At 57.8% G+C, this 56,893-nt stretch carries 54 protein-coding genes, 2 rRNA genes and 5 pseudogenes (1 of these 61 cut by a window edge); 29 read left to right on the forward strand and 32 right to left on the reverse strand.

Translation table 11 applies throughout. The features are described from left to right. Window positions 1-1,218: 1,218 nt before the first annotated feature. Together BLW24_RS27055 and BLW24_RS27060 are read left to right on the forward strand one after the other, a co-directional pair. Window positions 1,219-1,275 (forward strand): annotated as a pseudogene (locus BLW24_RS27055) (hypothetical protein); the annotation flags it as partial. 201 nt (window positions 1,276-1,476) lie between these two features. Further along, window positions 1,477-2,136, forward strand: coding sequence for a methyl-accepting chemotaxis protein (locus tag BLW24_RS27060; protein WP_420875019.1), 660 nt, complete (start codon window positions 1,477-1,479; stop codon window positions 2,134-2,136). 189 nt (window positions 2,137-2,325) lie between these two features. Here the strand turns inward: BLW24_RS27060 and BLW24_RS01750 are convergent, their stop codons facing one another. The 3 genes from BLW24_RS01750 to BLW24_RS01760 form a co-directional block, all read right to left on the reverse strand. After that, window positions 2,326-2,943: an SOS response-associated peptidase gene (locus BLW24_RS01750; protein WP_090375911.1), complete on the reverse strand. Its 618-nt coding sequence runs from the start codon at window positions 2,941-2,943 to the stop codon at window positions 2,326-2,328. Window positions 2,944-3,008: 65 nt separating this feature from the next. Beyond that, complete coding sequence (locus BLW24_RS01755; protein ID WP_090375913.1) at window positions 3,009-3,269, reverse strand: putative signal transducing protein; 261 nt, start codon at window positions 3,267-3,269, stop codon at window positions 3,009-3,011. Then, complete coding sequence (locus tag BLW24_RS01760) at window positions 3,269-3,451, reverse strand: CPXCG motif-containing cysteine-rich protein (protein ID WP_090375916.1); 183 nt, start codon at window positions 3,449-3,451, stop codon at window positions 3,269-3,271. The genes BLW24_RS01755 and BLW24_RS01760 overlap by 1 nt, the downstream gene beginning before the upstream one ends. Before the next feature lie 128 nt (window positions 3,452-3,579). On the opposite strand from BLW24_RS01760, the gene BLW24_RS01765 reads away from it, so the two are divergent. Then, the gene (locus BLW24_RS01765) at window positions 3,580-4,746 is read left to right on the forward strand and encodes a 1-acyl-sn-glycerol-3-phosphate acyltransferase (RefSeq protein ID WP_167360309.1); all 1,167 of its coding nucleotides are present in this window, start codon (window positions 3,580-3,582) and stop codon (window positions 4,744-4,746) included. A 64-nt stretch (window positions 4,747-4,810) separates the two neighbouring features. Here the strand turns inward: BLW24_RS01765 and BLW24_RS01770 are convergent, their stop codons facing one another. After that, the gene (locus BLW24_RS01770) at window positions 4,811-5,098 is read right to left on the reverse strand and encodes a hypothetical protein (RefSeq protein ID WP_090375921.1); all 288 of its coding nucleotides are present in this window, start codon (window positions 5,096-5,098) and stop codon (window positions 4,811-4,813) included. A 272-nt stretch (window positions 5,099-5,370) separates the two neighbouring features. Between BLW24_RS01770 and BLW24_RS01775 the strand changes: the two genes are divergently transcribed. After that, complete coding sequence (locus BLW24_RS01775; RefSeq protein ID WP_090375924.1) at window positions 5,371-5,577, forward strand: hypothetical protein; 207 nt, start codon at window positions 5,371-5,373, stop codon at window positions 5,575-5,577. A 67-nt stretch (window positions 5,578-5,644) separates the two neighbouring features. On the opposite strand, the gene BLW24_RS01780 is transcribed toward BLW24_RS01775, so the two are convergent. After that, complete coding sequence (locus BLW24_RS01780; RefSeq protein WP_090375928.1) at window positions 5,645-6,229, reverse strand: YajG family lipoprotein; 585 nt, start codon at window positions 6,227-6,229, stop codon at window positions 5,645-5,647. A gap of 173 nt (window positions 6,230-6,402) precedes the next feature. Between BLW24_RS01780 and BLW24_RS01785 the strand changes: the two genes are divergently transcribed. Together BLW24_RS01785 and mqo are read left to right on the forward strand one after the other, a co-directional pair. Continuing rightward, entirely contained in the window at window positions 6,403-6,636 is a 234-nt protein-coding gene (locus BLW24_RS01785) for a hypothetical protein (RefSeq protein ID WP_090375931.1), read from the forward strand. Window positions 6,637-7,101: 465 nt separating this feature from the next. After that, window positions 7,102-8,604 (forward strand): malate dehydrogenase (quinone), encoded by a 1,503-nt coding sequence (gene mqo, locus BLW24_RS01790; RefSeq protein WP_090375934.1) that lies wholly within the window; start codon window positions 7,102-7,104, stop codon window positions 8,602-8,604. A gap of 134 nt (window positions 8,605-8,738) precedes the next feature. Here the strand turns inward: mqo and BLW24_RS01795 are convergent, their stop codons facing one another. From BLW24_RS01795 to BLW24_RS01805, 3 genes are all read right to left on the reverse strand, one after another. Continuing rightward, window positions 8,739-9,101, reverse strand: a complete 363-nt coding sequence (locus tag BLW24_RS01795; RefSeq protein ID WP_090375937.1) for a PilZ domain-containing protein — start codon at window positions 9,099-9,101, stop codon at window positions 8,739-8,741. 60 nt (window positions 9,102-9,161) lie between these two features. Then, complete coding sequence (locus BLW24_RS01800) at window positions 9,162-9,584, reverse strand: DUF4124 domain-containing protein (protein WP_090375941.1); 423 nt, start codon at window positions 9,582-9,584, stop codon at window positions 9,162-9,164. Between the two features lie 68 nt (window positions 9,585-9,652). After that, entirely contained in the window at window positions 9,653-10,027 is a 375-nt protein-coding gene (locus tag BLW24_RS01805; RefSeq protein ID WP_090375944.1) for an outer membrane protein assembly factor BamD, read from the reverse strand. 149 nt (window positions 10,028-10,176) lie between these two features. Here BLW24_RS01805 and BLW24_RS01810 point away from each other — a divergent pair, with 149 nt between their 5' ends. Then, the gene (locus BLW24_RS01810; RefSeq protein WP_090375946.1) at window positions 10,177-10,974 is read left to right on the forward strand and encodes a tetratricopeptide repeat protein; all 798 of its coding nucleotides are present in this window, start codon (window positions 10,177-10,179) and stop codon (window positions 10,972-10,974) included. Between the two features lie 298 nt (window positions 10,975-11,272). Continuing rightward, window positions 11,273-12,724 (forward strand): pyruvate kinase, encoded by a 1,452-nt coding sequence (gene pyk, locus BLW24_RS01815; protein WP_090375948.1) that lies wholly within the window; start codon window positions 11,273-11,275, stop codon window positions 12,722-12,724. 58 nt (window positions 12,725-12,782) lie between these two features. Here pyk and BLW24_RS01820 read toward each other — a convergent pair whose 3' ends face one another. The 3 genes from BLW24_RS01820 to BLW24_RS01830 are packed head-to-tail and all read right to left on the reverse strand — an operon-like array spanning window position 12,783 to window position 15,652. Continuing rightward, window positions 12,783-13,556 (reverse strand): enoyl-CoA hydratase, encoded by a 774-nt coding sequence (locus BLW24_RS01820; RefSeq protein WP_090375951.1) that lies wholly within the window; start codon window positions 13,554-13,556, stop codon window positions 12,783-12,785. Between the two features lie 46 nt (window positions 13,557-13,602). Continuing rightward, entirely contained in the window at window positions 13,603-14,544 is a 942-nt protein-coding gene (locus BLW24_RS01825) for an iron-sulfur-binding ferredoxin reductase (protein ID WP_090387601.1), read from the reverse strand. Then, complete coding sequence (locus BLW24_RS01830) at window positions 14,537-15,652, reverse strand: GGDEF domain-containing protein (protein ID WP_090375956.1); 1,116 nt, start codon at window positions 15,650-15,652, stop codon at window positions 14,537-14,539. The genes BLW24_RS01825 and BLW24_RS01830 overlap by 8 nt, the downstream gene beginning before the upstream one ends. A 288-nt stretch (window positions 15,653-15,940) precedes the next feature. On the opposite strand from BLW24_RS01830, the gene BLW24_RS01835 reads away from it, so the two are divergent. The 3 genes from BLW24_RS01835 (at window position 15,941) to BLW24_RS01845 (ending at window position 19,641) form a co-directional block, all read left to right on the forward strand. Beyond that, window positions 15,941-17,464 carry a fumarate hydratase gene (locus BLW24_RS01835; protein ID WP_090375959.1) on the forward strand — a complete coding sequence of 508 codons (1,524 nt, stop codon included), beginning with the start codon at window positions 15,941-15,943 and terminating at the stop codon, window positions 17,462-17,464. A 344-nt stretch (window positions 17,465-17,808) separates the two neighbouring features. Next, the gene (locus tag BLW24_RS01840; RefSeq protein WP_090375962.1) at window positions 17,809-18,372 is read left to right on the forward strand and encodes a TIGR04211 family SH3 domain-containing protein; all 564 of its coding nucleotides are present in this window, start codon (window positions 17,809-17,811) and stop codon (window positions 18,370-18,372) included. 192 nt (window positions 18,373-18,564) lie between these two features. Next, on the forward strand, window positions 18,565-19,641 hold the full coding sequence (locus tag BLW24_RS01845; RefSeq protein ID WP_090375965.1) for a hypothetical protein: 1,077 nt from the start codon (window positions 18,565-18,567) through the stop codon (window positions 19,639-19,641). 101 nt (window positions 19,642-19,742) lie between these two features. On the opposite strand, the pseudogene BLW24_RS01850 reads toward BLW24_RS01845, so the two are convergent. Together BLW24_RS01850 and BLW24_RS01855 are read right to left on the reverse strand one after the other, a co-directional pair. Then, window positions 19,743-19,910 (reverse strand): annotated as a pseudogene (locus tag BLW24_RS01850) (FKBP-type peptidyl-prolyl cis-trans isomerase); the annotation flags it as partial. A 318-nt stretch (window positions 19,911-20,228) separates the two neighbouring features. Next, the gene (locus tag BLW24_RS01855; protein ID WP_090375425.1) at window positions 20,229-21,209 is read right to left on the reverse strand and encodes an IS5 family transposase; all 981 of its coding nucleotides are present in this window, start codon (window positions 21,207-21,209) and stop codon (window positions 20,229-20,231) included. 954 nt (window positions 21,210-22,163) lie between these two features. On the opposite strand from BLW24_RS01855, the gene BLW24_RS25480 reads away from it, so the two are divergent. The 10 genes from BLW24_RS25480 (at window position 22,164) to BLW24_RS01890 (ending at window position 27,368) form a co-directional block, all read left to right on the forward strand. Next, window positions 22,164-22,403, forward strand: a complete 240-nt coding sequence (locus BLW24_RS25480) for a hypothetical protein (RefSeq protein ID WP_139272623.1) — start codon at window positions 22,164-22,166, stop codon at window positions 22,401-22,403. Next, window positions 22,393-22,590, forward strand: a complete 198-nt coding sequence (locus BLW24_RS01860) for a hypothetical protein (protein WP_090375968.1) — start codon at window positions 22,393-22,395, stop codon at window positions 22,588-22,590. The genes BLW24_RS25480 and BLW24_RS01860 overlap by 11 nt, the downstream gene beginning before the upstream one ends. A gap of 115 nt (window positions 22,591-22,705) precedes the next feature. Further along, a complete protein-coding gene (locus BLW24_RS25485; RefSeq protein ID WP_139272624.1) occupies window positions 22,706-22,924 on the forward strand; it encodes a hypothetical protein in 219 nt (72 codons plus the stop codon). Between the two features lie 140 nt (window positions 22,925-23,064). Continuing rightward, complete coding sequence (locus BLW24_RS01865) at window positions 23,065-23,262, forward strand: hypothetical protein (protein WP_090375970.1); 198 nt, start codon at window positions 23,065-23,067, stop codon at window positions 23,260-23,262. 74 nt (window positions 23,263-23,336) lie between these two features. Beyond that, window positions 23,337-23,516 (forward strand): hypothetical protein, encoded by a 180-nt coding sequence (locus BLW24_RS25490; protein ID WP_139272625.1) that lies wholly within the window; start codon window positions 23,337-23,339, stop codon window positions 23,514-23,516. Then, window positions 23,476-24,213, forward strand: a complete 738-nt coding sequence (locus tag BLW24_RS01870) for a hypothetical protein (protein ID WP_090375976.1) — start codon at window positions 23,476-23,478, stop codon at window positions 24,211-24,213. Before BLW24_RS25490 ends, BLW24_RS01870 begins: the two co-directional genes overlap by 41 nt. Window positions 24,214-24,335: 122 nt before the next feature. Further along, window positions 24,336-24,860: a hypothetical protein gene (locus BLW24_RS25495; RefSeq protein WP_139272626.1), complete on the forward strand. Its 525-nt coding sequence runs from the start codon at window positions 24,336-24,338 to the stop codon at window positions 24,858-24,860. A gap of 228 nt (window positions 24,861-25,088) precedes the next feature. After that, complete coding sequence (locus tag BLW24_RS01880; RefSeq protein ID WP_090375982.1) at window positions 25,089-25,595, forward strand: hypothetical protein; 507 nt, start codon at window positions 25,089-25,091, stop codon at window positions 25,593-25,595. A gap of 1 nt (window position 25,596) precedes the next feature. Next, complete coding sequence (locus tag BLW24_RS01885) at window positions 25,597-25,803, forward strand: hypothetical protein (protein WP_090375985.1); 207 nt, start codon at window positions 25,597-25,599, stop codon at window positions 25,801-25,803. Window positions 25,804-25,835: 32 nt separating this feature from the next. Beyond that, window positions 25,836-27,368 (forward strand): tape measure protein, encoded by a 1,533-nt coding sequence (locus BLW24_RS01890; RefSeq protein WP_139272627.1) that lies wholly within the window; start codon window positions 25,836-25,838, stop codon window positions 27,366-27,368. A gap of 11 nt (window positions 27,369-27,379) precedes the next feature. Here BLW24_RS01890 and BLW24_RS01895 read toward each other — a convergent pair whose 3' ends face one another. After that, window positions 27,380-28,408, reverse strand: coding sequence for an IS30 family transposase (locus BLW24_RS01895; RefSeq protein ID WP_090375993.1), 1,029 nt, complete (start codon window positions 28,406-28,408; stop codon window positions 27,380-27,382). 28 nt (window positions 28,409-28,436) lie between these two features. Here BLW24_RS01895 and BLW24_RS01900 point away from each other — a divergent pair, with 28 nt between their 5' ends. Both BLW24_RS01900 and BLW24_RS01905 read left to right on the forward strand, forming a co-directional pair. Further along, the gene (locus BLW24_RS01900; protein WP_167360310.1) at window positions 28,437-28,769 is read left to right on the forward strand and encodes a hypothetical protein; all 333 of its coding nucleotides are present in this window, start codon (window positions 28,437-28,439) and stop codon (window positions 28,767-28,769) included. Between the two features lie 617 nt (window positions 28,770-29,386). Next, complete coding sequence (locus tag BLW24_RS01905) at window positions 29,387-30,007, forward strand: recombinase family protein (RefSeq protein WP_090375999.1); 621 nt, start codon at window positions 29,387-29,389, stop codon at window positions 30,005-30,007. 417 nt (window positions 30,008-30,424) lie between these two features. Here BLW24_RS01905 and BLW24_RS26305 read toward each other — a convergent pair whose 3' ends face one another. From BLW24_RS26305 to purL, 4 genes are all read right to left on the reverse strand, one after another. Further along, a complete protein-coding gene (locus BLW24_RS26305; RefSeq protein WP_244161061.1) occupies window positions 30,425-30,628 on the reverse strand; it encodes a hypothetical protein in 204 nt (67 codons plus the stop codon). A 213-nt stretch (window positions 30,629-30,841) separates the two neighbouring features. Then, a complete protein-coding gene (locus tag BLW24_RS01915) occupies window positions 30,842-31,048 on the reverse strand; it encodes a carbon storage regulator (protein ID WP_139272628.1) in 207 nt (68 codons plus the stop codon). Window positions 31,049-31,362: 314 nt separating this feature from the next. Beyond that, a complete protein-coding gene (locus BLW24_RS01920) occupies window positions 31,363-31,644 on the reverse strand; it encodes a CDGSH iron-sulfur domain-containing protein (protein WP_090376005.1) in 282 nt (93 codons plus the stop codon). An 18-nt stretch (window positions 31,645-31,662) separates the two neighbouring features. Continuing rightward, window positions 31,663-35,559, reverse strand: a complete 3,897-nt coding sequence (gene purL / locus BLW24_RS01925) for a phosphoribosylformylglycinamidine synthase (protein WP_090376008.1) — start codon at window positions 35,557-35,559, stop codon at window positions 31,663-31,665. 164 nt (window positions 35,560-35,723) lie between these two features. On the opposite strand from purL, the gene mltF reads away from it, so the two are divergent. Both mltF and BLW24_RS01935 read left to right on the forward strand, forming a co-directional pair. Next, window positions 35,724-37,184: a membrane-bound lytic murein transglycosylase MltF gene (gene mltF / locus BLW24_RS01930; protein ID WP_090376011.1), complete on the forward strand. Its 1,461-nt coding sequence runs from the start codon at window positions 35,724-35,726 to the stop codon at window positions 37,182-37,184. 94 nt (window positions 37,185-37,278) lie between these two features. Continuing rightward, window positions 37,279-38,259: an IS5 family transposase gene (locus tag BLW24_RS01935; protein ID WP_090375425.1), complete on the forward strand. Its 981-nt coding sequence runs from the start codon at window positions 37,279-37,281 to the stop codon at window positions 38,257-38,259. Window positions 38,260-38,520: 261 nt separating this feature from the next. Here the strand turns inward: BLW24_RS01935 and tadA are convergent, their stop codons facing one another. The 6 genes and pseudogenes from tadA to guaB all read right to left on the reverse strand — a co-directional run bounded on the left by tadA (window position 38,521) and on the right by guaB (window position 45,385). Continuing rightward, entirely contained in the window at window positions 38,521-39,003 is a 483-nt protein-coding gene (gene tadA, locus BLW24_RS01940; protein WP_090376014.1) for a tRNA adenosine(34) deaminase TadA, read from the reverse strand. A gap of 2 nt (window positions 39,004-39,005) precedes the next feature. Then, window positions 39,006-40,373: a multicopper oxidase family protein gene (locus BLW24_RS01945; RefSeq protein WP_090376020.1), complete on the reverse strand. Its 1,368-nt coding sequence runs from the start codon at window positions 40,371-40,373 to the stop codon at window positions 39,006-39,008. 138 nt (window positions 40,374-40,511) lie between these two features. Then, entirely contained in the window at window positions 40,512-41,210 is a 699-nt protein-coding gene (locus BLW24_RS01950; protein ID WP_244161062.1) for a DUF2182 domain-containing protein, read from the reverse strand. A 43-nt stretch (window positions 41,211-41,253) separates the two neighbouring features. Next, window positions 41,254-41,897: pseudogene (locus BLW24_RS01955) on the reverse strand (DUF1326 domain-containing protein). A gap of 159 nt (window positions 41,898-42,056) precedes the next feature. Further along, entirely contained in the window at window positions 42,057-43,637 is a 1,581-nt protein-coding gene (gene guaA / locus BLW24_RS01960; protein WP_090376028.1) for a glutamine-hydrolyzing GMP synthase, read from the reverse strand. 278 nt (window positions 43,638-43,915) lie between these two features. Continuing rightward, the gene (gene guaB, locus BLW24_RS01965) at window positions 43,916-45,385 is read right to left on the reverse strand and encodes an IMP dehydrogenase (protein WP_090376031.1); all 1,470 of its coding nucleotides are present in this window, start codon (window positions 45,383-45,385) and stop codon (window positions 43,916-43,918) included. Window positions 45,386-45,547: 162 nt separating this feature from the next. Here guaB and BLW24_RS01970 point away from each other — a divergent pair, with 162 nt between their 5' ends. After that, complete coding sequence (locus tag BLW24_RS01970) at window positions 45,548-46,639, forward strand: IS630 family transposase (RefSeq protein ID WP_090376034.1); 1,092 nt, start codon at window positions 45,548-45,550, stop codon at window positions 46,637-46,639. A 62-nt stretch (window positions 46,640-46,701) separates the two neighbouring features. Here BLW24_RS01970 and BLW24_RS01975 read toward each other — a convergent pair whose 3' ends face one another. Next, entirely contained in the window at window positions 46,702-47,253 is a 552-nt protein-coding gene (locus tag BLW24_RS01975; RefSeq protein ID WP_090376038.1) for a sugar ABC transporter ATPase, read from the reverse strand. Between the two features lie 105 nt (window positions 47,254-47,358). Here BLW24_RS01975 and xseA point away from each other — a divergent pair, with 105 nt between their 5' ends. The 3 genes and pseudogenes from xseA to BLW24_RS01990 form a co-directional block, all read left to right on the forward strand. Beyond that, window positions 47,359-48,738 carry an exodeoxyribonuclease VII large subunit gene (gene xseA, locus BLW24_RS01980; RefSeq protein ID WP_090387602.1) on the forward strand — a complete coding sequence of 460 codons (1,380 nt, stop codon included), beginning with the start codon at window positions 47,359-47,361 and terminating at the stop codon, window positions 48,736-48,738. A gap of 51 nt (window positions 48,739-48,789) precedes the next feature. After that, window positions 48,790-49,614, forward strand: a complete 825-nt coding sequence (locus tag BLW24_RS01985; RefSeq protein ID WP_090376041.1) for a peptidoglycan DD-metalloendopeptidase family protein — start codon at window positions 48,790-48,792, stop codon at window positions 49,612-49,614. Window positions 49,615-49,723: 109 nt separating this feature from the next. Beyond that, window positions 49,724-50,514, forward strand: a pseudogene (locus BLW24_RS01990) (mechanosensitive ion channel family protein); the annotation flags it as partial. A gap of 48 nt (window positions 50,515-50,562) precedes the next feature. On the opposite strand, the gene tnpC reads toward BLW24_RS01990, so the two are convergent. The 7 genes and pseudogenes from tnpC to BLW24_RS02025 all read right to left on the reverse strand — a co-directional run. Then, window positions 50,563-52,119: an IS66 family transposase gene (gene tnpC, locus BLW24_RS01995; RefSeq protein WP_090376045.1), complete on the reverse strand. Its 1,557-nt coding sequence runs from the start codon at window positions 52,117-52,119 to the stop codon at window positions 50,563-50,565. Window positions 52,120-52,150: 31 nt separating this feature from the next. Then, window positions 52,151-52,534 carry an IS66 family insertion sequence element accessory protein TnpB gene (gene tnpB, locus BLW24_RS02000; RefSeq protein WP_244161065.1) on the reverse strand — a complete coding sequence of 128 codons (384 nt, stop codon included), beginning with the start codon at window positions 52,532-52,534 and terminating at the stop codon, window positions 52,151-52,153. Between the two features lie 48 nt (window positions 52,535-52,582). Continuing rightward, window positions 52,583-54,526 (reverse strand): annotated as a pseudogene (locus BLW24_RS02005) (PqiB family protein); the annotation flags it as partial. Further along, entirely contained in the window at window positions 54,519-55,142 is a 624-nt protein-coding gene (locus BLW24_RS02010; protein ID WP_090387604.1) for a paraquat-inducible protein A, read from the reverse strand. The pseudogene BLW24_RS02005 and the gene BLW24_RS02010, both read right to left, overlap by 8 nt. Further along, a complete protein-coding gene (locus BLW24_RS02015; protein WP_090376052.1) occupies window positions 55,129-55,779 on the reverse strand; it encodes a paraquat-inducible protein A in 651 nt (216 codons plus the stop codon). Before BLW24_RS02015 ends, BLW24_RS02010 begins: the two co-directional genes overlap by 14 nt. Before the next feature lie 145 nt (window positions 55,780-55,924). Further along, window positions 55,925-56,040 (reverse strand): 5S ribosomal RNA (gene rrf / locus BLW24_RS02020). 133 nt (window positions 56,041-56,173) lie between these two features. Continuing rightward, window positions 56,174-56,893, reverse strand: a 23S ribosomal RNA gene (locus tag BLW24_RS02025); it runs 2,171 nt beyond the window's last position.

The raw sequence follows: 56,893 nt of genomic DNA on the forward strand, positions 1-56,893 counted from the left end.
CCGATAAGCCAGGGACAGGCGCAACTGACACGCTGAGGAGTCCCTATGCGATTCAAGTCGATCCAGTCCTCCGTAGCACTTATGGCAGGGGCCAGCATCCTGGCAGTCGTCGTCGCCCTGGTGCTCTATGCCCTATTCGCCGGAGCCCGCACCCAGACCCAGGTACAAGAGCGCACCCAGAGCCTGTTAGAGGGTGTGATCGACCAACGCCTCAACGCCCTGGCCAAAGCTCAGGTCGGCCAGCTGCAGCGCCAGTTTGAACACCCCATGACCGTCGCCAAATCCCTGGCCACCCTCAACAGCCAGATGGGCAGCACTGATGGAAGCCCCGGCATCAGCCTGACCCGCGAAGAGCTGAGCAATCTGGTCGGTGTGTACCTCAAGGCCAACCCGGAACTACTTGATCTCTACATCGGCTGGGAAGCCAACGCTTTCGATCAGGACGACGACCTCTACGTCAATCAGAAGGAAAGCGGCTACGACCACACTGGTCGCTTTATGCCGTGGTGGTATCGGGATGGCGACCAACTGAAGCTCGACGGCCTGACTGTGGAACAGATGGAAAGCGAGGAGGTTCAACCTACCGGCGTGCGCACAGGCGAGTACTACCTGTGCCCCAAGGAAACCGGCAAGCCTTGCGTGATTGACCCGGCCTCCTACGACTTTGGCGGCAAGCAGGTACTGGTCGCCGCCTTCAACGCGCCGATCATGGTCAATGGCCAGTTCCGCGGCATTGCCGGCAATGATCTGGCCTTGGACTTTATTCAAGAACTGCTCACAACCGCCAAAGCCGAGCTGTATGACGGCGCCGGGGAGCTGGCCCTGATTGCCTCCAACGGCACCCTGATCGCCGCAACCCAGGACGCAGCATTGATTGGCCAGCCGGCGAGCAAGGCCATTGATGCCGAGCTGCTGAGTCAGCTCAAGCAGAGCAGTAACGACCAGCCGATCAACAAACTCGACGAAGAACACCAACTCCTCCAACTGCTGCTGCCGCTCCAGGTTGCCGGTACTTCGACACGCTGGACCCTGGCCATCGTGCTGCCGACCAGTGCAGTATTCGCAGACCTGAATGCGCTGCAGGTCGGCCTTACTGAGCAAGCCGAGGCTGACACCCTCGGTATGGCTTTGGTGGGCCTGCTGGCGGCCGGCATTGGCATGCTGGTGATCTGGTTTGTCGGCTATGGCATCGCCCGCCCACTGCGGCAGATGGTGACCATGCTCGACGATATCGCCCAAGGCGACGGCGACTTGACCTGCCGCCTGGAAGTGAACCGCAGTGATGAACTGGGTGATATTGCCAAGGGTTTCAATACCTTCCTCGGCAAGCTGCAAAGCATGATTACTCAAGTAGTCAGCTCGGTACAGAAAGTCAGCGATTCCTCCGAACACACCGCCGACATTGCCATCCGCACCAACACGGGCGTACAGAAGCAGCTGGCGGAGATCGAACTGGTCGCAACCGCCGTGCATGAAATGACCGCCACCGCCCAGGACGTGGCGCGCAACGCCACCCATGCGGCCGAGGCAGCCAATCACGCGGACCGCGCCGCCAATCAGGGCAAGCAGACGGTGCAACACACTGCCGATGCAATCGCCGCCCTGGCGCAGGAAATCGGCCGTGCAGTCACTGTGGTGCAAACGCTGGCCCAGGACAGCGAGAACATCAACGCCATCCTGGTGGCCATTCGCGGGATTGCCGAGCAAACCAACCTGCTGGCACTCAACGCGGCCATCGAGGCGGCACGTGCCGGTGAACAGGGCCGTGGCTTTGCCGTGGTGGCCGATGAAGTGCGCAACCTGGCACAAAAGACCCAGAAGGCCACCGAAGAAATCCAGACCATGATCCAGCAACTGCAACAGGGTACCCGCGATGTGGTCACGGTCATGGAAGACAGCCAGAGCAAGACTGAAATCAGCGTGCAACAGGCCAGCCAGGCCGCCGAAGCGCTGGAATCGATCACCCAGGCGGTCTCGGTGATCAACGATATGAACACCCAGATCGCCAGCGCCGCCGAAGAACAGAGCGCGGTGGCCGAGGACATCAACCGCAACGTCACCAACATTGGTCAGGTGGCCAATGAAGTGGCCGGGGGGGGGGGGGTGACGAAGCCAGCCAGGCCAGCGCCGAACTGACCAAGCTGGCCGAGCAGCAACGCCGCCTGATCAACCAGTTCAAGGTCTGATCACGCCGCAACAAAAAATCGCCAGGAGTGATTTTTGACGTTGCGCAGCAACGGCCACATAGTGGGGCAGCCAGGGATGGCCGGCCACAAAAAGGGCGGACTGCCTGGCAGCACGTCCTTTTTGCGCTCTGTTAATGGCCTAGGCCGGAGTCAGACACTCAGGCGCATCCAGCTTGGGATCATTGATCAGGTTGGCCAGCACCCGCTCGCGCAGCGCCGGTTGCGGGCTCGCCAATAAAGCCTGCAACTCGGCCGCCGGTGTCTCGGCAGCTAGCCAGGCAGCCTGACCAGCCTCATCAAGAATCAGCGGCCGCCGCTGACTGGCCGCTGCCTGAGTCACCACCGCAGCACTCAGATAAACGCAACCCTCAACCGGATAGGCTTCCCACAAGGCCGCAAAATACAGCGGCGTACTCTCACCGGTGAGCCAGTACGGACGCTTGCGCGCCGAGCCGCGCCACTCGTAAAACCCGTTGGCCGGCAACAGGCCGCGACGCAGGCGAAATGCCTCGCGAAACATCGGCTGCTCGGCCAAAGTTTCAGCACGCGCCTGGGCCGGAGTCTTGGTCAGATCAGTCAACCAGGGCGGCGTCAGCCCCCAGCGCGCACGCGTCAACTGGCGCTCACCCTCGACGTTGCGCAACAACAACACCTGGCTATTGGGCGAAATGCTCCAGTGCGGCAGCTGATCAGCAGGAAAACCGGGAATCGCCGCAAATGCAGGCGTCCAACGGAACAGGGCATAACGTCCACACATGGGAAACTCGATAACACTTGAAATAAAGGCAGCAGGGGCGACGCGCCGCAGACCGTAACAGGCTCTTAGCAGAGCAACGTACCCTGGAAGTTATCCGGCTCATCACCGGGCAGCGGCAGCGCAGCATTGTACGCGGCGATCAGCTGTTGTGCGCTGTACGCCTGATCATCCTCAACCATCACCCCAAGCAAGCCGCAGGCGGGCAACTCACCCACCGCACCAGCCAGGTGCTGCCCAGTGAGATAGGCCTCGATCCCTTCACTGGCCAGCATACCCAGCAGCAGCTCGCCTTCCATCAGATCCTGCGGCTCATAGATTCGCTGCATCAGTCATTCTCTCCGCGCACATCCAGGCTCCAGTCCTCACCATCGGTCTGCAGCGAAAACACGATGGGCCGGCAACACACCGGACAGTCTTCGATGTACTGCTGATCGCCGGCAGAAAGGTCAAGCAGCGCCTCTACCTGCTCGCCACAGTAGGGACATTGGTAGTCCTGGCTTTCCAGCATCGCTGCCTCCTTGTGACTTGGCGTTATAATCACCGGTCTATAGCTGGCCCTGCAGTCGCGCACGAGCCATTACTACGCGTGACGACCGGTGCAATAAGCATCTCCACAGCCAACCACAACAAGAGAGCATGATGGGCGAATTCGATGCCATCCGACCTTACGCCGACGCCGAAGTCCCTGCCGTGCTGGCGCGCCTGCTGGCCGACGATGCGTTCCTTGGCATCCTCACCCAGTTTCGCTTCCCGCGCCTTGCGGCACCTTTAGGCTGGCTGCTTAAACCACTTATAGCCTATCGCCTACGTCTTGAGTTTCGTGACGTGAACTCGGTGGCGCAATTGCAGGCGCGCATCGAGAGTTATGTCGACCGCACCATTGAGCAGGCCACCGATGGCGTGAGCTATTCCGGCATCGAGCACCTGCAGGCCGGCAAGGCTTATCTGTTCCTCGCCAACCACCGCGATATAGTCATGGATCCGGCGTTCGTCAATTACGCGGTGTACCACGCGGGCCTGCCTACACCGCGTATCGCCATCGGCGACAACCTGCTGCAGAAGCCCTTCGTCAGCGACCTGATGCGCCTGAACAAGAGCTTTATCGTGCACCGCTCGATCAGCGGACGGCGCGAGAAGCTGGCGGCTTACCAATTGCTCTCGGCCTATATCAATCACTCGATCCGCAACGACGGCGAGTCGATCTGGATCGCCCAGGCCGAAGGCCGCGCCAAGGATGGTGATGACCGCACCGATTCGGCGATCCTCAAGATGTTCCATATGAGTCGTAAGGATGAGCCGTTCGCCGAAGTGATCAATGCCCTGCGCCTGACGCCGGTATCGATCAGCTACGAGTACGACCCCTGCGACCAGGCCAAGGCCCGCGAGCTGTTTATCCGCGCCAGCACTGGCAACTACACCAAGGCGGCGGGCGAGGATGACCAGAGTATTGCCCTCGGCATTACAGGCTACAAAGGCCGCGTGCATGTGCACTTCGGTGCGCCAGTCAGCCAGGGCCTGGAAGACAGCAAGCTGCTGGCGGCGGAAATGGATCGGCAGATTCTCAGCGGTTATCGGCTGTTTCCCGTGCATTACCTGGCCTATGCCATGTGGGCAGATCGCGACCCAGAACTGGCCGTGCCTAACGCTGCTGAGCTATTCCCAGCAGCAGAGCTCAGCGCAGCCAAGAACGAGTGGCAGCGGCGGCTAGCCAACTGCCCGAGCGAGCAGCAGCCCTACCTGATCCTGCAATACGCCAATCCGGTACGTAATCAGTACCGGATCAAGGCTGGTCTGCCGCTGTAGGCAAATCGCAGCCAGAAAAAACGGCAGCCAATGGCTGCCGTTTTTTATTGCCTGAGAAACCAAGTTACAGCTGTGTGCTAAGCCAGGACAGCAGCAATGACGACCCCAGACAGACATAACCAAAGCGATAAAAAAACTGATTCAGGCGCAGTGTCGGCTCATCAAAGGCATAGGCCTCATCCGCCAGTTCATTCAACTGATTGCCCGCCAGCAAGCGGGCCTGCGCACGCTGCTCGCGCAGACGGGTAGCCAGTAGCAGCCAGGCACCCGCCAGGGCGAAAAACAGCGCCAGCCCATTCAGCCACTGCCCAGGCTGACCTTCGATCAGCAACCAGAGCGCTTGCAACGACATGCTCAACCTCGACTACGTCTATAAGGCATGCGCTCAACGGCACGCCTAGTTAGCAACACACCCGATGCAGCATCGGGCAGTCCAAATACGGCCGCGGAGTCTACCGAAGGTTGCCGTACTCGCGGTTCGATTCCGACGAATCGCAGTCGCTATGACCAAGCGGTCTAAACACTGTCATCTTCCTGAGCTATGGTCTAACACTCGTCCCAACGCCTTAGCCAAAAGGCTTCGAGGACGGTGACAGGTTTTAAACATCCATGGAGGAACGCACCATGCTGCACGCGCAACCGCAAGACCGTGACTACCTGATCGATTCGCTGGATGACGTGGAAGCCGTCATCGACGGACTGTCTTTCAATGTGCAGGACGACCACTGGCTGGTCTACTGCGCCATGGGCGGCCATGAGCATTACGCCCTGCCCGACATAGACGCACGCACCGGCATGAGCTTGCCCGAGTTCTACAGCGAGGCTGCCTGAAAGGCCGCAAAACGCAGGTGTAAAAAAGCCCGGAATAATCCGGGCTTTTTCATTACCGCTGCAAGCTTTACTGCGCGAGCATCTGGCCGATGGTCGGGTCCTTGAAGGCACGAGTCAGGGCATCGCTCAACACATCGCTGATCAGCTTGGTATTGGTCGCCTGATTCGGCGCCATACCGAAGCGCTGGTTCAGCGACGCGCCATAACGACCGCTGTAGCGACGGCTGCTGTTTTGCACATCCACGCGGAAGGTGGCGGTCATGTCCGCTTCGGTCACGTACAGGCCTTCTTTCGGCGACTGGTACTTCAGTTCGGCCAGGGTCAGGGTCAGCTGTGGCGCGTTGTAGGCATTGGCGCTTGGGGTAAAGCCGAGCAGACGTACAGCCGCTTCAGCCTGAGCTTGCAGCTTGGGCAGGATGTCCTGGCCGGTCACGCTGATGGCGCTGGTTTCCGGGTAAAGACCACCACGGGTACCCAGCACAGGCGAAGGACGACCATCGGCCACCCGCACCACCACCGGCTGGCCCTGACCAACAGCAGTCAGCGGGCTATTGAGTTTGGGTTGTGGGCTGAGTTGTTGCGGGCTGTGGGCGCAACCCACCAGAGTAAGGCTGGCAACAGCCACCAGACCAAACAGCAGACGATGCAGCATGCTCAACTCTCCATAAATAAGGGGGTGAAGTGGCGCGCAGTATAACCAGCGCGGGAAATGCCTGACAGCGCTGCTTGCTAGGACGCTTATCACGCTCACAGCGTTCCCGTAACGCCCTTGTCATGCGCATCAGGCATAAGACTTTAGTCTTCTATGTTTGTGAGTGATCCGCCATGTTCTCACTGCGCAACCTGCTCGCCCCACGCCGCCCGATGCGCTCATTTGCCCTGGTCGATGCGCAAGGCACTTGCCGCGCCCTGCGCCAGTCAGCCCAGGTGCCACAAGGCTCCGGCTGGATTGAGGTGCGACACAGCTGCCTGAGCTGGCTCAATCGACCGCTGCCAGCCGGCGTCAGAACCATGCAGGTCACGCCATGCCTGCGCTTGCAACAAACGCTGGCAGCCTGACCAGCGGAAGAAGAAAAGTCACGCCAGGCGATCAATTTTCCTGCTTTGCCCTTATAATCGCGCCCCGATTATAAGGACGCCTCCTGTTCGGGCCCTGCCGTCACGCTGATGCACCATTCATCGGCCGCGCCCCAGAGAGTCGCCCACTTCGCGCTGCCTTCCGGCAGCCGCTTTTTCCCACTGTGAAATGCCATGCAGTCGCTGCAGTCGCTGCAGTGGTTGCTTCATATCGTGGAAAAGTCGGCCCAGGCAGACGTATTTTGAGGTTCACGACTCCAAAAGAGCGTGAAAAAACGGTTTGGAAAACTTCACAAGAGTGTGGCGAAAATGAACGATCTCGCGGTTGGCATCTGCCCCCAGAAGCCTGCTTCCTTCAACCCTGAGCGTCTCGCCGACTGCTGATTGGCTGTGTGCATACATAAGCTGACTAACGTCTATTGAGTGCTGGTTTGCGGAGAAGTGGTAATGGCGCAAAACGATTACGAAACAATGGATGTGGTGCTGGTTGGTGCCGGCATCATGAGTGCGACCCTGGCCGTGCTGCTGAAAGAGCTCGACCCGGCGATCAAGCTGGAAGTGCTTGAAATGATGGCCTCCGGAGCGATCGAAAGCTCCAACCCTTGGAACAACGCGGGCACCGGCCACGCGGGCCTGTGCGAGCTGAACTACACGCCGGAGTCGGCGGACGGTTCGATCGACATCAAGAAATCGGTGACCATCAACACCCAGTTCGAAGAATCCAAGCAGTTCTGGGCCTACCTGGTCGAGAAAGGCCGCTTCGGTTCGCCCAAGTCGTTTATCAACCCGGTTCCACACCTGAGCTTCGTTCGCGGCCAGAAAGGTATCGACTACCTGAAGAAGCGCTTCGAAGCGCTGACCGCGCACCACGCCTTCGCCGAGATGGAATACACCGAAGACCGCGCCACCATGGCCGAATGGATGCCGCTGATGCTGCCGGGGCGCGACCCGAACGAGCCGATTGCCGCCACCCGCGTCATGGCCGGTACCGACGTCAACTTCGGCACCCTGACCAAGCACCTGCTCGACCACCTCGGCCAGCAGGCAGACGCCAAAGTGACCTGCAGCCAGAAGGTTGTCGGCCTCAAGCGCAATACCGATGGCTGGCGCGTCAGCGTCAAGGACCAGCAGAACGGCCGCAGCCGTGAAATTCAGGCCAAGTTCGTCTTCCTCGGCGCCGGCGGCGCTGCCCTGCCGCTGCTGCAGATGTCCGGCATTCCGGAAGGCAAAGGCTTTGGCGGCTTCCCGGTCAGCGGCCAGTGGCTGCGTTGCGACAACCCGGAAGTGGTCAAACAGCACCAGGCCAAGGTCTACAGCCAGGCCGCAGTCGGCTCGCCGCCGATGTCGGTACCGCACTTGGACACCCGCGTTGTGGATGGCAAGACCTCGCTGCTGTTCGGCCCTTACGCCGGCTTCTCGACCAAGTTCCTGCGTCACGGCTCTTTCCTCGACCTGCCACTTTCGGTACGCCCGAACAACATCGGCCCGATGCTGGCAGTGGCGCGCGACAACTTCGACCTGACCCGCTACCTGGTCAAGGAAGTGCTGCAGTCCGAAGAGCAACGCCTGGAAACGCTGCGCGGTTTCTACCCAGAGGCCAAAGCCGAAGACTGGCGCCTGGAGATGGCTGGCCAACGTGTGCAGATCATCAAGAAGGACGCGAAGAATGGCGGCATCCTGCAGTTCGGTACCGAACTGGTGGCTGCCCAGGACGGCTCCATCGCCGCCCTGCTCGGTGCATCGCCAGGTGCTTCGGTGACGGTCTCGATCATGCTCGACCTGATCCAGCGCTGCTTCGGCGCGCAGGTAAAATCAGAGCAGTGGAGCAGCAAGCTGAACGAGATCTTCCCAGCCATGGGTGCAGTGCTCGCCAGCGATGCCGAGCGCTACCGCGAAGTGCAGTCGCGCTCCGACGCGTTGCTGCAGCTGGAACAAACCGTCAGCGCCTAAACCGCCTGAAAATAAAAAATTGCAGGGAGCAATTTTTAACGTCGCGCCAGCGACGGCCGCCAGGGATAGCAGGCAATAAAAAACCGCCTCTCGGGGCGGTTTTTTATGTCCTCAGCAATCAGTCCACCGCGTGTTCAGGCCGAGGCAGCCATTGACCGGAAGCTGAAGTAATGGCGCAGGGCATCGACCATCTCGACATAGTCGCCCGGCGGGGCTACCAGGGCAAAACCTGAGTCATAGCAGCCTGGGGTGACATCCTCGCGGGACCATTGGCAGGTAGCAGAGAAATCGATGTAGTGCGGCGCATCGTGCCCGGGGATCTTCAGGCGCATATCAAAACGCGCGCCCACTAGCAGGGGCAGCTGGCTGATCAGCATCAGGCCGTCCACGGAGACGTTACCGATATAGCCCATGGGCTTGTCGGTGATGCGATTGAACACCTTCAGGTAGTAGGGCAACTGATGGCGTTCGATACTCCGCTGGATATGCTTTGGCATAGTGGCAAATCGCTATAGACGGCCATTGAGTATGGCCTCACTACTGCGCTTAAACCAGTTTCAGGAACAGCGTTCAGACACCCGGCTCTGCAGCTGCTGACGAGCGGTATCGACATGTTCATCACTGTAATAACTGCGTTGACCATCCGCTTCGGTGCGGTAATAGCTGCGCCCTTCGGGAATCGAGGCCAGTTTCTTGCGCATCTCGCGACACTCCTCGGCGCGCTTGGCCTGGTTTTCCGCAGCCAACGCAGACGCCTGCGCCTGCTCCTCGCGACGCGCGTCATAGAAACGACTGGCACGCTCTTCACGCTCACGAGTCAGTTGGTCACGTTCGACCACCTGCGGCTTGACCTCAATCTGCTGAGCCCCTGCCGCCGAAGGCCGCTGACCGAAATGCACCTGGCCATTGGCATCGGTCCAACGATAGATTTCCGCAGCCGCCAACCCCGGCAATAACAACAGGCACAACAAGACGCGCATGGATTCCCTCCCGTAAAGTCTCAGCTTACTGCCGAGAGTAGCCTTTTATGGCCTGTGACGACCAGCGGTCAGGGCTTGACCGGATTGACTTTGACGGCCACATCGACGCCGTCATGCCCCAACTGACGCAGGGTGTCCATACGCGCGCGGGCCCGATAGGCGTACTCACTGGCCGGGTAGTGGGTGACGATAAACTGGTAGGTCTGCATGGCATCGACAAACAGCGCCTGACGCTCCAGACACTGGCCGCGCAGCAGGGAGATTTCCGGCTGCATATAGCGCCGCGAGCGGCTGTTACGCTCGGCCTTGGACAGCGACAGGATGGCCGCCTCGCACTCACCGCGGTCGTAGGCCTGGTAGGCACTATTGAGGTGGTGATCAAACGAGTAACGGTTGCACCCCGCTAAACCCACCACCAGCAGAACAATAAACAGTATGCGCATAAGCCTCTCCTCCGATGAGCAGTGTATCGACTGCCCGGGGAAATTCTGCAGCAACATATCCTCTGATGGGTAATGCCGCCAGCCACTTGGCCGCGGCCTACACGCCTGACTAGACTGGCGCGCAACGGCCATTGCGCCCAGGAGTTGTCATGTCGTCTTCCTCTCGCCTGCTAGTGCTATTGTGTACCTCCCTCTTGAGCGCCTGCTCGCCCACCACACCACTGTTTATTGCGCAGATCACCACCAACGAAGTGGTCGAATACAAAACCCTGAAGAACAACAGGATGCTCGCCGCCATCGAGGATGAAGGCGACCTGCTGACCTACAGCGCCCAGGCCATCCGCGATGCCAAGAGTGAACAGGCCGAGCAGCTGTACCTCACCGGTTACCGTGACGAGAAGCTCAGCGATGAGGTGCGCGCCATCTCGCTTTATCAGATCGGCCTGCTCTATATGAACCGTTTCAACGAGCAGCGCGATGACAACAAGGCGCTCAACTATTTCTATCAGGTGCTCAACCAGTTCCCCGCCAGCCGCGCTGCCGAACGAGCCGAGGCGCGGATTGTGATGATCCGCGAACGCGCAGACGAGCCCGTGCACAAGACCTCACGCGAACTACTGGCGCACTGGAAACCCAACCAGCAATTTGACCTGTACAAGCCCAGCCTCGATACGGACATGACCCTGCTGTCGCGCCGCGCCGTGCTGAAAAACCGTGTCAATGAAGCTGAAGAACTGTACCTGCTCGCCTTGAGCGATCCAGGCATCCCCGCCGACATCAAGGAAAAGGCCCTGTACCAGCTCGGCCTGATGTACCTGGCCCCGGATAACCCACGGGCCAGCCGCGACAAGGCCATCACCTACCTGCGTCGTCTACTGGTGCAGTTTCCCAATAGCAACCTGAATACCAAGACCGCCCGCCATCTGGATCAGGCACTTAATCGCTAAGAACCTGTTTACGATCTAGCGAGCTAGAGACCTGCAAGGCGCTACGTAGTAACAGCCTTCGGCTGGTCAAAACGGCGAGGAGGCGGAGTGTACTGTTGTACATGAGCATTACTCGCTTCGCTCGCCCTGCGGGTCGCGCTAAAGCGCGTTAGCCCCTAGTGGCTTGCCGAGCCTGTTTTTAACGCCGCAGGGCCGACGCGCAGCAGATCGTATAGAGGTTCTGGTAGTGCAGAGGAACAATGACTACAGGGTTGCGGCATAGTAGCCTCGTGCTCAGCTGCCACTCAGGAGTCTGTGCATGACCTTTCGCCGCACCAAAATCGTCGCCACCCTCGGCCCAGCCAGCAACGCGCCGGAAATTCTGGAGCAACTGATCATCGCTGGCCTGGATGTCGCCCGCCTGAATTTCTCCCACGGCTCGCCCGATGAGCACAAAGCACGCGCCAAGCTGGTGCGTGAGCTGGCTGCCAAGCACGGTCGCCACGTTGCCCTGCTCGGTGACCTGCAAGGCCCGAAAATCCGCATCGCCAAATTCGCCAACAAGCGCATCGAGCTCAAACTTGGCGATCGCTTTACCTTCTCCACCAGCCATCCGCTGACTGCCGGCACCCAGGACATCGTCGGCATCGACTACCCGGATCTGGTCAAGGATTGCGGCGTTGGTGACGAGTTGTTGCTCGACGACGGCCGTGTGGTGATGCGAGTAGAAACCGCAACCGCAGACGCCCTGCACTGCGAAGTGATCATCGGCGGCCCGTTGTCCGACCATAAGGGTATCAACCGCCGTGGCGGCGGCCTGACTGCGCCAGCCCTGACTGAGAAAGATAAAGCCGACATCAAACTGGCTGCCGAGATGCAGTTGGATTACCTGGCCGTGTCCTTCCCGCGTGATGCCGATGACATGCACTACGCGCGCAAGCTGCGTGACGAAGCCGGCGGCACTGCCTGGCTGGTGGCCAAGATCGAGCGCGCCGAAGCGGTGGCTGACGACGAAACCCTCGACGGCCTGATCCGCGCCAGTGATGCGGTGATGGTGGCTCGTGGCGACCTGGGCGTGGAGATCGGCGACGCCGAACTGTGCGGCATCCAGAAGAAAATCATTCTGCACGCGCGTCGCCACAACAAGGCGGTGATCACGGCCACGCAGATGATGGAGTCGATGATCCAGAATCCGATGCCAACCCGCGCGGAAGTCTCCGACGTGGCCAACGCCGTACTCGACTACACCGATGCGGTGATGCTGTCGGCAGAAAGCGCCGCCGGCGCCTACCCGCTGGAAGCCGTGCAGGCCATGGCACGCATCTGCCTGGGCGCGGAAAAGCACCCGACCAGCAAGAAATCCAGCCACCGCATGGGCACCGAGTTCGAGCGCTGCGACGAAAGCATTGCCCTGGCAGCCATGTACACGGCCAACCACTTCCCCGGCGTCAAGGCGATCATCGCCCTGACCGAAAGTGGCTACACGCCGCTGATCATGTCGCGCATCCGTTCTTCGGTGCCGATCTTCGCCTTCTCCCCGCACCGCGAAACCCAGGCCCGTGCGGCCATGTTCCGCGGCGTCTACACCGTGCCGTTCGACCCAGCCGCCCTGCAACCGGCGCAAGTCAGCCAGGCCGCAGTGGACGAGCTGCTCAAGCGTGGCGTGGTGCAGGCCGGTGACTGGGTGATCCTGACCAAGGGCGACAGTTACCACACCATCGGCGGCACCAACACCATGAAGCTGCTGCATGTCGGCGAAGCCTTGGTATAAACCGCAAGCCACGCAAAAGGCCGCTCAATCGAGCGGCCTTTTTGTTTGCCTCTGGGCATCAGACGAACTTGCTGAAGTCCGGCGTGCGCCGCTGCATAAAAGCTGTCAACGCCTCGATGGCTTCCGGCGAACGCAGGCGTTGGCCGAACAAGGCCCCCTCCTCCTCGATTACCCGGCGCAATTGCTCGCGGTCCGGTGCGCGCATCAGGCGTTTGCTATCCGCCACTGCTGCCGGTGCCAGTTGCTGAAAGCGCAGGGCCATTTCACGGGCCTTGGCCAGGGTTGCCTCACCGCTATCCAGCGCCTGATTGGCGATGCCCCAGGTTGCGGCCTGCTCACCGGTAAAGCTCTGCCCGAGCAACAGTAGTTCGGCAGCACGGGCGTGGCCGAGCAAACGCGGCAGAATCAGGCTGGATCCGTACTCGGGGCACAGGCCAAGGTTGACGAAGGGCATCTTCAGCGTGGCATCACGGCTGACATACACCAGATCGCAATGCAGCAGCATGGTCGTGCCGATGCCCACTGCAGGGCCGCTGGCGGCGGCCACCACTGGCTTGCTGAACTCGAACAGCGCCAGCATAAACTGGAACACTTCGCTGCCCAGGCCAGTGGGCGGTGCCTGGATAAAGTCGGCGACATCATTGCCGCTGGTAAAGCAGCTCTCACCGCCGGTGATCAGCACGGCGCGCACGCTTTTATCCTGATCGGCCTGCACCAGCACTTCGGCCATGCCGCTGTACATGGCGCGGGTCAGGGCATTCTTCTTGTCGGGGCGGTGCATGCGCAGGGTCAGCAGGCCTTGCTCACGCTCAACCAGCAGGTGCTCGCTCATCATCAATCCTCACGGCAGGCCACCTGCGCGCTGAAAACCTGAACGGCTAGCGCGCGTGGGGCAAAAAAACGTCAGCAAAAACCTGGCCACGCGGTAAACCCGCCAGATACAGGCGGCGCGCAAAGGTTTCGACGCTGTCGGGGGGGCCGCAGAGTAAGGCGACGGTTTGCCGTGAAACAAGGCGCAGTTCGGCCAAAGCAGCCGGCAACTCGGCCGCCACAAGCAGCTCGACCTGCAGCTGCGGATGGCTGGCCGCCAGCGCCTGCAAGGGCTCAGCCAGGTAATGCGCTGATGCATCGTGGGCCAGGTGAATAACCCGGATCGCACCCTGATGCTCCTGGCGTAGCGCCTCACGCAGCACCCCGTACAGCGGCGCCAGGCCGGTTCCGGCGGCCATCAGCCAGAGCGGACGGGCTTGCCAGTCCGGGTCATAGTGCAAGGCCGCGCCACGCAACTCGCCCAGACGCAGACCATCGCCCGGCTGAAACGCCCGCGCCGCGCTGGCAAAGGCGCCGCCATGACGGCAGTCGATATGGAACTCCAACCAAGGTTCATCGCCCGGCACACTGGCCAGCGAATAGGGCCGGGCAATGCCGTCCTCAGTCCAGAGTTGCAGGTGCTGGCCGGCGCTGTAGCGCAGTGGCCGCTGTGGGGTCAGGCGCAGACGCAACACATCGCTGCTGAGCCAGTCGCAACTGTGAATAACGGCTGGAGCCGCATCACGCAGCGGGTCGAACACTTCGATCTGCACGTCCTCGACTACCCGGCACTGGCAAGCCAGGCACCAACCCTGTTCACGCCGCGCAGCGTCCAGGGCTTCCGGCTTTGCATCAAACAGCTCGCCGCCCACACAGCGCACCAGGCAGGCATGGCAACTGCCCGCGCGGCAGCTGTAGGTCACGGCGATGCCGGCAGCCAGCAGGCTGTCCAACAGGTTACTGGCGGGGGCGACCTCAAGGCAGCGATCAGCGGCCCGTAACTCAGGCATCCACATCCTCCCAGGTCGCCGCGCAACGGTTACGCCCGTCGCGTTTGGCCTGGTACAGCGCCTGATCGGCACGTTGCAGGGCTTCGTCGAGATCATCGTGCACGGTCAGCAGGGTCATGCCGATGGACACGCTCAGACTGGCTACCTTCACGCCCAGCGGCTCGGCGCGGCTAAAGGCCTCACGCAGACGCTCGCAGCAGGCGGTGAACTGATCAGCTTCGGTATTGGGCAACAACAACACAAATTCCTCACCGCCGTAGCGGGCTACCACATCACCATCGCGCAAGCAGGCGCGGGCGACGGCGGCGAACGTCTGCAGAACCCGATCCCCTGCGGCGTGGCCGTGAATATCGTTGATCCGCTTGAAATGATCCAGATCGAGCAACGCCAGGCCATGCTGGCGCCCATGATGCAGCCCTTCCAACTCGCGGCTGGCCAGACGCAGAAAGTGCCGACGGTTGCACAGCCCGGTCAATTCATCGGTGGCGGCCAAGTCTTCCAGCTGACGCATCATGCCACGCAGCGTGTCCTGATGCGCCTGCAGGGCAAAACGCCGCTGGCGCATGGCCTGGGCGTAACTGGCAAACAGGCACAGCCAGACCAGCACCACCGCCAGTACGCACGCCTGCATCAACGCCACGCGCGGCTCGCTCAGCTGCAGGGTATAGGCTTCATACAGGTTCAAGCCGGCAAAGCCGAAAAAGGCAAACAGCGCGCAACGGGCGAAGACCCGCGGCGGCAACTGAAACACGCCGAACAGCAGAATCAGCAGATAGATCACCAGCATGCTGCCGCGGCCTTCGCTGAACAGCGACAGCAGCACGGTCAGCCAGGCCAACGCCACCAGCACCTGGGGTTCAGTCAGGCTGGGGTCGGCCAAACGCAGATTGAGGCGGGACAGAAACAGCCCGAGAAACGCCAGCTGGCTAAGCGCGGCCAGGGCAGTGATGGTCAAAGTGGTTAGGAGAGAGGCATGAAACAGCCCAGCAAATACGCCGATCCAGCACAACAGCCCAGTCAGTGCATAGGTGGCCACTGCCATGCCGAAACGCTTCAGCAGCAGGCTTTGCAGAGTTCGCTGGGTTACCCGCTGGCTACTTAGGCTCATGGGTTTATGGGCTCCGTCCCATGCTGGCATCTAGCCGCCACTGTACCCCTGTGATCACCGAATGCCTAGGCCGCTGCCGCGTCATTAGTCGGCTCAAACAGCCGACCAGCGACCATGGTCTGGGGCGGCACAGGTGTCCGCCTGACGGCGTGCGCGGTATACTGCCGCGCCTTTTTATCTTGTGCTTTGGCCTTGTCCTTTGACCTTGATAGCCCTGCGCCGGGCCATGACCCAGCGCTGTTCGAAGTTCCTGCCCTACTCCTACCCCTAGAAAAAGGAGCGCCAAGCATGACCGTGATCAAGCAAGACGACCTGATCCAGAGCGTCGCCGACGCCCTGCAGTTCATCTCCTACTACCACCCCGTCGACTTTATCCAGGCCATGCATGAGGCCTACCTGAAGGAAGAGTCGCCAGCCGCACGCGACTCCATGGCGCAGATCCTGATCAACTCGCGCATGTGCGCCACCGGCCACCGGCCGATCTGCCAGGACACCGGCATCGTCACCGTATTTATCCGCGTCGGCATGGACGTGCAATGGACCGGCGCGACCATGAGCGTCGACGACATGATCAACGAAGGCGTACGCCGCGCTTACAACCTGCCGGAGAACGTGCTGCGCGCTTCGATCCTTGCCGACCCAGCTGGCGCGCGCAAGAACACCAAGGACAACACCCCGGCGGTGATCCACTACTCCATCGTCCCCGGCGACAAGGTGGAAGTGGACGTCGCAGCCAAAGGCGGCGGCTCCGAGAACAAGTCGAAGATGGCCATGCTCAACCCGTCCGACTCCATCGTCGACTGGGTACTCAAGACCGTGCCGGAAATGGGCGCAGGCTGGTGCCCGCCAGGCATGCTCGGCATCGGCATCGGCGGCACCGCCGAGAAAGCCGCAGTCATGGCCAAGGAAGTGCTGATGGAGCACATCGACATCCATGAGCTGCAAGCCCGTGGCCCGCAGAACAAGATCGAAGAAATGCGTCTGGAGCTATTCGACAAGGTCAACCAGCTGGGCATCGGCGCCCAGGGCCTCGGTGGCCTGACCACCGTGCTCGACGTGAAGATCATGGATTACCCGACCCACGCCGCCAGTCTGCCGGTGTGCATGATCCCCAACTGCGCCGCCACCCGTCACGCCCACTTCGTGCTAGACGGCAGCGGCCCGGCCGAACTGGAAGCGCCGGACCTGTCCGCCTACCCGGAAATCGTCTGGGAAGCCGGCCCGAGTGCCCGCCGCGTTGACCTCGACACCCTGACGCCGGAAGACGTACAGAGCTGGAAGCCGGGCGAAACCGTATTGCTCAACGGCAAAATGCTCACCGGCCGCGACGCCGCGCATAAGCGCATGGTCGACATGCTGAACAAGGGCGAAGAGCTGCCGGTCGATCTCAAAGGCCGCTTTATCTATTACGTTGGCCCGGTCGATCCGGTGCGCGAAGAAGTGGTCGGCCCAGCTGGCCCGACCACAGCCACACGGATGGACAAGTTCACCCGGCAGATCCTCGAAAGCACTGGCTTGCTGGGCATGATCGGTAAATCCGAGCGCGGCCCGATTGCCATCGAAGCGATCAAGGACAACAAGGCCGTGTACCTGATGGCCGTTGGCGGCGCTGCTTATCTGGTGGCTCAGGCGATCAAGAAATCGCGCGTGGTGGCCTTCGCCGAACTGGGTATGGAAGCCATCTACGAGTTCGACGTGAAAGACATGCCCGTTACCGTGGCGGTCGACACCAAGGGCGAGTCGGTGCACATCACCGGCCCAGCAATCTGGAACAAAAAGATCCACGACAGCCTGGCCGTCGAGATCAAGTAAGCCCTGCGACACCCCCAACAAACCCGGCCACGTGCCGGGTTTGTTGTTCCAGCGCCCACGAACCCAGCCTCAGAGTAAGCAGCCAGCCAGGCTGTGAACCACCCAGTAAGCTGCGCATAAATACCAACCATCCATCCCGCAACCCGCCGCCGAGTGAACTCCCCGCGTTCGCTAAGTGTCTGTCTGCTGTCGGCCCGCCGGGTGGATTGCATGGCCATTGGCCCAGCGCGCAGCTGCATCGCGCCGCACCATCCCGACCGCCCAACAGCTTGCGGCCATGCGCCGGGCCAGCACTTATCGCACCCGCCTGAGGGTTTGTTTAATCGCCATGTGAAGATTGCCCCATGCACCTACTCCGTCATCACGCCACGCCCTTTCCCCCTCTGCAAAAGCTGGTTCTTGCAGCCTGCCTGCTGGCAAGCGCCAGCAACTCCCACGCTGCAGAAAATGCCAGCAACAACCGTTGGGTCAGCGACAGCCTGCACACCTATGTACGCAGCGGCGAAACCGGCGGCGCGGTATGGATCGCCAACCGCGACCTGCAAGGCGTACCCGGCCAGGCCGAGCGCCTGCCGCAGTTGGAACAGCAAGTGGCCGAACTGAGCGCCGAACTGGCAGGCATCAACGACACCTGGAAAACCCGCGTGCAAGGCATGCAGGAAACCCTCAACTCACGCAAAACCCTGATCGACGAACTGCAAACCGCGCGCTCGACGCTGGACAGTGAGCTAAGCCAGACCAACTCCGAACTGCGCGCACTGCAAGCGCAACTGGGCGAGGAAAACCAGCAGGTACTGATGCGCTATATGGCCTACGGTGGCGGTATCGCCGGCGCTGGGCTGCTCGCGGGGCTGATTCTGCCGACCATGCTGCGGGTACGGCGTAAGCGCAATGATCAGTGGGTTTGAGTATTGGCTAGATAAACGTCCCGACAATCTGAAATATGGGAGCCCGCGGCAGCCTGGCCTTTGAGACCAAGCGGTCCTCCATAGCGGACAGTACAAACAAACTTCCATCAGCCGCCTGAGCGCGATTTCAAGGCCAATACTCTCAATCGTGCAGGGGCATGATCGCACCCGACTACGACGAGAGCAGTGCACATGTCTGACAACGAAAACTACAGGCGCACCGAGAAGGCGGAAGACGAGTCTGAAATGCAACCTCCGGCAACCCTAAGCAGGGACGACTTTCCTGCCTGGCGTTCCCCACGCGAGGTGCAGTCCGGCCCAGAGTCACTGGACAACCCAGCGTGGCATTGGCTCGTGCATACGCGGCTTTCGGCATATAGCGGTAACGAAATATTTAAAGGCCCTTCATCGTACGAAGCCGGGCCGATGTGGTGCTTTGATCGTTTCGGGATGTCACAGACCACCCTGCCTGACGGGCGTGTTGTGTATGTCGGTGGCGAGCATGAAGACCACTATGACCCGGACTTTTATATCTATAACGATGTGGTCGTCATCAATCCAGACGGCACTATCCATATACGCGGCTACTCAAGGGATCATTTCGCGGCCACCGACTTTCACTCCGCCACTCTGGTCGGAAACTCACTTCTGATTATTGGCTGCCTTGGCTATCCCGCTGACCGAACCGCAGGCGTCACACCTGTTTATCGTCTGTCGTTAGACACTTGGTGTATTGAGAGCGTGGCCACTGATGGCCAGTCGCCTGGTTGGATTCACGGCCATACCGCAGAGCTTTCCGAGGATGGCCATTCTGTTGTGGTCACAGGAGGCACCTGCTGGCTTGGTGAAAACCGCTCGATGATTGAAAACATCGATAGCTGGTCGCTTGATGTCCGCTCGGGACGCTGGACCCGGCTGACCTCGCTCGACTGGCAGCAATGGTCAATCCGCCGCATTGATCGGAAAGTTAACCGCCTGCGGGACCTGCGGCGAGCCCTTTGGTCTCATGAGAATCCCCATCTCGGTATCACACACGATTGGAAGTTCGAAGGTGCCCCGAACTTCGTCGAGCTAGCCAAGCTCTATCGAATCGATGATGACGCGCCACCGCCTACTGAAGGTGATGGATGCGACGAGTACAACGTGGCCGTGGATGGAGTCACCGTGCGCTTCACTGAAGGAATGTTCAGCATTAATGCTAGTGAAGGGACACCTGCCCCAAGAACGCCTGGAGGCGCTTCAAGCTCGCACGCTGGCTACACTGGCTAAGTTGGACGGAGTCGAGTGGGGAATTGAGCCTATTCCTACGCTACCTAACAGCGGTTCTACCTAGAGATCGAATATCTGAACGCAGAAAGACGCCCTATGGCCTAATCATCCCGCGTCAGCACTTCCAGCAACTCAATCTCGAAGATCAGATTGGAGTGCGGTTTGATATGCGCGCCGAACTGGCGTTCGCCATAGCCCAGGTGCGACGGCACAAAGAGTTTGCGCTTGCCGCCGACTTTCATACCCATCAGGCCCTGGTCGCAACCTTTATGTTTAGTAAACAGGATTAGCACCATCACACCCCAGCACCAACCCAGCTACGCCAGTAGCCCTTAAACCCATCGTTTGGCTACCTACAGCAGCGTATAAAGCGTTTTCTCTCTTTACGGGTACATAGATAGCCCTAAGCACCTAGCACGCTAAAACAAGGCTGCTTACCTAAGGATGGTCTGAAGTAGCCATGTATTTCTGGCTGACTTCAGCCCCGCCGATTTTGAAAGCGGCAAATCGATCAAAAACGATCAGATTACCCATTCATTTCTGTGTTTTTAGCCGCCGCGAGTAGCTCGCGGCAGCCATTTCCCGCATTACAGGCGCACCTCTCCTGCATTGGTCAGTAAATGTCGGCGTGCCATCCACAGGTTCGACAGCGCGAACAGCGTCACCAGTTGCGCCGTGTTCTTGGCCAAGCCACGGAAGCGTGTCTTTACATAACTGAACTGACGCTTGATCACCCGGAACGGGTGCTCAACCTTGGCGCGCACCTGGGCCTTGGCCTTCTCGATCTTGCGTTTGGCTTTGTACAGCGGGCTGCTCTTACCCAGCTTCTTATAGGTGCTGCGGCGGGCAGCAACCTGCCAGATCACCTCGCGCCCATCATGTTCGGGGCGCTTTTCGACGCCGGTATAACCCGCATCGGCGCACACCACGTTTTCCTCGCCGTGCAGCAACTTGTCGACCTGAGTGACATCCGCCACGTTGGCCGCCGTGCCTACCACGCTGTGTACCAGCCCCGACTCGTCATCCACGCCAATGTGCGCCTTCATGCCGAAGTAGTATTGGTTGCCCTTCTTGGCCTGGTGCATCTCTGGGTCGCGTTTGCCGTCCTTGTTCTTGGTCGAACTCGGCGCATTGATCAGCGTGGCATCGACGATGGTGCCTTGGCGCAACGACAGGCCACGGTCGCCAAGATAGCCATTGATGACGGCCAGGATGCCGGCAGCCAACTCATGTTTCTCCAGCAGACGACGGAAGTTGAGGATGGTGGTTTCGTCGGGGATACGTTCCAGACTCAGCCCGGCGAACTGCCGCAGGATAGTGGTCTCGTACAGCGCTTCTTCCATCGCCGGGTCGCTGTAGCCGAACCAGTTCTGCATCAGGTGCACACGTAGCATCGCCATCAGCGGATAGGCCGGCCGACCGCCTTCACCCTTGGGGTAATACGGTTCGATCAGTGCGATCAAACCCTTCCACGGCACCACCCGATCCATCTCGATCAGGAACAACTCTTTGCGGGTCTGCTTGCGTTTGCCGGCGTACTCGGCATCGGCGAAGGTCATTTGCTTCATCGGAAAACTCGGCGGGTGGCGTCCGGGCATTTTGCCAAAATCAGGAAGTCTTATTCAGAGTTTCCCTAAGACCTCAAGAAAAGATTCATGTTTTTACACAAAACGCAAGATTTATCTTGACATAAAAAACGGTTGCTTTATACTGCTTCTCACCGCTTTTTGAAAACACCACAGATCGCAGCAGTGGTGCAGCCACCGCAGATACGCCTGACACACCGCATAGACAGTTAGATGAAGAAGATCAAAAGAAAAGAGCAACAGCGATACCGAGTCGTACACATAAGCTGTTGTTGGCTGTCGGTAATCAGCGAAAGCCTGTTAATTTTTAGAGCAGACTGATTAACCAAACAAATAACGATTGACTGATCGATAGAAAAATGGTATAATATAGCTATCAGGCAATCTAAAGTTTCGATCGCTGTAATTACTTATAAAGTAACCATATTTGCTCAACAGCAGTAAACATGGGGACTGTAGAGCATTCAGCGTACTAGATTAAAAAATAAATCAAAAATAGCTTGACAAGGCTTCATAAATAGCTTGACAAAAATCCACTTTTACTGATAGAGTGGTAATAGTAAATGAGAGTTTTTATATAAACCTCTCAACCCGAATTAGCTACCTCCTCCCCTGCTAATACCAACTCACTCCGGTGAGTTTTGTTGTTCTCTGTTCTCTCGCTCCAAATCGCTGCTTCTCATTGTTCTATTTCTTGCAAATGTCAGTGTGCGGTTTACCTCGACTGCATCAAAAGCACTGACAACCCCCGCTGACTGCTGGCCTTCTTCTCCAGCACCAGCACTTTAAACCAAAGCTTTGTACAAAGCTTTGTTATGGCTCACACATATTCCTATTTGGGTTATTTCAGGCACAAGGGCTGGAATATGTGTTGAGCTTTTTGTTTGCCAATTCTCAGAAACACTTACCTAAACCCAACTCATTAAGGAGTTCTTAATGCGCATCATCCTGCGCCCGTGTTTATTCTGCGGGCATGATATAGAGACAAAGCGAAGTCACACGATACTTCACAGCACTTGCCACGTTCCACACCATCGCTTGAAAAACAAACTCTTCCCCGACATGCCACCAGAAGAATTTAATGCTTTCTGTCGTGCAGAGTTAAAGGAAGGCCGACACCCCAACCCTAAACATAAAATCAACCAAAAATCAGAGGAACAACAATATGGGACGTAAGACCGTAGACCAGCCCAAAGGAAGTACAGAGCGCGTAAGGCGCTTCCGTAAGCGTAGAGCGCTAATTGATACCTTCGCCATCCCAGCCTATAGCACCAACGACAACGCTTCACTGGAAGCATTACAGAGCTTTCTAGACAGCATTAACAAAGACACGCAGGAAGAGACAGTAGAAGCCAATCAATAAACAATTGTTTGTTAAGTTTTTACCCCCTCTTTTCAACGATCACCCCAAAACCAATACAACCATAGCCACATTAGGCTAACGGCCTTTTACGGCCTAAATTCATAAGGATTTAATAATGAGTAGACGTTATCCAGATGGTACACGCAAACAATACCAATCGTTCCTACTACGTCTGAATGTAGATGTTATTCAACAATTGGATTTACCAAAAAGCTTTACCCGCCATAACAATGACCTTAGCTTTTTAGTGAATGAATTGCTATCCGGTTACGTCAATGAACTTATAGACATTAAAGAGAACTCAGACAATGAAAAAGACGTTGTATCTGAATGACCGCGAATACGAAAAACAGACAGTTCTTTTGCAATTGGACAATCTGTTCTTTTTACAACGTGAAGCTTTGGCCACTGGCAGCAGTGTTAGTGAAATTCTAAACACCATCATCACAAAACACTTTGAGGAGATTGAACAGAATGAGTGATTATCTTGCCAACGGTGAAGAATGCCTATTAAAGATGGTACGACTTAGGATGAATCGAACCCTTGTAGAACGCTATGAAGCTATGGAGTCATCAAAACCCACCTTTTCCACTCTACTCAACTCGTTGCTTGAAGATTGGTTGGTTACAGAAGACCTCAAAGCAGAGTTTGAAAAGCTGAACAATGGCTAGTATTAAAACTTGTACATTTAACTCACTCCAGCCCTTTAAACATGCGACTTCCAACAATTTAAGGAGTTATCAAAATGCGCTTAGCCATTACAGGAAAAGCAGAAGAACAGTTCCTCAAGCTACTTGATGAGACAGGGGTAAATAATCCCACACACCTCAACAATCTACTTATCAGCTTTATCAGCACTCATCATTCCCAGGAGGCAATTACTTATGCCCAACATCGAGACAAACACAAACAAGAAGAAGCTTGAACGCATCTACACTTGTTCAGTATGCAGCACCAGCTACCCTACCACCCGCTACAGCAATACGCACTATTGCAGCCCTTCCTGCCGTTCTAAAGCCCGCAGTGACAAGACAGCAGCTAAAAGAATCGAGAAGATCCCTTACAGTGACAACTGGTTATGGATTGCTCAGGAATGCCGTAGAGCTGGCACAGCAGAAGTCTTGCAAGACGTAGACTTAGAAAAACTGTTTGAAATCTACAATCGCCGTTATAAGTGCTACGGCTGGGACTCAGACAAGAAGCAAAGTAAATTTCACCTTTGCCATATATCCCCCGTATCTGGTAATGGCTCTGTAGGTCTTCTACACCATCAAAACCTTTTTATTGGCGGGAGTCTTCCTAACCAAGTACAGGGTACAAAGTATTATAAAGGTGCCGGCTTAAGCATCCGTAGCATCAAGCTCTTACCAAAATGGCGAGTCGCCAAGGAAGATTCAGACAAGCAAGTCTTTGCAACGATTCAAACATATTTGGGAAGCAAGCTCACCGACTACGCCAAGGCCAACCCCATCAGAAAGGCCAACCGTTTTGTTATAGCTGACCGCATATTCAAGCTTGATAATAATACTCTTCCTTTGTCTGATCTTCGCAAGATGAGTACAAGCAACCTAATGCAGCTAGAGGCCGATTTGTTAAACAAGTCTGTATCAGCATTAAGTTAACAGCGCGCCGCTCTCTGTCGGTTTATCTTGAAGAGCTTGAACGCTTCGCCAGCTACAACACAGAAAAGAAAGATGATTATCTCTTTGTAGCTGCTGCTGTTCGCATTCTTACTCAGTGCATGGTGCAGCAACAGGAACAAGGATTGGCAGACGTTGCACAGCGTACCTTTCGTAGTTATTTGACATTTAAACCGCTAACCAGAAAGCAAGGTAAGGCAATTAATAAGCTACGTGATTTTATCGGATTCACAGCCTTCTCTACGCTACAAGGTGCAGAAGTCGATAGAGCGCTGATTACAAACACTATCCGCAGTTATCTGCACGTAGATAGCCTGTCTGTAATCGAGCATATGAAGCCAGATTTTAATGACCAGTTCACCGATGCCGACGACCTTAATCAACAGCTTGAACAGTTCTACAGCCTGTCACAGAAAGTGAAAGAAGCATTTGCTACTGTCGGCATGCTGGACACTGCCACTTTGTCACGTATCAGCAATAACGAAAAAGCAGAGAGCTTCAAACAGACGTACATGCAAGACCTGAGCTGTAGTGAATACCTGAACTATGATTTCAGCGACTACAACATTCAAGTAGAGGAAGATTACATTCATCGCCCTACGCACTCCCCAACTTGGCTGCCATTTTAAGTGCAATGCTTAATCAATAGGTAGTTATACAAATATGTACAGCATCACACTTTAAGCCTACTCCCATAAGGCTTTCAGACAACCAACAATCAATAAAACAGAATTTGATTCAATCCTGAATCAATGTCCGGGCTTTGTGCATCCTGTGCATCCTGTGCATCCTGTGCATCCTGTGCATCCTGTGCATCCTGTGCATAGCCCATTTTCAATAAAGAAGAGGTAACAAAAATGAACGCAGTGAACAAGCAGCACGTACAACTCCCACGCACTCTGGACGCCAGCCAACTAGCCCAGCTTCAAGCACAAGCCCGCCAGAAGCTTCTAGAGGGTGTTTATAACGGCCATCAGTGGGTATACCCCTGTGCAGACCGCCACAGCTTCCAAGGCTTTGATTTAGCCCTTGAATACACCCAACAGTCAGTAAAGGAAGGCAAAGAGCTTTACCCACATGATCCCGCTGTAAATAGTGGCTTCTACTATGGGGTTAGCTTCTGGAAGCCTAAAGGAGAAATTGAATCCATCCTTGAAAAGAGTGACTTGGAAGTAGAACAAAAACTGAAAGAAGAGATTGAAGCATTCAACGCCGCCCAGGTGGAATTGCTCACCCGGCAATTGGTAGAACAAGAGCTGAACAAGGAACGTAAGAAAGAAGATGACCGCCTAACAGCGATTCAAGCCAAAGCAGCAGCTACAGCAGCCAAACACATTCAAGACCAACTGCAAGGAAGTAAATAATATGTCTAAAGTAATGGATATTCTCAAAGCTAAACACAAGCCAACTGAATACGCAGCAGAACAAGAAGCAGCAGACAAGAAATTTGCCGAAACCTTGGCATTTGTTGAGGGAGTGAAAGCAGGACTTGAGCAAGTAGAGAAGTCTAAGACTAAGCCATTATTCGTTAGTGATGATTCCGCCAAAGGCTTCAAGCCAGCTAACAAGTAGTCTAAAGATAGGGGCTGTGTGCTTGCACACGCTTGAAATACAGCCCCCTTTTCACAACAGAGAATAAATATATGAAAATAGCGTCATTTTTCGCATCCATCGGTTTGCAGATTCAAAAGAACGATGTTCGCAACGTAGATAAAACACTGTCTAATCTTGAAAAGCGTTTTGCAAAATTCAACAAGTCAGTGACCAAAGATTTAAACCTTAACCTCAAGAATCTAAAACTCCCCGCCTTAAAATTCAAAGCCTCTTTCAATAAATTGCAGCTACAGAAAGAAGCTCAAACATCAGTCAATCGTGTTAGTAAGCTTCTAAGCATCAAAATTGATCGCTTTGAGATTAACGAGCCAAAGTTACAAAAACAGCTTGCTGGTATTTTTCAACGGGCCACAAACGCCAACCGTCTAAACCTTCGAACAATTCAAGGCAGTGCAGGCGGATCAAACCCCTATCACCCTGGACGACTGACAGCAGCCATACAGAACTATGGCAACCCTGCCCATATGAATCTCCCCGGCATGAATAGCTTGGCTGGTATCAGCCGCTTTGGCCTTCCTATGGGTGCTGGCTTAGGTGTTGGGGCATTAGCTGGGGGCGCTGCTGGTGTAGTGGGTGGCGGTATTGTTGCTGGTCAGCAAGGCGCTGTAGCTCTCGGTAATGACCAAGCCCTGAAAGAGAACATGCGTGCTCAGTTGGACGTAGCCAGCGGCCAGTCATCCCGAGCAGGTAAAGACGCACAGAATAAACGCTTCTTTGACTTAGCAAATAGTACAGGCACAAAAGCATCTGAACTAATCACTCCCTATGCTCAGATGATGAAAACACTGAACGCTATGGGTTTGAATACAGAAAAGAGTTTTGATCTTTACAAAGATATGTCCCTCTTTGCTAAAGGCACAGGTGCTAGTGGTGAGCAACAAGGCCGAGCCGCCTACGCTATCGGCCAAATCTACGGGAAAGGATACGTGGCTCGGGAAGAGCTTCAGCTCCAGCTGTCAGACGCCCTCCCGAGCTTTAAGAAGTATTTGATGCAAGTGTTTGAGAAAGAGACAGGGAAGAAAGGCGGTGAAGCATTCGACAAAGCTCTGACTAATAAACAAATCACTACAACCATGATGGAGCAGGCATTCAAGCTTGCCGCAGCATCCAACATGAAGAACGTACAGCAGTACAGCAACACAGTGCTAGGCGAGCAGGCACGGCTTGAGAATATGAAGCTAGAAGAGCAGATGGGCCGTACCCTGTCAGACGATGTAATCCCCGGTATGCGTAACTATACGAAAGCTCAGGGGGAGCTATACGAAGCCCTAAAGCCAATGCGTAATCAGTTCTATGACTTGAGTGCAAGCATTCTTAATTTCAGCGCCAGTATGCTCAGAGCCTCTACACCATTCGTTAAGACCGTAGGCGACCTAGGCACACCAACAATTCCAAAGATTGCTTCTGCAACATCAGGCAATCGTCCGTGGTGGGATACATCAGGCGGTGGTGCAGGCCCAATGAGCACAGAACGCTATGGAATGTTCGCTAATCGGGATAAAGGTGGCGGTTGCAGGAGCTGAGTGCAACACGGTTATTGAATTGACGCTGGCGCATCATGCCGCATAGCCATGGCTTCTTGCATTACTTCGCTCATGACTTCGATCGGGCACTTGAAGTCGAAGCGCTTACGCGGCCGCATATTCAGTTGCAGTGCAATGGCATCCAACTGTTCTTGGCTGTGTCCCGACAAGTCTGTGCCCTTGGGCAGGTACTGGCGAATGAGGCCGTTGATGTTTTCGTTGCTGCCGCGCTGCCAGGGGCTGTGTGGGTCGCAGAAGTAGATCGCTATGCCGGTTCTCTGGGTGATCTCGGCGTGCCGCGCCATCTCCCGGCCCTGGTCGTAGGTCATGCTCTTACGCATCGCCAGCGGCATACGATTGAGTGCGGCGCTGAAACCTTCCATCGCCGAGGTCGCCGTCGCATCGTTCATCTTGATCAGCATCAGGTAGCCACTGGTGCGTTCTACCAAGGTGCCGACCGACGAGGCGTTGGCCTTGCCCTTGATAAGGTCGCCCTCCCAGTGGCCCGGCATCAGGCGGTCTTCAATCTCCGGCGGGCGCACGTGAATACTGACCAGCTCCGGGAGCTGGCCACGTCGATCCACGCCGCCAGAGCGCGGCCTGCGCGTCGTCTTGCTTTGGCGCAGGCAGATAATCAGCTCCTTGCGCAGCTCGCCGACCGGCAAGGCATAGATCGCGGTATAGATCGTCTCGCGACAGACGTAGGCATCTCTGAGGCTGGGTATGTTCATGCTGCGCAGCTTGCCGGCAATCTGCTCGGGAGACAAACGCTCACGCAGCATATGGGTCACCAACTCGAAGCGTTCACTACCGGGCAGCAGCTTTCGCTTGGGCCGGCAGACTTGGCGCCGGGCTCTCATCTGCTGCTGCGCCGCACGGGCCGAGTAACGACCGCAGACCTCTCGATTACGGCGCAACTCGCGACTGATAGTCGAGGGGGATCGGTTGATCAGGTGGGCAATCTTGCGCAGGCTAAAGCCTTGGGCATGACCGATTTGAATAGTGGCGCGCTCTTCAACGCTGAGTTCGGAATAAGACATAGGGGCAGCACCGTATCGGAAAGATCAGGTGTTGCACTCAGTTTTTGCCGCCGCCGGTATTGGCCCAGCCACTCAAGCGGGTGTTGATCGTTTTAAATCCCTGTCTGAATCTTTCAAGCCTCAGCTTGGACCCTTGCCAATGGATAGCAAAGAAAGCGCACTACAGGGCATCCGAGAGGGAATGGCTCAACGCATCACTAACAACAACGCAACAGCAAACATTACAGTGAACAACACATTTAATGGTGTTGATCCGGGTGAGGCTGAACAGAATATGGTGGAAGTCAGCAAGCGGGTATGGCGTGACAGCTTCAAAGCCACGATTACAGAGAGCTTACAGAACTACCCCCAGACAGAATAAACAGTATCAAATGTGGCTAAAAACGTCACTTTAGTCACGAATATAAGCCTCTGAAATATGGGGCTTTCTTTTTCATCAAGCTTACAACCTGCTTATTCACTGACTTCTATGTATCTGGTGTTAAGCCGTTTGTTGCCCCTCACGTCAACTTTTTACAACAAGTCTTTTAATTTCAATCACTCATTCGAGAATTATTATCAAAATGCTAGACCAACTGAATAGATACATTCCAGCTATTACACTTTCACTTCTAATAATTTCACTCTATATGGTCAACAATGACGCCAGATACACGCAGAACTTGATAACCGAGAGCTTCAAGACTCAAGCCTCCCAACAGCAACAGCTGTTCACCCTGGAGCAGAGAGACACAGAGCTAGGTGTAAGGATTGTTCGTCTTGAGTCTGCAATCTGTAGCCAGCTACCACGTCAGCGCACAGTGCAATGCCCAATAACCCTAAACCCGTAGTTTCCTGACTACAGCCTCCTATCATTTATCTCTACTTGTATGAGAGGAGCGAGAATCTACAAACTCAACTATCACATTCCCTATTTTCAAAAGGTTAATGATAGGTTATCATTGCTCTATCAAATTAATCTCTAAAGGATAGCCAGCCATGAAAGCCCATCTTTACCTGAGAGCATCGACCAAGGATCAGGATTCTCTGCGCGCTCTTTCCACTCTTCAGGCATTCGCAGCCAAGACAGGGTTAGAGGTGGCTGGTGTGTATGCAGAGAATGTCAGCGGTACAAAACTTGATCGTCCTGAACTATTCCGTCTGTTGGAGTCAGCCGAGCAAGGAGATGTTCTGTTGTGTGAGTCAGTTGATAGGTTATCTCGCCTATCTCAAGATGACTGGGAATCTCTCAAGGGTACTATTAAGGTGAAGGGGTTACGTCTGGTAGTAGATGACCTTCCCACCTCTCACCAACTTGTCACTGATAAGGGGATCACTGGTCAGGTGATGATGGTAATCAACAATATGCTGATTGATTTGATGGCCACAATGGCAAGGTTAGATCAGGAAAAGCGTGTAGAACGTATCCGTCAGGGTTTAGAGAACAAGCGTATTGCAGACCCTGAGTGGAAACCTACGGGAAAGAAGAAAAACACAGCCAAACATAATCTTGTTCTGTCTCACCTATCAAACCCCACCTTGACTATGGATCAGGTCGCTAAGTTATCAGGCGTCGGCGTTGCCACTGTGTACCGTATCAAGGCATCACAGCAGGTATAGGCACACCCATACACACCACCTACATACACCACACACATACAGCCTCGCCTCAACAGCGGGGCTTTTCTTTGCCTGCTAGATAGAGAGTCACTTAGCAAAATACCCCTCTAAACAAGCGCTCTATACATAACCTATAGGGTAGTATGGTCACACCTCTTAAACACGCTTATACGCGCTCACAGAGGCTTATATAGGCTATGCACATACATACCAATGCCTAGCTGTGTATATGTAGTGACGATATTTCTAGCAGTAGTGGGGCCGTGCTACTGGTGAGCACGTACCTGCTTATCACATCGGCTATATATCCAGTGTAATCAGCAGAATGCAAACGGATATTTTCCAGACATAGAAAAACAAAGGCCACCATTTAGGCAGCCTTTCAGACGGGGGTAGGTGGTTTGCTGTAGCAGGGGCTTACAGGGTTTTAGTGTACAACCAGACCAGCACAACCACGCCAATGACAAACAACGCCTTACGCTTTATCGAGTCGTGTCGTTCTCTGTCTGCTTTTACGTGCTGGTAAGCCTGCACGTCATCCATGCCTTGAATTTTATAGTTCAGCACGTGATTCATTTGGCCTTGAATGCGCTTGTTGTGGTTGCTGTTGTTGAACGCCACGATCACCTAGACGATCACCCAAAAGCCCATTGTGATGAGGCTCAAGATCAGATGCAGAATGTGGTTGGTGGTCTTCTTCTGGCTATTGAGTATAAAAATCTGTTCGTTCATGCCGTACTTCCCTGTTCACATGGCGTTGATTAGCTCAGATATTAGCAGCGACCCAGCGGCCAGCACGCCTTGTATCAAGCGCCCTGTTTTCTCGGCGGGGGGTTAGGTCAGAAACTCCAATTCGTCACGCAGGATTAGAACGCTGTCAGGTGCTTCTATGGCAATCCTGACTTTGCCTTCTCTGGTGACTTCGGAAATGGTGACGGTGATGCCCTTGCGGATCAGGTCGCTGATGTTGTCTAGATGCTCGGGCCTGATAGTCAGCCGAAGCCCTTGGTCTGCCTTCCTTGTCAGCATCAGTCTACCCACGGTTCTCTCCTTGATTTGTGGTTGCTAGGGAGAGATTAGACAGTTTCAGGCAGGACGCCAGCCGGCAGATTTGGGTAGAAAATATGGGTAGAAATGCTGTGTAGCAATTTGTTTATATTATTGATTTATATAGACTTTTTTAAATAAAGATAAAAACACAGCTTGTACATCGAAGTCTCCGCCGGCAAGACTGATAAAAACAGCTCGATAATGATGCCACACAATAATGGCATTCTGCCTTATTGGGTATTCGCGCACCCCATCACACTTGCACCCTATGACCGGGCAATGTGCTGTGTGTTCAACGCATTAGCTCAATCAGCCAAGTTATACCCGCGCCAGAAACGCCGCCAACGGGCCATTAAACCGCTTACCGGCAGGTTATGACTGCCATCACAGTAAGGTAGACGTTGCGAGCGTGCACAACGGCAAAGCAGCAGAAATTGCTCACGCTCAGGCCGCAGCTCAAGCACATCAGGGCAAACGGAAACACAATCGGGAAGCCGGGACGAACGTCCGCAGCGGCACAACAGCAAGGTATCGCCAGGTTTGACCTGGCGCACCTCAGGCAGAATCGGCGCAGGCTTACTCGACATAAGCCCGCACCAACCGGATCAATCCACCCACACGCGGGCGTTGCGGAACATGCGCATCCAGCCTGCATCTTCCTGCCAGTCATCCGGCTTCCAGGAGTTCTGCACGGCGCGGAACACCCGCTCCGGGTGCGGCATCATGATGGTCACGCGGCCGTCGCGGCTGGTCAGACCGGTGATCCCACGCGGCGAACCGTTGGGGTTGGCCGGGTAGGTTTCGGTGACCTTGCCGTGGTTGTCGATAAAGCGCATGGCCACGCAGCCGGACAGATCGGCCTCAAGCAGGGCCTCCTCGTTCTCGAACTCGGCATGCCCTTCGCCGTGGGCGATGGCGATCGGCATACGCGATCCGGCCATGCCTTGCAGGAAGATCGATGCCGACTCCTGCACCTGAACCATGGCCACGCGCGCCTCGAACTGCTCCGAGCGGTTGCGCACGAAGTGCGGCCAGAACTCGGTGCCAGGGATCAGCTCGTGCAGGTTGCTCATCATCTGGCAGCCGTTGCACACGCCAAGGGCGAAGCTGTCCTTGCGCTCGAAGAACGCCTGGAAACCATCACGGGCACGGGCGTTGAACAGGATCGACTTGGCCCAGCCCTCACCGGCACCCAGTACATCGCCGTAGGAGAAGCCGCCGCAGGCAACCAGGCCCTTGAACTCTTCAAGACTGACGCGACCGCTGAGGATATCGCTCATATGCACATCGATCGCGTTGAAACCGGCGCGATCGAAGGCCGCTGCCATTTCCACCTGGCCGTTGACGCCCTGCTCACGCAGTACGGCGATCTGCGGACGTACACCCTTGCGGATGTACGGCGCGCTGATGTCCTGATTGACGTCGAAGCTGAGCTTGGCCGACAAACCTGGGTTTTCCTCATCGAGGATGGCGTCGAACTCCTGCTCGGCGCACTGCACGTTGTCGCGCAGACGCTGGATCTGGTAGCTGGTTTGCGCCCACTGGCGCTGCAACAGACGGCGCTGGCCGCCGAAGACCGGCCGACCGTTGAAGCTGATCGCCACGTCATCGCTGTTGACCGGCTGACCGATCACTGCCACGCAGTCGCCCAGACCGGCGGCACTGAACTGCGCCAGCACTTCCGGGGTGGCGTCCTGATGCACCTGGATCACCGCGCCCAGCTCTTCGTTGAACAATACGGCGGCCAGCTCGGCGCTGCTATCGGCCAAGGCGTCGAGGAACAGGTTCAAGCCGCAGTGGCCGGCGAAAGCCATTTCCAGCGCAGTTACCATCAGGCCACCGTCGGAACGGTCGTGGTAAGCGAGGATATGGCCGTCGGCATTCAGGCCCTGGATCACTGCGAAGAAGGCCTTGAGGTCTTCGGCGTCATCCACATCCGGCGCCTGGGTGCCGAGCTTGCCGTACACCTGAGTCAGGATCGAGGCGCCCATGCGGTTCTGCCCACGACCCAGGTCGATCAGGATCAGGTCGGTTTCGCCCTTGTCCATGCGCAGCTGCGGGGTCAGGGTCTTGCGGATATCGCTGACCGGAGCAAAGCCGGTCACCACCAACGACAGCGGCGAGGTCACGCTCTTGTCCGCGCCTTCGTCGCGCCATTGGGTTTTCATCGACATCGAGTCCTTGCCCACCGGAATGGTGATACCCAGCTCAGGGCACAGCTCCATGCCGACTGCTTTCACGGTGCCGTACAGACGCGCGTCTTCGCCCGGATGGCCAGCAGCGGCCATCCAGTTGGCGGACAGCTTGATATCGGACATCTTCTCGATGCGCGATGCGGCCAGGTTGGTCAGGGTCTCGCCAATCGCCATACGCCCGGATGCCGCAGCATCCAGCAGCGCCAGCGGCGTACGCTCGCCCATGGCCATGGCTTCACCGGTGTACACGTCGAAGCTAGTGGCAGTCACAGCGCAATCGGCCACCGGCACCTGCCACGGGCCAACCATCTGATCACGAGCTACCAGACCGGTAATGGTACGGTCGCCGATGGTGATCAGAAAGCTCTTGCTGGCCACGACCGGGTGGTGCAGCACGCGGGTTACGGCTTCGTCGATGGCCAGGGTGCCGGCATCGAAATCATCGCCCAGCTCAGCTTCGCGGGCGGCCGAACGGTGCATGCGCGGCGGCTTGCCGAGCAGCACTTCCAGCGGCATGTCCACCGGGGTGTTGGCGAAATGGCTGTCAGTCACGGTCAGGTGGGCTTCTTCAGTGGCCTCACCGACCACGGCAAACGGGCAACGCTCGCGCTCACAGATGGCCTTGAACCGCTCGAAATCGACGGCGCTGACGGCCAGCACGTAACGCTCCTGGGACTCGTTGCTCCAGATCTCGTGCGGCGCCATGCCTGGCTCGTCATTCGGTACATTACGCAGCTCGAAACGGCCGCCACGGCCACCGTCGTTGACCAGCTCCGGGAAAGCGTTGGAAATACCGCCGGCGCCAACGTCATGAATAAAGGCGATGGGGTTGTTGTCACCCAGCTGCCAGCAACGGTCGATCACTTCCTGGCAACGGCGCTCCATTTCCGGGTTCTCGCGCTGCACCGAGGCGAAATCCAGGTCAGCCGAACTGGCACCGGTGGCGACCGACGACGCGGCGCCACCACCCAGGCCGATCAGCATGGCTGGGCCGCCGAGCACGATCAGCTTGGCGCCGACGGTGATCTCGCCCTTCTGCACGTGATCTGCACGGATGTTGCCCATACCGCCGGCGAGCATGATCGGCTTGTGGTAACCGCGCACTTCTTCGCCGCGCGGGGTCTGGATCGCCTGCTCGAAGGTACGGAAGTAGCCGGTCAGGGCCGGACGGCCGAATTCGTTGTTGAACGCCGCGCCACCCAGCGGGCCTTCAATCATGATGTCCAGCGCGGTAACAATGCGCTCGGGCTTGCCGTACGGCACTTCCCAGGGTTGCTCGAAACCAGGGATGTTCAGGTTGGATACGGTGAAACCAGTGAGGCCCGCTTTCGGCTTGGCACCGCGGCCGGTAGCACCTTCGTCGCGAATCTCGCCGCCGGAACCGGTGGACGCACCGGAGAACGGCGAGATAGCCGTCGGGTGGTTGTGGGTTTCCACCTTCATCAGGATATGCACGGGCTCCTGGGTCGCGCCGTACTGACGAGTCTCAGGGTCCGGGAAGAAACGACCAGCGACACTGCCGACGATCACCGAGGCGTTGTCCTTATAAGCGGACAACACGCCTTCGTTGTGCATCTGGTAGGTGTTCTTGATCATGCCGAACAGGGATTTCTCTTGGCTCTCACCATCGATATCCCAGCTGGCATTGAAGATCTTGTGTCGGCAGTGCTCGGAGTTGGCCTGGGCGAACATCATCAGTTCGATGTCGTGGGGGTTGCGCCCCAGACCGTTGAAGCTGGTCACCAGGTAATCGATTTCGTCTTCGGCCAGGGCCAGACCCAGCTCAACGTTGGCCTTTTCCAGCGCAGCACGACCAGCACCGAGGATGTCCACAGCAGTCAGCGGCTTGGGCTGAGCGTGGCTGAACAGCGCAGCGGCGCTTTCAAGGTTATCCAGCACCAGCTGGGTCATGCGGTCATGCAGTACGTCGGCAACCTGCTGCGCCTCGGCGACACTCAGCTCGCCGCTGACGTAGTACGCCAGGCCGCGCTCGATGCGCTGAATCTTCGCCAGGCCGCAATTGCGAGCAATGTCGCTGGCCTTGCTCGACCAGGGCGAGATGGTGCCAAAGCGCGGAATGGTCAGGAACAGGCGGCCTCTTGGCTCCTGCACCGGCACACTCGGGCCGTATTTCAGCAAACGGGCCAATACCTGCTCTTCGTCGGCACTTAGTACGCCGGTAACCTCGGCGAAATGCGCAAACTCAGCATACAAGCCGGTGACCGCAGGCACCTTGCTGGTCATTTGCTCAAGCAGTTTGCCGTGACGGAAAGCAGAAAGGGCGGGAGCGCCGCGCAGGATCAACATCGGGGACAGCCTCTGGGAAGGGGTGTACTTTGAGGCCGTGCATTCTAGACTAAAGCGCCGCCAACGGCACCCGTGAAGGCGGGCCAAACGTAGCGACTGCGCTAGCAGAGAAGCGACCCGCTGTCGAGATATGGCGCGCCCCATGCTTTGCGTATACTGCGCCAATGTTTGCCCAATCTGCGTTCCGTGTGCGCTGCGCCTGCTGGCTGTCGGTGATCGGAATCCTCCTGCTGCTCGGCGGCTGTGCTGAAGAACCCAGCACACTCGAGCGCGCTCAGGCGGAGGGTGTACTGCGGGTGATCACCCGCAATAGCCCGGCCACCTATTTCCAGGACCGTAACGGCGAGACCGGCTTCGAATACGAGCTGGTGAAGCGCTTTGCCGACGATCTGGGTCTTGAGCTGAAAATCGAAACCGCCGACAACCTCGACGAGCTGTTCGCCAGCCTGAACAAGCCCAACGGCCCCGTACTCGCTGCCGCCGGTTTGGTAGAAAGCGACGGACGGCAGCAACACGCACGTTTCTCCCTACCCTACCTGGAAGTCACCCCCCAGGTGATCTACCGCAACGGCCAGCAACGCCCTACCCGCCCGGATGATCTGCTTGGCAAACGCATTCTGGTACTTAAAGGCAGCAGCCATGCCGAACAGCTGGCCGCGCTCAAGCTGCAATTACCGGAACTGGCTTACGAAGAATCCGCTGCCGTCGAGGTAGTCGACCTGCTGCGCATGGTTGATGAAGGACAGATCGACCTGACCCTGGTGGACTCCAACGAGCTGGCGATGAACCAGGTGTACTTCTCCAACGTACGCGTGGCCTTTGATCTGGGCGATGCGCAAAACCTGGCCTGGGCCACCGCCCCTGGTGAAGACCGCAGCCTGCTTGACGAGATGAATGCCTTTATCGAGCGCGCGCACAAGAACGGCAGCCTGCAGCGCCTTAAGGATCGCTACTACGGCCATGTTGATGTACTCGGTTATGTCGGCGCCTACACCTTCGCCAAGCACCTGCAGCAACGCCTGCCGCGCTACGAGAAACACTTTCGCGAAGCCGCCCAGGCCAATCAGGTCGACTGGCGCCTGCTCGCCGCCATGGGTTACCAGGAATCACTCTGGCAACCCACCGCCACCTCGAAAACCGGCGTACGCGGACTGATGATGCTGACCCTGCGCACTGCCCAAGCCATGGGCGTGCCGGACCGTTTGAACCCTAAGCAGAGCATCGAAGGCGGCGCGAAATACATTGTCTATGTAAAGAACCAGCTGCCGGAAAGTATTCAGGAGCCGGATCGCACCTGGTTCGCGTTGGCGTCCTACAACATCGGCGGCGGCCATCTGGAAGATGCGCGCAAGCTCACCGAAGCCGAAGGCCTGGATCCGAACAAATGGCTGGATGTGCAGAAGATTCTGCCGCGCCTGTCGCAGAAGCAGTGGTACAGCAAGACCCGTTATGGCTATGCCCGCGGCGGCGAGCCGGTGCACTTTGTGCGTAACATCCGCCGCTACTACGACATTCTTAGCTGGGTAACCCAGCCACAGCTGGAAGGCTCGCAAATCGCTGAAAGCAATCAGCATGTGCCAGGCATCGACAAGCGTCAGCCGAATGAGCAAACCCCACCGCTTTAACAGAACCTGCTCAAAGGCTCGCGAGCTAGGGAAACTCTGAATAAGACTTCCTGATTTTGGCAAAATGCCCGGACGCCACCCGCCGAGTTTTCCGATGAAGCAAATGACCTTCGCCGATGCCGAGTACGCCGGCAAACGCAAGCAGACCCGCAAAGAGTTGTTCCTGATCGAGATGGATCGGGTGGTGCCGTGGAAGGGTTTGATCGCACTGATCGAACCGTATTACCCCAAGGGTGAAGGCGGTCGGCCGGCCTATCCGCTGATGGCGATGCTACGTGTGCACCTGATGCAGAACTGGTTCGGCTACAGCGACCCGGCGATGGAAGAAGCGCTGTACGAGACCACTATCCTGCGGCAGTTCGCCGGGCTGAGTCTGGAACGTATCCCCGACGAAACCACCATCCTCAACTTCCGTCGTCTGCTGGAGAAACATGAGTTGGCTGCCGGCATCCTGGCCGTCATCAATGGCTATCTTGGCGACCGTGGCCTGTCGTTGCGCCAAGGCACCATCGTCGATGCCACGCTGATCAATGCGCCGAGTTCGACCAAGAACAAGGACGGCAAACGCGACCCAGAGATGCACCAGGCCAAGAAGGGCAACCAATACTACTTCGGCATGAAGGCGCACATTGGCGTGGATGACGAGTCGGGGCTGGTACACAGCGTGGTAGGCACGGCGGCCAACGTGGCGGATGTCACTCAGGTCGACAAGTTGCTGCACGGCGAGGAAAACGTGGTGTGCGCCGATGCGGGTTATACCGGCGTCGAAAAGCGCCCCGAACATGATGGGCGCGAGGTGATCTGGCAGGTTGCTGCCCGCCGCAGCACCTATAAGAAGCTGGGTAAGAGCAGCCCGCTGTACAAAGCCAAACGCAAGATCGAGAAGGCCAAGGCCCAGGTGCGCGCCAAGGTTGAGCACCCGTTCCGGGTGATCAAGCGTCAGTTCAGTTATGTAAAGACACGCTTCCGTGGCTTGGCCAAGAACACGGCGCAACTGGTGACGCTGTTCGCGCTGTCGAACCTGTGGATGGCACGCCGACATTTACTGACCAATGCAGGAGAGGTGCGCCTGTAATGCGGGAAATGGCTGCCGCGAGCTACTCGCGGCGGCTAAAAACACAGAAATGAATGGGTAATCTGATCGTTTTTGATCGATTTGCCGCTTTCAAAATCGGCGGGGGCTGAAGTCAGCCAGAAATACATGGCTACTTCAGACCATCCCTAGAGCTATGCAAGGCGAAAACAGGCGAGGACGCGGAGTGTACGAGCTGTACATGAGCATTCCGAGCCTGTTTTTAACGCAGCAGAGCCGACGCGCGCAGACTTTGCGCAGGTTCTAGCGTTGCTCGCGCCGCGCTTTGAAGAATGCGCTAAGTACCGCCCCACACTCCTCCGCCAACACCCCGCCCTCAATCAACACGCGGTGATTGAGAAACGCCTGGCCGAAGAACTGCCCACGACTGATCGCCACCCCGGCTTTGGGTTCAGTCGCGCCATATACCACGCGCTGCACCCGCGCATGCACAATCAGGCCAGCGCACATGCTGCACGGCTCCAAGGTGACATACAGGGTGCTGCCCGGCAGGCGGTAGTTATCCACGGCTTGCGCGGCGGCGCGAATCGCCACCATCTCGGCGTGGGCGCTGGGGTCATGGGTGGAGATCGGGCAGTTAAAGCCGCGCCCGACAATCTGGCCATCCTGCACCAGCACTGCGCCGACCGGCACCTCACCAAGGTCAGCGCCTTCGGCGGCCAGGGCCAGGGCCTCGTGCATAAAGTGCTGATCCTGGCTGCGATCAATGATCAGGGGTTGGCGCACGCTTAAACGACCTCGACTGATGCCATCAGACCGGTTTCCATATGGTCGATCACATGACAGTGGAACATCCACACCCCGGGATTATCGGCGACCAGCGCGACGCGTGCGCGCTCATTTTTGCCCAGCAGGTAGGTGTCGGTGAAATACGGAATGATCACCTTGCGATCCGAAGCCAGCACCTTGAAGGTCATGCCATGCAGGTGGATCGGGTGCTGATACTGGCTGAGGTTGCGCAGCTCGAAGATATAGCTCTTGCCCAACTGCAGGCGAGCAATCGGCCGGTCGGCGCAGGTCTTGTCATTGATATCCCAGGCCTGACCATTGATCTGCCAGAAGCTGTGCGCCGCGCCCTGGTCCAGGCCGACCGATACCGCACCGGCCCACTCGAAGTTGAATTTGACGGTTTGCGCATTAACCAGATCAGGCTCGGCCACCGGATTGGCCGGCAACGCTGGCGGCCACTCACCCGCCCCCTCAACATTTGGCTGCGCGCGCAGGGTCGCCAAACGCAATGGGCCGTTACGCAGCGACAGTTCTATACCCGCCGCTGGCACCCTCAACCCCAACTCGATACGCATGCCCGGTCCCAGCCAGTACTCCTTGCCCAGCGGCCGTGGCTCGACTGGGTTGCCATCCAACGCATAAATGCGCGCATCCGCGCCGGGCAGATTAAGGCGATAGGTCAGGGTGTTATCCAGATTGATCAGGCGCAGACGCACCACCTGCCCGGCAGGCAGATCCAGGGTCGGCGCATGTTTGCCATTGACCGTACTCAGACGCCCAGGCGTACCACCGCGAGCCGCTTCGCGTGGCACACTGAAGTTGGTAAAGGCACCCTGCTCATCGATATGCCAGCTCTTCAAGTTCAGCGCGTGGTCATGGCGAAAGCCCGTCGGCTCGCGCTCTTCGACGATCAGCGCGCCAACCAACCCGCGCCCCAGCTGCTCACCGCTGGCGACATGCGGGTGGTACCAGAAGCTGCCGGCATCAGGGGTGATGAAGTTGTAGTCGAAGTACTCACCCGGTAGCACCGGCGCCTGCGACACATAAGGCACGCCGTCCATCTCCAGCGGCAGACGGATACCGTGCCAGTGAATAGTGGTCGGCACGTCCAGCTTGTTAATAAAGCGCACACGCAAGCGCTCGCCCTGACGACAGCGCAACTCCACACCAGGCGCCTGACCACCATACGCCCAGGCCGGCGTGCGATACCCCGGCACCAGCTCGATATCCAGCGGCGCGGCGATCAGCTCATAGTCGTGGGTCGCCACATTTTCCGGGCGCCCCAGCCAGTAGCGCACGCCCCCTCCCATACCGATGACACCTAGACCGGCCAAACTGGCGAGGACCTGCCTGCGCGTTAACTTCATCAACCACCTATGTTCAGCCTGCAGAGCCCGCACGCAACCTAAGCCCCAACAAACTGGCCAGGGGCTAAACGAGAGAGAGTCGCATTCTATGCGGTAGGCCTGGGCCAAGTCGAACGCCTGGTCGTCGCAGTCAACTGCTCAGGCCGCAGCGCGAATACCTTGCAGCAGCGCCCCCAGCAGCAGTAACACGCCACTCAAGCGGCGCCAGCCGTCGCCCAAGGGTAGCCACTTCTCAGCCAATACCAACAGGGCCAGCAGCGCCATCCCCCACAGGCTCATGGCACCGACCACCAACAGGAGCAGCATTAGCGCCCAGCAGCATCCCAAGCAATAAAGACCATGATGCAGGCCAAGGTAGCAGGCACCCGACAACCCCGGCCGCACATGGCGCTGGAGAAAACCCAGCGGGCTCTGACAATGTTGCAGACAAGCCGCCTTTGTCTGGCTCAGCTGGTACAACCCGGCCAACAACAGCGTCAGCGATCCGAGCCATGGCGGTAGGCGCAACACCATGGGGTCAAGCCAACCGAGTTGCTCGCCCACCCCCTGCAGCACCGTCATCAGCAGCGCAAACAAGCTCCACAACAACACATAGACAGCGGTAAACAGCAGCAACTTTGCCAATCGCTGACGATCACGCTGCAGGCAACGACGATAGAGCAAGAAGACTGGCAGAGCGGCCGGCAGCATCATGGCCTGCATCATCACGACCCACATCAGCAGGGCAAAAAGCCCCGCGGGTGCCAACCAGTCAGTGAGCGGCATCTGCATCTCACCCATGGCAGCCATCACCGCCGCCTGCTCAACCTGCCACCACCAGGCTGCTGCACTCAGCAACAAAATGCAGCTACTGAAGAGCAGCGCGCCGCGATCGACTGGCCTAGCCGCGAATGATGCCATTGGGCCCGGTGTGCAGCTCGTAGAGCAGCGCATTCACCTCGCTGTAGTTCATCGCCACAGCCGCAGTGGTACTGAACGTGCCGCTGACGCAGTCGGCATCAGTAAACTGGAAACCATCTGGCAAGGCCATGCTCGCACGATGCACTGATCCATCCATGAGATTGCGAATTGGCACGGCCTTGGCGTCAATGGCACCCGGCACCTGGATACTCGCCGTCAGCGCCGTGCGATCAGTGAATACCTGTACGGGCACGAAGCGGGGTTCATGCATGGTTTCTACCGTGCTGGCAAAGATCGCAAAGAATGCCGTTGACTCCTGCTCCTGCCCGGAGAGGATGGTCAGTAGCGCGTGGCGCTGCGCGTCGTTTGCACGCTCATCGATAAAGGCCTGGCACTGACCGCGCCCCTCATGAATAGCTCCCGGCCAGGAAAAAGTGCAGGCCACATGCAGTCGTTTAACGACACATCTGCGAAGTGGCCTTGCTCGATACGGAAGCCAACTGCAGCCTCGCAGTTGCCATTGGTTGGCGGGGCATTGAATTGGCAGGGGCAGCCATAAGCGCAGTTACATAAATCAACACCGACGCCGTGCAGACGCCAGTCAACATGAGCAGTCATGGTCATCTCCTCACTGGGCAAGAATGCCACTCAATGAGATTAGACCGCACGACAAAGCCCCCGTAGAAGCAATCGATCCTTGAGCCCCTGCACTAATCGAGCAAACGCATAACCATAAGCGCAGATACGCAAAGGGCAGCCTAAGCTGCCCTTTGCGTTAGTCCATTATTCCCACTCGATGGTCGCAGGCGGCTTGCTCGACACGTCGTAGGTGACGCGGGAGATGCCTTCGATTTCATTGATGATGCGGCCGCTGACGGTTTCCAGCAGTTCGTAAGGCAGGTGCGCCCAACGTGCGGTCATAAAGTCGATGGTTTCCACCGCGCGTAGGGCGACAACCCAGGCGTAACGACGGCCGTCGCCGACCACGCCCACCGACTTCACTGGCTGGAACACCACGAAGGCCTGGCTGACCTTGTGGTACCAGTCGGCCTTGCGCAGCTCTTCAATAAAGATATGGTCGGCACGACGCAGCAGGTCGGCGTATTCCTTCTTCACTTCGCCGAGGATGCGCACACCCAGGCCCGGACCCGGGAATGGGTGACGGTACACCATGTCGTACGGCAGGCCGAGCTCCAGACCCAGGCGACGCACTTCATCCTTGAACAGTTCGCGCAGTGGCTCGACCAGTTTCAGGTTCATTTCTTCCGGCAGCCCCCCGACGTTGTGGTGCGACTTGATCACGTGGGCCTTGCCGCTTTTCGCGCCAGCCGACTCGATCACGTCCGGGTAGATGGTGCCCTGGGCGAGGAACTTGATGTTGTCCAGCTTGCAGGATTCGGCATCGAACACGTCGATAAAGGTGCGACCGATGATCTTGCGCTTCTTTTCCGGATCGGCTTCGCCGGCCAGATTGCCGAGGAACTGCTCTTCGGCGTTGGCACGGATCACCTTGACGCCCATGTTCTCGGCGAACATGGCCATCACCTGCTCGCCTTCGTGCAGACGCAGCAGGCCGTTGTCGACAAATACGCAGGTCAGCTGATCGCCAATAGCCTTGTGCAACAGCGCCGCAACCACCGAGGAATCCACACCGCCGGACAGACCGAGCAGTACGTTGGCGCTGCCAACCTGGGCGCGCACGTTGGCGATGGCGTCTTCAACGATGTTGGAGGCAGTCCACAGCGCTTCGCAGCCGCAGATTTCCAGAATGAAACGCGAGAGGATGCGACCGCCCTGTTTGGTGTGGGTCACTTCCGGGTGGAACTGCACGCCGTAGTAGCCGCGGCTGTCGTCGGCCATGGCGGCGATCGGGCAGCTCGGGGTGCTGGCGAGAATATGGAAGCCGGCCGGCATGGCGGTGACTTTGTCGCCGTGGCTCATCCACACATCGAGGCCGAACACGCCGTCGTCATCGACGTGGTCTTCGATGCCATTGAGCAGGCGGGCTTTGCCGACGATATCCACGCGGGCGTAACCGAACTCACGCAACTCAGAACCTTCAACCTTGCCACCCAGCTGCTCGGCCATGGTCTGCATGCCGTAGCAGATGCCGAACACCGGCACGCCGAGGTCGAACACGGCTTTCGGCGCGCGTGGGCTGCCGGCTTCGTGCACCGACTCCGGGCCACCGGCGAGAATGATGCCGCGCGGGGCGAAGGCACGGATATCCTCGTCGCTCATGTCGAACGGGTGCAACTCGCAATACACGCCGATCTCGCGTACGCGGCGGGCGATCAGCTGGGTGTACTGGGAGCCGAAATCCAGAATCAGGATGCGGTGAGCGTGGATGTCTTGATGAGCCATGGCCGTCTCTCGTAGCGGAATTCACAAATAACTCGGGGCTGCCCGTTTTTCTCAACAGCAACAGCCCCGTGCTTTCCTAATTTTTCCAAAAATCGATTTGCCGTGTCGCGAGCGCAGGTCAGGCAAGGCAGCGCCCGATTCCTTCGGGCTCGCTGCATTCACCCCATCCATGGGGATCGCGAAAAGAAGCGAGAAAGCGGAGTTGGCTGTAGCCAATGAGCATTTCGAGTTTCTTTTCAACGCAGCATGGCCAAGCGCAGCAGCGTCAAATCGATTTTTTAGCCGACGCGATAATTCGGCGCTTCCTTGGTGATCTGCACATCGTGTACATGGGATTCGGCCATGCCAGCGCCGGTGATGCGCACAAACTCAGGCTTGCTGCGCATCTCTTCAACCGTTGCACAACCGGTGTAACCCATGGAGGCACGCAGGCCGCCCATCAGCTGATGCACGATGGCTGCCATTGCGCCTTTATAAGGCACGCGACCTTCGATGCCTTCCGGCACCAGCTTCTCAGCACCGGCCGAGGAATCCTGGAAATAACGATCCGAAGAGCCCTGCGCCTGGGCCATGGCGCCCAGCGAGCCCATGCCGCGATAGGCCTTGTAGGAACGGCCCTGGAACAGCTCAACCTCACCTGGCGCCTCCTCAGTGCCAGCGAGCATCGAACCGATCATCACGCAGGACGCGCCGGCAACGATGGCCTTGGACAGGTCACCGGAGAAACGGATACCGCCATCGGCGATCAGCGGCACACCGGTGCCAGCCAGAGCGGCAGCAACGTTGGCCACGGCAGAGATTTGCGGCACGCCAACACCCGCGACGATGCGCGTGGTGCAGATCGAGCCAGGGCCGATACCGACCTTGACTGCATCGGCGCCAGCCTCGGCCAACGCCTTGGCGGCTTCGCCAGTGGCGATGTTGCCGCCGATCACCTGCACGTCCGGGAAGTTCTGCTTGACCCAACGCACGCGGTCGATCACGCCTTTGGAGTGACCGTGGGCGGTGTCGACGATAATCACGTCAACGCCGGCGTTAGCCAGTGCCGCGACGCGGTCAGCGGTGTCGGCACCAGTGCCGACGGCCGCGCCAACACGCAGACGACCCTGGTCGTCCTTGCTGGCCAGCGGATAGGCCTTGGCTTTCTCGATGTCCTTGACGGTCATCATGCCCTTCAAGCGGAAGGCATCGTCGACGATCAGGACTTTCTCGATGCGGTGCTTGTGCAGCAGCTCGCGCACCACGTCTTTGTCGGCACCTTCCGGGACGGTGACCAGACGCTCTTTCGGCGTCATCACTTCACGCACGGTGGCGTCCAGGCGGTTCTCGAAACGCACGTCACGGGAGGTAACGATGCCGACCAGGTCGCCATCGCTCAGCACCGGTACGCCGGAGATGTTGTGCATGCGGGTCAGATCGAACAGATCACGTACGGTAGCGTCGGCTTCGATTGTAATCGGGTCCTTGACCACGCCCGCTTCGTAGCGCTTGACCTTGCGCACTTCGGCAGCTTGCTGCTCGACGGTCATGTTCTTGTGGATGATACCGATGCCGCCTTCCTGAGCCATGGCAATCGCCAGACGGGCTTCAGTCACAGTATCCATGGCAGCAGAGAGCAACGGAATATTCAGTTCGATGCCACGGGTCAGGCGCGTTTTGAGGCTGACATCCTTCGGCAGAACTTCGGAATAACCTGGAATAAGTAGAACGTCGTCGAAGGTAAGAGCTTCTTGACTGATACGCAGCATGGCGGGGGCTCCCGGACGGGAAAATTGGAAGCGCGCCATTATACTCAGACGCCCCCCTGCACTCAATGCAAACAATCGCCTAGTGAGGCTGTCTGTAAAATTCGTTAATCCAATGCCGGGCCAGTATACTGCGCGCTCTATCGTCATGAATTGAGCTCCCATATGGCCCGGCCAGCAGCCCCATTCTTCTTGAGTCCCAGTGATGCCGACATGCTGCAAGGCTGGTTACGCATGGGATCGCTGCCTCAGAGCATCGGCCAGCGGGCCAGAATTCTGTTGCTGCTGGCCAACGGTCTCACGCCCAAGGAGATCAGCGAGCAGCTGCAAGTCTCTGCGCCAGTGGTCTTCAAATGGCGTAAACGCTACCAGGAGACCGGTCTGGAGGGGCTGAGTGACCTGCGGCGCAGTGGAGCGCCTCGCAAGCTCAACGAAGCGAAGATCAAGGAAATCCTGACGCTGACGACCCAGCGAGTACCGCGCGAAGCTACCCACTGGAGCCTACGGTTGATGGCCAAGTACGCTGGGGTCAGCATCTGGCAGGTCGCACAGGTGTGGGCTGCTGCCGACCTCAAGCCGCACCGGTTGAAAACCTTCAAGATCAGTAACGACCCGCACTTTGCAGACAAAGTGGTCGATGTCGTCGGGCTCTATTTGAATCCGCCCGACAACGCCCTGGTGCTATCTGTTGACGAAAAAACACAGATCCAGGCGCTGGACCGCACACAGCCCATGCTGCCGCTCAAGCCCGGGCAGATTGAGCGGCGGACGCATGACTATAAGCGCCACGGTACGGCCAGTCTGTACGCAGACTTTGACATCCTGACGGGTAAGGTCATCGGCCGTATCACCCAGCGGCACAGGGCCAAGGAGTTTTTGGAGTTCCTTCGACAGATCGACCGCAGCACTCCCGCCGAGCTGGACCTGCATGTAATTCTGGACAACAGCTCGACTCACAAGACCGCTGCCGTCAGGGAATGGCTGGAGAAGCATCCCCGTTTCAAGCTGCACTTCACACCGACCAGCGCCTCGTGGCTGAACGCCGTGGAGGGCTGGTTTGCGCAACTGGAAAGACGGGCGCTTTATCGTGATGCCTTCAGCAGCGTGGCTGACCTGAGAGCGGCGATACGTCGCTTCATTGAGGCTCATAACGAACATTCGGCTAAGCCGTTCCGCTGGAGCAAAACGGCTGAGTCGATTATCAGCTCCGTGCATCGAGCAAAGCTGGCTGTAATTCGGAATGAGTTATTGGATTAACCAGACAGGCCACTAGGCGCGCTGATCGTTGAGAGGCGCGTCGACAACGTCGCCGAACTGACTCACAAGTCAACTCTTATCAGCGAGACCGGATAGCCCAAACGCGCAGCAAACTCGTCGAGAAAACCCGGCTTGAAACCGGCATCCGCCCAGTTATTGAAGATAAATCCCAGGTTGGAAAAACCGCAGGGCTGCAGAAACAGAAAGCCGTTGATGTCATCTTCATGGCCACACAGTGGGCAAATAAAGTTATCGGTCTGCCCCGGCATCCAGTCTTCCAGGCTATCGAACAACCTTTCACCCACCTCGCGCCGGCACTCAGGACAACCGGCTTCCTCAAGAAAATCCGTAGTTGGGGTATAGATGCAGCGTTTGTAGATGATCTCCAGACCATGCACCGCCTGCCCAAAGGGCAACAGCTCCGGCCGTTCGACCACCCGCCGCGCGCCCTCGGCGATACCGTAGCCCATATGTTTGAAGGTACGCCCGCAAGTGGTCAGCTGTTCTTCGATGATGTTCTGCTTGACCAGCCAGCGCACGATCAACCGCGCCCGCGCCTCGTGGCCGGGAAAGCTGGAAATCTGCGGAACGATGATCGCCTGCTGCTCACTCATATCGGAACTCGGTTTGCATTGAAGGCGCGCAGCTTAATGACCACAGAACGCCGGTCAAGGCCAATCCACTATGGCCGACCGGGCAAAGCCTTTACTATGCCGGCCATGATCAAAGATCCTTTCCAACGCCTGAACCTCGACCGCGAGGTGCTTAGCGTCAGCCAACTGAACAACCGCGCACGCCTACTGCTGGAAGATGTATTCGGCGGTATCTGGGTCGAGGGGGAAATCTCCAACCTGGCCAAACCGGCATCCGGGCATATCTATTTCACCCTTAAGGATAACCAGGCCCAGGTGCGCTGCGCGCTGTTCCGGCAGAACGCCGCCAAGGTGCGCCAGGCGCTGCGCGACGGCCTGGCGGTGAAGGTGCGCGGCAAGGTGTCGCTGTTCGAAGGCCGCGGCGATTATCAGCTGATTCTCGATGCCGTCGAGCCGGCCGGCGATGGCGCGCTGCGCCTGGCCTTCGAGGCGCTGAAAGAAAAGCTTAACGCCGAAGGGCTATTTGCCGCCGAGGCTAAAGTCGCCCTGCCGGCGCACCCGAAACGTATTGGCATTATCAGCTCGCCGACTGGCGCGGTGATCCGCGACATTATCAGTGTATTCCGCCGCCGCGCTCCGCAGGTCGAACTGACCCTGATCCCCACCGCCGTTCAGGGCAGTGAAGCCACTGCGCAGATTGTTCGCGCCCTTGGCATTGCCGATGCAAAAGGCTTTGACGCGCTGATCCTGGCTCGCGGCGGCGGCTCGCTGGAAGACCTCTGGTGCTTTAACGAAGAGCCGGTGGCCCGCGCCATTGCCGCCTGCATCACGCCCATCGTCAGCGCCGTGGGCCATGAAACCGATATATCCATCGCCGATTTTGTCGCCGACGTGCGCGCGCCCACGCCGTCTGCCGCCGCCGAACTGCTGGCCCCCGACAGCAGTGAGCTGGTGCAGCGCCTGCACAATCTCAAGCGCCGCCTGAACCTGCGCATGCAACACCGCCTGGAGCGCGAGCACATGCGCCTGGAGGGCCTGAGCCGGCGCTTGCGCCACCCCGGCGAACGCCTGCGCCAGCATGCTCAGCGCGTGGATGACCTGGAGATGCGCCTGACGCGCGCCTTCGAGCGCCAGCTGACTAGTCGCCGCGAACGCCTGACCCATCTGCAAACCCGCCTGCTCAGCCTGCACCCGGAACGTAACCTCAAGCTGCTGGATCAGCGCCTGCAGGCCCTGGCAGAACGCCTGCAACGCAGCATGCGTGAAGGTCTCAAAGCACGTCGCCTGCAACTGCATAGCCAGGTGCAGACGCTGCACGCGGTCAGCCCACTGGCGACCCTCGGTCGTGGTTACAGCATCCTGCTGGATGAGCGCGGCCGCGCCATCCGCAATGCCGTCGACACCCGCCCCGGCCAGCGGCTGAAGGCGCGCCTGGGCACCGGGGTGCTGGATGTGCGGGTCGAAGATAACCATGTGCAGCCGGTTACCCTGTCGCTGCTCGACTGACCTTTTTATACAGGTGGATACGCTTCGCGTTATCCACCCTACGGATATTCAATGCGCCTGTTCACACTGCTCACCCTGTTCTGCCTCGCCCTGCCCGTCCACGCCGAAGGCTTTATCAGCCGATTGCTCAACAAACCCGTGCCGGGCGGCGTGGCAGTAGTCGATCTGGGACCAGCAAGCAGCGCGCCTGAGGTTCGTTATCAAAACAAACCAGTGCTGGTGACCCATGAAGATCAGCAGCGCTGGATCGCCATTGTCGGCATCCCACTGAGCGTGAAACCCGGCAGCCAGCAGATCAGCGTCAACGGCAGCCAGACACTGGGCTTCCAGGTCGGCAGCAAGCATTACGTCGAACAGCGCATCACGATCAAGAATCAGCAGCAGGTCAATCCGAACGCCAAGAACCTTGCACGCATCGAGCGCGAACTGGCCGAGCAGACCCGTGCCTACCAGCAGTTCAGTGCGCGCCAGCCGAGCAACCTGCTGTTCGACAGGCCGGTCAACGGCCCGCTGTCGAGCCCCTTCGGCCTGCGCCGCTTCTTCAATGGCGAGGAGCGCAATCCGCACTCGGGCCTGGATTTCGCCGCCAATAGCGGCACACCGATCAAGGCCCCGGCCGCAGGCAAGGTGATCCTGACTGGTGACTATTTCTTTAACGGCAAAACGGTGTTTGTCGATCACGGCCAGGGCCTGATCAGCATGTTCTGCCACCTCTCAGCCATCGGCGTGAAAGTCGGCGATGAGCTGCCACGCGGCGGCGTACTCGGCAAAGTCGGCGCCACCGGCCGCGCCACCGGCCCGCACTTGCACTGGAACGTCAGCCTGAACGATGCGCGAGTCGACCCGGCAATCTTTATCGGTGCCTTCAAGCCCTGAAGGGATTGCGCCTGGGTTCACAGCCGCCGCTTTGTTATGGTCTGCCCGTCCGCAATCGAGGGGCCCGTGCTGAACGCCCGTCTTCACCGTCCGAACTAGGGAGCTTGATATGCCGCAAGCGCTTGCCTCATGGCTTGACTGGCTGCAACAACACGCCGAGATTTTTACCCTGATTAGCGCCAGCCTGCTCCTGCTGAGCGCCTGGCTAAGCAACTGGCTGGTTAAACGGATACTCGTGCGCGCCGTGTGCCACATGATCGACGCCACCGCCCTGGGGCGTAACGCACAGAACCTGGATAACGAGCTGATCAAACGCCTGGCCAACATTGTCCCGGCACTGCTGGTCAGCGCGGGTATCGGGCTGGTTCCCGGCCTTCCGGAAAGCCTGGTCAGCGTGACACGTAATGTCTGCAGCGCCTTTATCGTGCTAATCGTTGCGCTGGCCTTGAGCCTCCTGCTGGATATTAACCTGCGCGATGACGCGCACTTGCGGCCGATCAAGGGCTACCTGCAGGTGCTGAAAATCGGCCTGTTCGCCGTCGCCGCAATCCTCATGATCGCCACGCTGATCGACCGCTCGCCGCTGATCCTGCTGTCGGGCCTGGGGGCCATGGCCGCCGTACTGATGCTGATTTTTCAGGACACCCTGCTGTCCCTGGTCGCCAGCGTGCAGATTTCCTCCAGCATATCGTGCGCGTCGGCGACTGGATCGAGATGCCGCAGCTGAACGCCGACGGCGATGTCATCGATATCGCCCTGCACACGGTCAAGGTGCAGAACTGGGACAAGACCATCACCACCATCCCGACCAAACGCTTTATCAGCGACCCGCTCAAGAACTGGCGTGGCATGCAGGAGTCCGGCGGGCGGCGGATCAAGCGCAGCCTGCTGCTTGATCAAACGTAAGCGCTCCATAGACCCCACCTCCCTCTGGAGAGGTTTTGCGTTTTACAGTGGCGTCGTTGGTTGGCAGTTCCAAGGCAGCAGCGCTTCGTAGGCTTCAACGCTGTTGGCCAGCGGCAGGCGTTCGAGGACATGGCGCAGCCAGGCGTAGGGCTCCTGGCCATTGGTCTTGGCGGTTTCCACCAGGCTGTAGAGTTGGGCGCTGGCGGTCGCGCCTTTCGGCGTGTCGCTGAACAGCCAGTTCTTGCGACCTATGACGAAGGGCCGGATCGCGCGCTCGGCAGCGTTGTTATCGATCTGCAGGTGGCCAGCCTCGATGTAGCGTTCGAGTCGGCTCCAGTTGCTCGCCAGGTAGTTCACTGCTTTGCCCAGGGCATTCTGCGCCGTGACCTGCGGCTGGGGTTTCTCCAGCCAGGTCTTGAGCTGATCGAGGAGCGGTAGGCTGTGCTGCTGGCGGCCCCGGTAGCGCTGTTCATCGCTGGCATCCTTAAGTTCGCGCTCGATGCCGTAGAGCTTGTTGATCATCCCCAACGCGATGTCGGCACGCCCGGTTTTGCCCTTCGGTTGCACCTTTTGCGCTTCGACGAACTTGCGCCGCGCATGCGCCCAGCAGGCCAGGCGCTCAACACCTTGTTGTGCGGCCACGGCGTTGTAGCCGGCGTAATCGTCGGTCATCAGGTAGCCGCGATAACCGTCGAGCAGGCGCAGCGGCACCTCCTGCGCGCGGCTGGTTGTGTAGTCGAAGAGGATCACCGGTTTGCCAGGCGGGCCACCGGTCTGCACCCACATCCAGGAGTGGCTGCTCGGATCGCGCCCAGGCTCCTTGAGCACCTGCACGCGGGTTTCATCGCAGTGGATCACCGGACTGTCCAGCAGCCTGTCGCGCATCAGGTTGAGCAACGGTTGTAGCAGTTCGCCGCACTGGATCACCCAGCGCGCCAGGGTCTGCCGGGGGATGTCGATGCCATGGCGACTGAGCATCTTTTCGAAGCGATACAGTGGGATGCCGTCGGCGTATTTGCTGGTCAGCAGCATCGCCAGCACGCTCGGGCTGGCCAGGCTTTTCTCGATCAGTTGGGCCGGTTTGTCAGCGGTGACCGGCGCGCTTTCGCAGGCCTTGCAGGCATAGGTCTTGCGAATGTGGCGGATCACCTGAACCTGCATCGGGATGATTTCCAGCTGCTCGCTGGTTTCTTCGCCGATGGCCTGCTTGCGGCAACCGCATTCGCAGGTCAGTTCGTGTTCGGGCAGTTCGTGGATGACCTCGACACGCGGTAGTTCGGCCGGTAACGGCTTGCGCTTGCCGCGGCGCTTGGTCGGCGCAACGACTTCTTCCTCGACCTCAGCGGCCGGAGCTTCAGCCGCCGCTTCGGCCAGGCTTTCCGCTTCGTTGAACATCTCTAGCTGCGGTGAATCCGGGTCGCTGCTCTGCTCGGATTTACGGCCGAACAGGCGCTGGATCAACAGCGCGTTTTGTTCGCGCAGGCGCTCGATCTGCCCATCCTTGTCCTTGGCCAATTCCTGCGCCGACGACAACACCTCAGCGAGCAATTGCTTGAGCGCGGCGGGGTCATCAGGAAGGGTTTCGGGCACAGAAATCATGCCGTGGATTATACCGGCTCAGGTGACGAACCTAGGGGTCAAAACCTGGTGCGGCCGGTTGCGCCACAGGTCGATACCTGTCCAACAACCAGTTCAACTCCTGGGCCGTCAGCACGATCGCATCTTCGCCAGGTTCCGGATGCGACTTGAAGCGTTCAGCCTCCAATCGCTTGAGCCACAGGCAAAAGCCGTTGCGCTCCCAATACAAAATCTTCACCCGGCTGCGCGCGCGGTTGAGGAAGACGAACAGCACCGGGTCGAACACCGCCACCTTGATATCCAGCTCGACCAGGGCGGCCAGGCCATCGATGGATTTTCGGAAATCCACCGGCTTGGGGTATAGATAGACTTTTTCGACTTTGGCGTCGGGGCGCATCATGACGGCTGGCTCCAGAAAGAAATTGGAGCTCAGCATTGGCTGGCCTGCGGATCATTTGTAGATGAGGTTTATGGAGCGCTTACGTTTGATCGAACCACGCCGCGCGGCACTTAACACCAGACGCAGGCCCTGCTCACGGGCATTGGCTTTAGGCGGTGCTTCGGCAGCCGTAAAGTTCATCTGCGCAGCGCCCTTCTGACTCGAGGGCTGCACTTCCAGATACTGGCCGGTAACCAGAGTTTCCAGGTTGGCGGCGCGGGTCAGGCTGACCTCGGGCTTGACTACCCAAAACTGCGTACCGACCCGGGCAATCTGCTGCGTCGCCTGAGTGATCCGCGCATACAGAATCACCGCCTGCAGATCATCCGTCAGTTCGATGCGCTCCACTTTGCCAACCTCCAGGCCCTTGTAGCGAATCGCCGTACCTGGGCTGAGACCGTCGCCGCTGGGCACCCGAATAGTCAGCTCTACACCTTTCTGCAACGCCACTTCCTGGCTGCTGTACAGGCTGAAGCGCTCGACCCGCTTATTGCCTTTGGGGGCATTGGGATTCGGGGCTTCAAAGGCAATGCCACCTGCCAGCAAGGTCTGCAATGATTCGCTCTTGACCTCAACGCAGGACAGTCCGCCCTTCAGCGTAATGCCGCTGGCATTCCAGAAGCGCGTGCTGCTGTTTACCAGATGCGCATGCTCAGGCTCGATGTGCACGCCAAAGGCCACCTGTTTGTCATCACGTGACAGCTGAAAACTCTGCACCGTACCGACTTTGACCTGCTTGAACAGGATCGGGCTGCCTACCTCCAGAGAACCGCGTGTGTCGCTGAACAACACCAGATGCAAACCCGGCGCTGACAGGTCGAGCGGCGGGGCTTTGGCTCTGGCGACAAAATCACGCAGCGGAGGATTGCCGGCGTCGCCCGGCCGGATGGCGATGTAGTTGCCCTTAACCAGCGCTTCCAATCCGGTTATCCCAGCCAGGGAAATCGATGGTTTGACCACCCAGAAATCGGTGCCTTCAACCAGGTAGTCTTCGGTGCGTGGGTCGAGCATCAATTCCACCCGTGCACCACTGAGATCCTGATCAACCTTGAAGGTCTTCATATGACCGACCTGGATACCCTTGTACATCACCGGCGTGCGACCGGGCTCCAGGCCTTCAAACTCATGCAGCTTGAGCGATACGCGAATGCCGGCCTGTGCGCTGTCGAAGTCTTCATACAGGCGAAATGGCAGGCTCGGATCAGTCGGCGGGCTATCTTTGCGGTGTTCAGGCGTAGCGAAGGCAATTCCGCCCGCGACAATGCTCGCCAAAGATTCGGTGCGTACTTTCACTCCAGATAAACCGGCATCGATAGAGACGCCGCTGGCATTCCAGAAACGCGTGTGTTTGCGCACCAGAGAGGCAAACTCGGGTTCAATAAACACCTTCACCTCAATCAGGTTCTGCTCCTCAACCAAGGCATAACTTTTCACCCGGCCCACCTGGATCTGCTTGTAGAACACCGGGCTGTCGCGGTTGAGCGAGCCAAGTCGCTCGGCTTTGAGGGTCAGGTGCAAACCAGGCGCGGTGTCGGCCAAGGGTGGCGGCTCACTCAGCGCAGTGAATTTACGTGTAGGCTCGCCATCACCAGGACTGGCTGTGATGTAGTTACCCGACACCAGGGTTTCCAACCCGGTGATGCCCGCCAGAGAAACGCTCGGCTTGACCAGCCAGAAGCGAGTATTGGTACGCAGATGCTGCTCAACCCGCTTATCCATTTCCAGGGTCGCACGCACACCACGCCGCTCGCCGCTGTCATCCAGCTCCAGAGCCGTGACCTTGCCAATCGGCATGCCTTTGAAGATCACTTCAGTCTTGCCCGACTGAATGCCATCACCGCTGGCGAACATCACCTGAATCTCGATACCTGCTTCGTTATAGGCACGCCAACCCAGCCAACCACCAATCAGTAACGCAATCAGCGGCAATACCCAGATAGCCGACCAGTTCGAAGCAGGGCGCGCTTTAGCCAATGGCAAATCATTCATGGTGGTCATCCAAGTCCGTGTCATCCCAAATCAAGCGGGGGTCGAAAGTTAAAGCAGCCAGCATGGTCAGCACCACCACACTGGCAAACGCGGTCGCGCCGTAGCCGGGAACAATGCTCGCCAAACTGCCGAAGTTAACCACCGCCACCAGGATCGCGATGACAAAAATATCCAGCATCGACCAGCGCCCGATCCATTCAATAAAGCGGTACATCAACACGCGCTGACGCGCCGACATCGGTTGATGGCGCTGCACCGAATACAGCAGCAGGGCAATACCAACCAGCTTGAACGTCGGCACCACAATACTGGCGATAAATACCACCGCGGCAATCGGCAGCATGCCGTAGTTCACCAACTCGATAACCCCCGACATGATAGTGTCGGACTGGCCCTTGCCCAGCGAATTGACCGTCATGATCGGCAGCAGGTTGGCCGGGATATACAGCACTGCCGCCGTCAGCAATAACGCCCAGGTACGCATCAGACTGTTGGGACGGCGCGCATGCAAGTGTCCGCCGCAGCGCGTGCAGAATTGCTTGTCGCTGCCCGGCTGCTGCGGATTGAGTTGATGACATTCATGGCAAATCAACAATCCGGCATCAATTGCCCGCATGCGCATCCTCCCCCGACAAGGCTTCCCAGATCTGATGGGGCGACATTGTCACCTCCAGCCAGACCTGAACCAGTAACAGCGCAACAAAACACAGCAGTCCCAGGCCAATGCTCAACTCGGCCAGATCGACCAGTTTCACAATCGCCACCAAGATGCCCATCAGGTAGACCTCAAGCATACCCCACTCGCGCATATGGTGATAAAGCAGTAGGCCATAACTGCGGCCGATATCCAGGCGAATACTCAGCAGCACGGCAAACTGGCACAACAGCTTGAGCAGTGGCACCGCCATACTGCAGAGAAAGACCACCACGGCCACGCCCTGCATGCCGCTGTTATACAACCCGAGCACGCCCGTCCAGACGGTGTCCTCAGTCGCCTGCCCGAGCAGATTGAGTTGCATGATCGGCAAGAAGTTGGCTGGGATATACAACAACAAAGCCGCAATCACCAACGCCATGCTGCGGCGCACGACCTGTGCACGATGGGTATACAACTCATAGCCACAGCGCGGGCATTCGACCCGCTCACCTGCAGCAGCTTCAGGCTTGCGCAGCAACAGATCGCACTCATGACAGGCAATCAGCTGCTTAAGTTCAAGTTCGGAAAGTGGTTCAGAACGTGCCGGTCCGGCCATAGAAGAACCCTGATTAAAGTGCGCTTAGGCATCATAGCCATAAGCCGTTTAGTTGCCTATCAAAGGCGCACCTGCGCCTGGTTTGTTTTCGCGGCGCAAAGTAAAACCCCCGACCAGTTTCCTGATCGGGGGTTTTGGTGTAGGTGCTTGACGATGACCTACTCTCACATGGGGAAACCCCACACTACCATCGGCGATGCATCGTTTCACTACTGAGTTCGGGATGGGATCAGGTGGTTCCAATGCTCTATGGTCGTCAAGCGATTCAGCTGGGATGTCGCGGTTAGGCGCTATCCCGAATTGGGTATGTGATGTCTTAGTTTGTAGTTTCGCAAATTTTCGGCTGTTGCAGTCTTCATAGAGACACACAAACATCAAATTGTTTGGGTGTTATATGGTCAAGCCTCACGGGCAATTAGTATTGGTTAGCTCAACGCCTCACAGCGCTTACACACCCAACCTATCAACGTCGTAGTCTTCGACGGCCCTTTAGGGAACTCAAGGTTCCAGTGAGATCTCATCTCGAGGCAAGTTTCCCGCTTAGATGCTTTCAGCGGTTATCTTTTCCGAACATAGCTACCCGGCAATGCCACTGGCGTGACAACCGGAACACCAGAGGTTCGTCCACTCCGGTCCTCTCGTACTAGGAGCAGCCCCTCTCAAATCTCAAACGTCCACGGCAGATAGGGACCGAACTGTCTCACGACGTTCTAAACCCAGCTCGCGTACCACTTTAAATGGCGAACAGCCATACCCTTGGGACCGGCTTCAGCCCCAGGATGTGATGAGCCGACATCGAGGTGCCAAACACCGCCGTCGATATGAACTCTTGGGCGGTATCAGCCTGTTATCCCCGGAGTACCTTTTATCCGTTGAGCGATGGCCCTTCCATACAGAACCACCGGATCACTAAGACCTACTTTCGTACCTGCTCGACGTGTCTGTCTCGCAGTCAAGCGCGCTTTTGCCTTTATACTCTACGACCGATTTCCGACCGGTCTGAGCGCACCTTCGTACTCCTCCGTTACTCTTTAGGAGGAGACCGCCCCAGTCAAACTACCCACCATACACTGTCCTCGATCCGGATAACGGACCAGAGTTAGAACCTCAAGGT

Source organism: Pseudomonas anguilliseptica (genome assembly GCF_900105355.1).
GTDB lineage: Bacteria > Pseudomonadota > Gammaproteobacteria > Pseudomonadales > Pseudomonadaceae > Aquipseudomonas > Aquipseudomonas anguilliseptica.

Coding starts and splice junctions, on each gene's coding strand:
- BLW24_RS01920 (WP_090376005.1), bottom strand. CDS start 31,644: ATGTCGAGTAAGCCTGCGCCGATTCTGCCTGAGGTGCGCCAGGTCAAA.
- BLW24_RS01975 (WP_090376038.1), bottom strand. CDS start 47,253: ATGAGTGAGCAGCAGGCGATCATCGTTCCGCAGATTTCCAGCTTTCCC.
- BLW24_RS01825 (WP_090387601.1), bottom strand. CDS start 14,544: ATGCCTGAGTTACGGGCCGCTGATCGCTGCCTTGAGGTCGCCCCCGCC.
- tnpB (WP_244161065.1), bottom strand. CDS start 52,534: ATGCTGAGCTCCAATTTCTTTCTGGAGCCAGCCGTCATGATGCGCCCC.
- BLW24_RS01755 (WP_090375913.1), bottom strand. CDS start 3,269: ATGCAGCGAATCTATGAGCCGCAGGATCTGATGGAAGGCGAGCTGCTG.
- BLW24_RS01775 (WP_090375924.1), top strand. CDS start 5,371: ATGCTGCACGCGCAACCGCAAGACCGTGACTACCTGATCGATTCGCTG.
- BLW24_RS01805 (WP_090375944.1), bottom strand. CDS start 10,027: ATGCGCATACTGTTTATTGTTCTGCTGGTGGTGGGTTTAGCGGGGTGC.
- BLW24_RS01845 (WP_090375965.1), top strand. CDS start 18,565: ATGTCTGACAACGAAAACTACAGGCGCACCGAGAAGGCGGAAGACGAG.
- guaB (WP_090376031.1), bottom strand. CDS start 45,385: ATGCTGCGTATCAGTCAAGAAGCTCTTACCTTCGACGACGTTCTACTT.
- BLW24_RS01765 (WP_167360309.1), top strand. CDS start 3,580: ATGATGGGCGAATTCGATGCCATCCGACCTTACGCCGACGCCGAAGTC.
- mqo (WP_090375934.1), top strand. CDS start 7,102: ATGGCGCAAAACGATTACGAAACAATGGATGTGGTGCTGGTTGGTGCC.
- BLW24_RS25490 (WP_139272625.1), top strand. CDS start 23,337: ATGCGCTTAGCCATTACAGGAAAAGCAGAAGAACAGTTCCTCAAGCTA.
- BLW24_RS01785 (WP_090375931.1), top strand. CDS start 6,403: ATGTTCTCACTGCGCAACCTGCTCGCCCCACGCCGCCCGATGCGCTCA.
- BLW24_RS01935 (WP_090375425.1), top strand. CDS start 37,279: ATGAAGCAAATGACCTTCGCCGATGCCGAGTACGCCGGCAAACGCAAG.
- BLW24_RS27060 (WP_420875019.1), top strand. CDS start 1,477: ATGACCGCCACCGCCCAGGACGTGGCGCGCAACGCCACCCATGCGGCC.
- mltF (WP_090376011.1), top strand. CDS start 35,724: ATGTTTGCCCAATCTGCGTTCCGTGTGCGCTGCGCCTGCTGGCTGTCG.
- BLW24_RS01810 (WP_090375946.1), top strand. CDS start 10,177: ATGTCGTCTTCCTCTCGCCTGCTAGTGCTATTGTGTACCTCCCTCTTG.
- BLW24_RS01835 (WP_090375959.1), top strand. CDS start 15,941: ATGACCGTGATCAAGCAAGACGACCTGATCCAGAGCGTCGCCGACGCC.
- BLW24_RS01880 (WP_090375982.1), top strand. CDS start 25,089: ATGAACGCAGTGAACAAGCAGCACGTACAACTCCCACGCACTCTGGAC.
- BLW24_RS01870 (WP_090375976.1), top strand. CDS start 23,476: ATGCCCAACATCGAGACAAACACAAACAAGAAGAAGCTTGAACGCATC.
- BLW24_RS25480 (WP_139272623.1), top strand. CDS start 22,164: ATGCGCATCATCCTGCGCCCGTGTTTATTCTGCGGGCATGATATAGAG.
- BLW24_RS01905 (WP_090375999.1), top strand. CDS start 29,387: ATGAAAGCCCATCTTTACCTGAGAGCATCGACCAAGGATCAGGATTCT.
- BLW24_RS01840 (WP_090375962.1), top strand. CDS start 17,809: ATGCACCTACTCCGTCATCACGCCACGCCCTTTCCCCCTCTGCAAAAG.
- BLW24_RS01750 (WP_090375911.1), bottom strand. CDS start 2,943: ATGTGTGGACGTTATGCCCTGTTCCGTTGGACGCCTGCATTTGCGGCG.
- BLW24_RS01795 (WP_090375937.1), bottom strand. CDS start 9,101: ATGCCAAAGCATATCCAGCGGAGTATCGAACGCCATCAGTTGCCCTAC.
- BLW24_RS02015 (WP_090376052.1), bottom strand. CDS start 55,779: ATGGCCGGACCGGCACGTTCTGAACCACTTTCCGAACTTGAACTTAAG.
- BLW24_RS01865 (WP_090375970.1), top strand. CDS start 23,065: ATGAGTGATTATCTTGCCAACGGTGAAGAATGCCTATTAAAGATGGTA.
- BLW24_RS01770 (WP_090375921.1), bottom strand. CDS start 5,098: ATGTCGTTGCAAGCGCTCTGGTTGCTGATCGAAGGTCAGCCTGGGCAG.
- BLW24_RS01985 (WP_090376041.1), top strand. CDS start 48,790: ATGCGCCTGTTCACACTGCTCACCCTGTTCTGCCTCGCCCTGCCCGTC.
- BLW24_RS01780 (WP_090375928.1), bottom strand. CDS start 6,229: ATGCTGCATCGTCTGCTGTTTGGTCTGGTGGCTGTTGCCAGCCTTACT.
- xseA (WP_090387602.1), top strand. CDS start 47,359: ATGATCAAAGATCCTTTCCAACGCCTGAACCTCGACCGCGAGGTGCTT.
- BLW24_RS25485 (WP_139272624.1), top strand. CDS start 22,706: ATGAGTAGACGTTATCCAGATGGTACACGCAAACAATACCAATCGTTC.
- BLW24_RS01855 (WP_090375425.1), bottom strand. CDS start 21,209: ATGAAGCAAATGACCTTCGCCGATGCCGAGTACGCCGGCAAACGCAAG.
- BLW24_RS01945 (WP_090376020.1), bottom strand. CDS start 40,373: ATGAAGTTAACGCGCAGGCAGGTCCTCGCCAGTTTGGCCGGTCTAGGT.
- BLW24_RS01760 (WP_090375916.1), bottom strand. CDS start 3,451: ATGCTGGAAAGCCAGGACTACCAATGTCCCTACTGTGGCGAGCAGGTA.
- BLW24_RS02010 (WP_090387604.1), bottom strand. CDS start 55,142: ATGCGGGCAATTGATGCCGGATTGTTGATTTGCCATGAATGTCATCAA.
- guaA (WP_090376028.1), bottom strand. CDS start 43,637: ATGGCTCATCAAGACATCCACGCTCACCGCATCCTGATTCTGGATTTC.
- BLW24_RS01895 (WP_090375993.1), bottom strand. CDS start 28,408: ATGTCTTATTCCGAACTCAGCGTTGAAGAGCGCGCCACTATTCAAATC.
- BLW24_RS01830 (WP_090375956.1), bottom strand. CDS start 15,652: ATGAGCCTAAGTAGCCAGCGGGTAACCCAGCGAACTCTGCAAAGCCTG.
- pyk (WP_090375948.1), top strand. CDS start 11,273: ATGACCTTTCGCCGCACCAAAATCGTCGCCACCCTCGGCCCAGCCAGC.
- tnpC (WP_090376045.1), bottom strand. CDS start 52,119: ATGATTTCTGTGCCCGAAACCCTTCCTGATGACCCCGCCGCGCTCAAG.
- purL (WP_090376008.1), bottom strand. CDS start 35,559: ATGTTGATCCTGCGCGGCGCTCCCGCCCTTTCTGCTTTCCGTCACGGC.
- BLW24_RS01860 (WP_090375968.1), top strand. CDS start 22,393: ATGGGACGTAAGACCGTAGACCAGCCCAAAGGAAGTACAGAGCGCGTA.
- BLW24_RS01820 (WP_090375951.1), bottom strand. CDS start 13,556: ATGAGCGAGCACCTGCTGGTTGAGCGTGAGCAAGGCCTGCTGACCCTG.
- BLW24_RS01800 (WP_090375941.1), bottom strand. CDS start 9,584: ATGCGCGTCTTGTTGTGCCTGTTGTTATTGCCGGGGTTGGCGGCTGCG.
- BLW24_RS01970 (WP_090376034.1), top strand. CDS start 45,548: ATGGCCCGGCCAGCAGCCCCATTCTTCTTGAGTCCCAGTGATGCCGAC.
- BLW24_RS01885 (WP_090375985.1), top strand. CDS start 25,597: ATGTCTAAAGTAATGGATATTCTCAAAGCTAAACACAAGCCAACTGAA.